Below are 56699 nucleotides of genomic sequence, written 5' to 3'. Positions count from 1 at the left end.
ATCTCGTCACCCGCCACCAACGGGCGCGTACGCGCGCCGGCGGGGAGTTGCAGGCGGGTGGTGCTGCCGTTCTTTTCCAGTACGAACAGCGCACCGGCGCTCACCGCGTGTATGCCACGCGCGGTCTCCCCCAACGAAAACACCTCGATCGGCCCCTGCACCAGTCCGGCAGCGGACAGGCGTGGCAGCAGGTTGATGAATCGATGGGTACCATCGGCCTGCCGCAGCAGCTGCCCAAACATGCCCGCACCAGCGACATGGAGGCTGCCATCGCGCGCCAGCATGATCGAGTACACCGGTGCCTCGCCCGCCGCCTCCAGCAGCTCCCATACACCGCTGCGGAAGATCATCACCCCTTCGCCACTTGCCGCGTACAGGTTGCCAGTGCGGTCGACGACCACGCCGGGATAGGTCGGTGCGGCCGGCAACTGGCTCGCCCCGAACTGCCGCAGCAATGGCAGGCCATGCAGCGTGGCAGTGGCGTGCGCGAACGGCAGCGCGCACACCAGCACAAGGGCCATCAGCCCAATTCGGAACCCCATTTGAACCCTGTCCATCTCGCCCCCCCGGCAAGATTGTGCACCCGCACCGTAACAGTTCAGTCCAGCAGTTTTTCTATCAGTTTCCGGTACAGGTCAGGCAGCGCTTCCAGGTCGGCGACGCGAACGTTCTCATCGACCTGGTGGATGCTGGCATTCACCGGACCCACCTCGATGCATTGCGCGCCCAAGGGTGCGATGAAGCGGGCGTCGGAGGTTCCACCGCCGGTGCTTTCTTCCGGTGCCGCGCCGGCAAACCCGGCCAGCACCTCGCGCGCGACACTGCGCAGACGCCCTTCCGGGGTGTAGAACGGCTCGCCGCTGCGGTGCCACTGCAGGTCGTAGTCCAGGCCGTGACGGTCCAACAGCGCGCCGATCTCGGTTTCCAGCATGTCCGCATTCCAATGCGGGTTGTAGCGCAGGTTGAACATCACCTGCAGTTCACCCGGGATCACATTGTTGGCACCGGTGCCGGCGTTGATGTTCGAGATCTGCAAGCTGGTGGACGGGAAGCTTTCATAGCCGTCGTCCCAATGCCGGGCAGTCAGCTCAGCCAACGCCGGTGCGGCCAGATGGATGGGGTTCTTGGCCTTGTCCGGATAGGCGACATGGCCCTGCACGCCCTTGATGCGCAGCTTGGCCGAGAGGCTGCCACGGCGGCCGACGCGCAGCAGGTCACCGAGTTTGGCGGTGGACGACGGCTCGCCGGTAATGCACCAGTCGATACCCTGCCCGCGCTCGACGAAGAGCTTGGCAACGTGGCGGACGCCATCGATGGCGTCACCTTCCTCGTCGCTGGTCAGCAGCACCGCCAGCGTGCCCAGGTGGTCCGGGTGCGCGGCAACAAACTGCTCGGCAGCGACCACGAAGGCAGCAACGCTGCCCTTCATGTCGGCAGTGCCGCGCCCGTACAGGACGCCGTCGCGCACCTCCGGCTTGAACGGGTCGCTGCTCCAGGCCTCGACCGGCCCGGTCGGCACCACGTCGGTGTGGCCGAGCAGCACCAGTACCGGTGCGCCGTTGCCGTGGGTGGCCCAGAGGTTGTCGACTTCGCCCAGGCGCAGGTGCTCGCAGTTGAAACCGGCGGCGCTGAGACGGCCTGCGATCAGTTGCTGGCAGCCTGCGTCTTCCGGGGTTACCGAGGGGCGGGCGACCAGGTCGCAGGTCAGGGCTAGTACGTCGTTCATTGCGGCCTTCTTTGATCGGTGGCTTCGCGGCTCACGCCGCTCCCACAATTATTGGAGGGCGGATCAGGCGATGTTGAAGCGGGCCTTGAAGCCGTTGTCGCTGAAACCCTGGCTCAGCGTGCCATCGTCGGCGATGACCAGCGGACGCTTGATCAGCTGCGGGTATTCGCGCAGCAGCAGCTTCCACTCGGCATCGGACTCGGGCGACTTGCGGTTGTCCGGCAGCTGCCGCCAGGTGGTCGAGGATTTGTTGATCATCGCCGCGAAGCCGCCGGCCTTGCCGGCCCATTCGAGCAGGGTTTCCGGGCTGGGCTTGTTGTCGCGGTAATCGACGAAGGTATAGGCGACGTTGAAGCGGTCCAGCCACTTGGTGGCTTTCTTGCAGGTGTCGCAGTTTTTCAGTCCGTAAATCGTGGTCATTCTGAATTCCAAAGCCCGCATGGCAAAGCCCCTCTCCCGCTTGCGGGAGAGGGGTTGGGGTGAGGGGAAGCTTCTAGCTCATTGCCCAAGCTTCTAACCCTCAGAATAGGAGCGAAGCTAAAGCTCCCCTCATCCGCCCCTTCGGGGCACCTTCTCCCGCAGGCGGGAGAAGGGACGGCGTTGCACCTCCGGCTGGCTCAGTCCGCCAACCCGCGCAGCAGGTCGTTGACGCTGGTCTTGCTGCGGGTCTTGGCGTCCACCTGCTTGACGATCACCGCGCAGTACAGCGAATGCGTGCCGTCCTTGGACGGCAGCGAGCCGCTGACCACCACGCTGTACGGCGGCACATAGCCGTAGGTCACCGCGCCGGTGGCACGGTTGTAGATGCGGGTGCTCTGGCTCAGGAACACGCCCATGCCGATCACGCTGTGGTGGCCGACGACCACGCCTTCCACCACTTCCGAACGCGCACCGATGAAGCAATGGTCCTCGATGATGGTCGGGCTGGCCTGCAACGGCTCCAGCACGCCACCGATGCCGGCACCACCGGACAGGTGGCAATGCTTGCCGATCTGCGCGCAGGAACCCACCGTGGCCCAGGTATCGACCATCGTGCCTTCACCGACGTGTGCGCCAATATTGGTGAAGCTCGGCATCAGCACCACGTCCTTGCCGAAATGCGTGCCACGGCGGGCAATCGCACCGGGTACCACGCGCACACCGGCGGCGCGGAACGCGGGCTCGTCATAGCCTTCGAAGCGCGACTCGACCTTGTCCCAGAACGGTGCCGGGGCGCCGTCCATCACCGCCATGTCATTGACACGGAAGTACAACAGCACGGCCTTCTTCAACCACTCGTTGACCTTCCAACCGCCGTTGCCATCCGGCTCCGCAACGCGGAATTCACCCGACTCGAGGCCGTCGATCACGCGGTTGACCAGCGCGCGGGTCGAACCTTCGATCTCGTCCATGGTCAGCATGGTGCGGCGCTCGAAGGCGCTCTCAATACTGAACTTCAACTCGGCAACGCCCGGTGCCGGCGGCTTGCGCAGGCTGCGCGGGCCTACCGAGGGCGTGACCGGCTTGGTCGACTTCGGCTTGGCAGCAGCAACCTTCCTGACCGGCACCTTGACCGCCTTCGCAACAGGCTTGGCGACCGGCTTGGTCGTTGCTGCGGCCTTTTTCTTCGGCGCAGCGGCCTTGCTCGGCGCGGCCTTTGCAGGCGCAGCCTTCTTGGCGGTCGTCTTGGTCACGGTCTTCTTGGTTGCGGGCTTGCTTGCCATCAGTGGGGGTCTCCTGGCTTGTTGTCGGGATCCAGGCAGGCAAGCAATGCATCACGCAAGGCCTGCATGGAGGTTTCGGTAAGGCGGTGATCGTGGCGATCGGTAAGCTGGAACTGATCCTCGGCGCGCTCACCGAAGGTCGCGATGCGCGCGTCCTGCACGCGCAGGCGCTGGTCGCGCAGCACATGCGCGACATCGGCGAGCAGGCCAGGACGATCCGGCGCCACCAGGTTCAACACGGTGCGGTCCTGATGGCTGGAGTCGAGGAACTCGATGCGCGGAGCGAAGCGGAAATGCTTGAGCTGGCGCGGCATCACCCGTCGCGACGGGCGAAGGACCAGGATATTGCCGGCCAGCGCCTTGCGCAGCGCGGCCTCCAGCCGTGCGGCATCACCATCGGCGAAACTGCCTGCCGGGGTGACTTCGAAGGTGTCGAAAATGGTGTCGCCAGGGCCGTCCAGCACGCGTGCGCGGTGAATGCCATAACCGGCACGATCAAGCGTCATCACGATGGCGGCGAACATGCCATCGCGGTCCGGTGAATGCACGAAGACTTCCAGCGCATCGCTCTCTGGCGTAATACGCCGCACCTTGACCAAGGTGCCGCCCTTGTGGATTTCCACCAGCGACGCAGCCTGCCATACCAGCTGCTCGGGACGGAAACGCACGAAGCTTTCGTCGGGCATGGCTGCAAACTGGCGATCGATCACCACGTCGTCATGACCGAGCAAGCGCATCTGTTCGCGCACGTTGTCGCGTGCTTCCTGCACCCGCTCCGCCTCCGGCAGGGGATGTTCCAAACCCTCGCGCAGCGCGCGGCGGGTGGCGAAATACAGGTCGGCCAGCAGGCGGTCCTTCCATGCATTCCACATCTTGGGGCTGGTGCCGGCGATATCGGCGCAGGTCAGCAGATAAAGATAATCAAGGCGATCACGGTCACCCACCAGGCCGGCAAAACGGTGGATCACCTCCGCATCGGTGATGTCCTGCTTCTGCGCAGTCACCGACATGCGCAGATGCTGTTCCACCAACCACGCAACCAGTTCGGTATCCGAGCTGCTCAAGCCATGCAGGCTGCAGAACTCACGCGCGTCCACCGCGCCCAGTTCCGAGTGGTCGCCACCACGCCCCTTGGCGATGTCATGGAACAGGCCAGCCAGCAACAGCAGCTCGGGCTTGCGCAGGCGCGGCCAGACTTCGTGGGCGATGGAAAAACGTTCGTCGGCGCGGCCGCTGGCAAACAAGGCCATGTTCCGCAGCACCATCAAGGTGTGCTGGTCCACCGTGTAGACATGGAACAGGTCGAATTGCATGCGTCCGGACACGGCCGCGAATGCAGGTATCCATTGGCCAAGCACGCCCAGGCGCGCCATCCGCGCCAGCGTATCGACCGCACGCGGGCCGCGCAGCAAGGCCATGAACTGCTCACGCACCGCCTCGTCCACCGCGGTGTAGGCAGGGATTTCATCCAGCATCTCGGCCAGGCCGCGCGCGGTCATCGAGTGCAGGCCGCGCACGTCGGCGGTACGGGCCCAGCAGGCGAACAAGGCAAAGATGCTGCGGATGTCGCCGTGCGGCCACAGCGGATCGTCGGCGGACAGATAGCCGCGCCGCAGTGAGAAACCCTGGCCCACCGGCAGCGGCGTGGCTTCGCCGTCAAACTGTTCCTCAAACCGCTGCAGCAGGCGGTCGCTGATGCGGCGGATGACCGTCGCACTGCGATAGAAGCCCTGCATCATCTTTTCCACGCCCAGGCTCTCGGCGTCGTCACCGAAGCCCATGCGCGCGGCCAGGGTCTTCTGGTAATCGAAACGCAGGCGTTCTTCCGGGCGCTGTGCAACCAGATGCAGGCCATAGCGCAGCCGCACCAGTACCTGGCGTTCGCGCTTCAGCGCAGCAGCCTCGTCCAGCCCAAGATGGCCCAGCCCGACCAGCGCATCGATGTTGCTGACGCCGAAGGCGCGCAGCGCCATCCAGCCCAGCGTATTGAGATCGCGCAGGCCGCCCGGGCCGTCCTTGATGTCCGGCTCGAGGTTGTCGGCGGTATCACCAAAACGCTGGTGGCGTGCAAGCAGTTCCTCGCGCTTGGCCAGGAAATACTCACGCGGCGGCCATACCAGGCTCGGTGCAATTGCCCGTGCAAGGCCGTGCTGGGCAGTGGCATCGGCGACAAGCGCACGCGCTTCGATCAAGGCGGTCAGCACGGTCTGGTCGGCGGCAGCGTGCACGCATTGTGTCGCCGAGCGCACCGCGTGGCTGGCCGGCAAGCCGGCATCCCAAAGCAGTGCGAACAAACGTGCCAGTGCGGCTTCGTGGCGGTGCTGTACATCGGTTTCGGCCAGCACCAGCAGGTCGATGTCCGAACGTGGGAACAGTTCGCCACGACCGTAGCCGCCAACCGCGAACAATGCCAGCCCGGCACCAGCGGGAATGCAGCGGTGCCAGGCATCGATGATCAGTTGATCAACCGCGCGCGTGCGCAGGCCGGGCAGGCGCTCGACATTGTCGGTCTGCTCGAAGCGTTTGCCCAGGCGGGCATCGGTATGGGCAAGTGACTGCCGTGCATCGGCAGCCCATTGCGCGTCACCGGCAGGATCTGCCGGCGTGTCCAGAATCGGGCCCGCCGGCAGTGAGGTCATGCCTGCGCGGATTCCGCCGGCGACAACGTCAGTACCTCAACGCCATCCTCGGTCACCACAATGGTGTGTTCCCACTGCGCCGAGAGCTTGCGGTCCTTGGTCACCACGGTCCAGCCATCCGGCAGTACCTTGGTGTAGCGGGTGCCTTCGTTGATCATCGGCTCGATCGTGAAGGTCATGCCCGCCTTGAGCACCAGGCCTTGCCCCGGGCGCCCGTAATGCAGCACCTGCGGCTCGTCGTGGTAGACCTTGCCGATGCCGTGGCCGCAATACTCGCGCACCACGCTGAAGCGCTCAGCTTCAGCGAATTCCTGGATCGCATGACCCACATCGCCCAGGGTCGCGCCCGGCTTGACTGCACGGATGCCGCGCCACATCGCTTCCTTGGTGGTTTCCACCAGGCGCTTGGCCATCACCGAGGGCGTGCCGACGTAATACATGCGGCTGGTATCGCCGTGCCAGCCATCCTTGATGACGGTCACGTCGATATTGATGATGTCGCCATCCTTGAGCACCTTGGCTTCACTGGGAATGCCGTGGCAGATGACGTTGTTGACCGAGGTGCACACGGTCTTGGGGAACCCGCGGTAGCCCACATTGGCCGGGATGGTGCCCTGCACATTGATGATGTGGTCGTTGCAGATGCGGTCCAGCTCTTCGGTGGTGACACCGGGCTTGACGTGCGGGGTGATGATGTCGAGCACCTCAGCCGCCAGACGGCCGGCGATGCGCATCTTCTCGATTTCTTCGGGGGTTTTCAGTTGGATTGCCATCTGTCGATTATCCCCCATTTGGGTTATTTCGCTAAGTATTTCACATTAATGAACCCGGAATCGCCCCTGCCCCAGCGCACTTGGCGCATCAGCGCCCTTTCGCAGATGAACTTCAGCCTGGCGGCCGGACTATCCCTCCCAAGCGAGCAGACAACGATGTTGCAACTGCGGTGCACCCAGGATGTCGCCAGGCAGGTCACCCTGGATGAGGGCCTGCACGCGCAGGCGGCAAATCGCTTCATGGCCATGGGCGCCGAACGCATCGGCTATGAGCTGTACAGCGACCCCGGCCATTCCAGCCGCTGGGGCAACACCCAGAATACCGCCGTCAGCGGCACCGGCACCGGCGACATGCAGACCCTGACGGTCTACGGCCAGGTACCCGCACAGACCAGTCCCCCGCCCGGCAACTACCAAGACACCATCACGGTGACATTGACGTACTGACTGAAGACGAAGCGGCCGCCAGTACCTGCTCCGTCGCGGGAGCCAACCTGCATCACGGTGAGTACCGGGCGTTTGCACCAGACGGCCGCCTGCGGCAGCAATCTCTTCCCAACCTGCCCAGCCGGGCTCGTCCACCGAAGGTTTTGACTGAAACCAGCAATATCGCCTGTTCAGCTCGATCAATCACTTTAAACCCGCGTCATTCCCATAACAGCGTGTTTAGCTTTGCCCGCCAGCCGATGCCATGCCTCACCACCTCACGCATTGGCTCAACAAACGGGAGTATCGACATGCACGCGCACAACCTCCTCGTCGCTTCACTCAGTCTCGCCGTTGTTGCCGTCACCGGCCTTGCAGCGGCGGCCACCGAGACTGCGCAATTCCAGGTCCGCATCGTCATCACCGAGTCCTGTGACATCCAGGCCGCAGCTGCCAGTGACCTCGACTTCGGTACCCTGGCCCGCGCCACCGGCGCCCCGGCCGACACCCAGGGCAGCCTGGAAGTGACCTGCAGCAGCGGCACGCCCTACACCATCGGCATGAACCCCGGCGCCAACGCCACCAGCACCACCGCAGCGGCCGACAACCGGCGCATGAGCGATGGCAACAACAACTTCATCGCCTATGGCCTGTATCGCGATGCCGGCCGCCAGGATTTCTGGGGCGAGGTCGTCGGAACCGACACCTTGGCCGGCGTCGGCACGGCCAGCGTACAGAGCATCCCCGTCTATGGCCGCGTGCCCTCCACCGATGCCCCGGCCGGCAGCTACAGCGACACCGTCGTCGCCACGGTCACCTATTGAGCACGCCAGCGATGTGCGCCTCCTGCGATCGCCGGCCGGGAAACAAGGCCAACCATGGCCACAGGCTGCTGCTGGCCACACTGCTTGCCTGTGCATTCGGCTGCCCCGCCGGCAACCTGCAGGTTGCGCCGATCGTATTGGAATTCACTGAAAAACAGCAGGCGAACGCACTATGGCTGCAGAACAATGCAGACCACCCGATAAACGCACAGATCCGGGTCCAGCAATGGTCTCAAACCACGGCAAGCGACCAACTGGAACCCTCGCAGGCGCTGCGCGCCAGCCCGGCCATCATCCAGATCCCGCCCGGCCAGCGGCAGCTCGTCCGCATCGTACGACCGATGCCCATGGCGACGGCGCCCGTCCAGCACGAGCAGGCCTACCGGGTATGGGTGGATGAGTTGCCGCAGATCGACGGACCGCAGCCTGCAGGCCTGCAGTTCCTGCTGCGCTATTCGATACCGGTGTTTGTGTTGCCCGACGGCGCGCAACCACGCGAACAGATCGTCAAAGCGCCAGTGGACACAAGCGCCTTGCAGGCCAGCTGGCAGGTATTGGCAGACGCGCTGATCCTGGACGTGCGCAACACTGGCAACCAGCGCGTACGCCTGAGTGAGCTCGGCTGGGTCGCGGACAAGGGAACCATCACCCCTTTGCAACGCGGCCTGCTCGGCTACGTGCTGGCCGGCCAGCGCATGCAGTGGAAACTGCCATTGGCCACGCGACTCCCTGTAACAGGCCACCTGCAGGCCAGGCTGAACGATGCCCCCGTCGCGCAGATTCTGCCCTCTGCTACTCACTAATGCGGCCCTGCTTGCCGCAGGTATTTCACCGTCAACGCCGGCGTACCCACTCAGTTTGTCCGAAGCAGGCGGCGATGCCACGTTCCAAGCCCAGGAGCTGCATCTGGAAGTCCATATCAACCAGGACCCCGCTGCCTTGTTGGCCCGTTTCAGCCTGCGTGGGCAAACCCTGTCCGCCAGTGCCCAGACCTTGCGCGAACTTGGCCTCAGGCTCCCCGCTGGAATTGGCGCCAAGTCCCCCGAGATCGCGCTGGAGCAGCTGAGCGGCGTGCGCGTTGACTATGACGCCCGCAACCAACGCCTGGACCTGGAGGTGCCGGTGCAGATGCTGGACCGGCCAACCACCTATCTGCGCGCAGGCCCTGAGCGCAGTGCCGCGGCGGTGAGCGATACCAGCCCCGGCCTGCTGTTGAACTACGACCTGCATGCCCAACAACTGCAGGGCGACCGCGATATCGATGGTTTCCTGGAGCTGCGCCTGTTCGGACTGGGGTCCGGCACCTGGAGCAGCAGTCAGAACACCCGCCTGGCCAGCGACCGCACCGGTCAGCATGCCACCAGCACCCGCTTCGACAGCCGCTGGCAGCTGGATCTTCCGGATCGGATGCTGAGCCTGAGCCTGGGTGACCAGCTCAGCGGAGCGCTCAGCTGGTCGCGCAGCGCGCGCTTCGCCGGGCTGCATATCGCACGCGATTTCAGCCTGCAACCCTACCGGGTCACCACCCCCTTATCGTCGTTCGCAGGCGAGGCGGTGCTGCCTTCCACCGTCGACCTGTACATCAATGGCGTGCGCCAGGCCAGCCAGCGCGTGGCGCCCGGACGTTTTCAACTCGATGCAATGCCCGCACTCAATGGCATTGGGCAGGCGCAGTTGCGGGTGACCGACATCAACGGACACAGCAGCGCGCTGGAATTTCCGCTCTACGGAGCGCCCGAGCTGCTGCAGCCAGGCTTGTCGGATTGGTCACTGGATATCGGCGTTCTGCGCCGCGACTACGGCATACGTTCCTTCGCCTATGACCATCGGCCGCTGGCCAGCGCCAGCCTGCGTCATGGCCTGGGTGAGCGGCTGACCCTGGAAGCCCATGCCGAGGTTGCGCAGGACCTGCAGTTGGGCGGCCTCGGCGCAGTCGCCCTGCTGGGGCACCGCGGCGGCATGCTCAACGCCTCGTTCAGCGGCAGCCAAGCGGCCGGACTTCATGGCAGCCAGCGCAGCCTCGGCTACCAATGGAACGCACCCGGCTTCAGCGTTTCGGCCAGCACCCAGCGCCGCAGCCAGCATTTTGTTGATGCACCGGCATATTTGCGCCAGGCAACACTGCCGCTGCGCACGGATCGGTTCTTTGTCGGCTTCGGCAATGTGCACAGCGGTCAATTGAGCCTCAACTACATCAGCCAGCACTATCCCGGCAATCCAGACACCCGCCTGGCCGGTGGCGGATGGTCACGGAGCCTGCCGGGGCAGGCCTGGATCAGCTTGCAGTTCAATCACGATCTGGGCGAGCGCGGCATGGACAATGTCTATCTGTACATTTCCGCGCCGCTTGACCGCCACACCCAGCTCAGCAGCGCGCTACGCCATGCTGATGACGGCAATGGGATGACGCTGGAAGCCAACCACAGCCCAGCAGTGGACAACGACGGTTGGGGCTGGCGTGCGCAGACCAGCACTGGCACCGGTGCGCAATCCAGCGCCCATCTGGAAATCAACCATCTCGACGAACAAGGCCGCTGGAGCCTCGGCCTTGACCACGTCAGTGACATCGGCACCCTGGCCTATGCGAACAGCACCGGCAGCCTGGCCTGGTTCGGCAGCGGACTGCACAGGCTGCGTCGCGCCGACGATGCCTTTGTCCTGGTTTCAACCAGTGGCGTGCCCGGCGTACCCATCCGCCTACAGAACCAACGCGTCGGCAGCACCGATGCACGCGGCGAACTGCTGGTAGCGCCATTGCACGCCTGGCAACGCAACCTGCTCAGCATCGACCCGCTTGCGCTGCCCGCAGACATGCAGATCGACGCCATCGAGCAACAGGTAGTGCCGGCCGCGCGCAGCGGCGTGCGCGCGACATTTCGCCTGCAGCCCGGCAAGCCATTGAGCGTACATATCCTTGGGCTGGACAAACGCTGGCTCCCCGCCGGTACCCAGGCCGAGATCGAAAGCCAGGGCCGCATCGTCACCCGCACGGTGATCGGCCATGACGGCCAGTTGTACCTGGACAACGCACCGGCCGAAGCACGCCTGCGGGTCCGCCAGGACGGCCGCGAATGCCGGCTTGCCCTGCCCGACCCGGGCAAGCCGCCCGCCACCCCACTCGCCCTGGAGCCTGCGCAATGCCAACCCTGAGATCCGGCCTTCGGCAAGGTATAAGCATCCTGAGCAAGCTGCTGCTTGCGCTGCTGCTCTGGTCGTCCCTGCCAGCGAGTGCACAGCAGTCCTGCCGCGTGCTCAACTCAACGCCACTGGACTTCGGCACGGTCTCCAACACCGGCGACAGCACTGCCTCGGCCACGCTGACCGTCAGCTGCCAAGGCCTGCCCGGAGTGCCGGTGCAGGTAACGGTATGCGCCTTCATCGACGAGGGCATCCCGCCCGGCGTTGCCCCGCGCCGCCTGGACAACGGCGTCAACGCATTGATGAACTACGACCTCTATGCCAATGCCGCACGCAACCAACTTATCGGCTCGCTTACCAGCGGCCACCCCATCCTCTACAGCATCCTGTCCATCCCCCTGACCGGCACGACGCAGATCAACCTCACCGCCTACGGCCGTATCCCGCCAGGACAGAACCTGCCAGCGGCCTATCTCTATGAAGGCTTCCCCGGCCCGGGACTGCTGCGCTATTCCTTTGCTGCCCCATTTGGAGGCGCGCCTTCCCCGGAAAACTGCCGTGACGGGGTAGCCCCCGTATTTGGCAGCGCCGGCCAGAGCAGTTTCAACTTTGGCCCGGTCCAGGCCCGCGCCACCGCCAACTGCGTACTCAACCTGGCCAGCGACCTCGATTTCGGCACGGTTACCCGGCTGGACACCAGCCGCGGGGCCAGCTCGACGATCCAGTTGCGCTGCGCCACCGATACCGACTGGTCGGTCACCCTCAGCAATGGGCTGAATGCGCTCAACGGGCAGCGGCGGATGGCTTCCAACGGCAATTACCTGCCCTATGGGCTGTACCGGGACCCCGCGCTGCTGATCCCCTGGGGCGACACCCTGCCCACTGCCGCGGCCGATACCGGCGATAATGAGGACATCTCGCTGACGGTCTACGGCCAGGTGCTGGCCCAGCCGGACGCGGCAGCCGGGCCCTACAGCGACACCATCACCGTCACCCTGACCTACTGACCGGATCGCCCGCATTTGCGGCCAGTCCAGCCTGTCGCTATACTTGACGGGCTTTGCTTGGGCTTGGCCCCGTCAAAGCACGCTGACACCGGGCGTCACCGGTGAATCCTCACCTGTCGCCCCCATCCGTGCCGGGGTGCCCTGTCAAACAGGGTTCGGCCACGGAGGCAACAGGGAAGCCCAACCCCGGAACTGTTTGCGCGCTCTGCAGAGAAGCCGCGCATCGCTGCACGACTCCAACAAACCGGTCGCGCGCGGTGTCAGTTCCACCATCAGGAGTTTTGCAATGCCCCAGATCACCATGCGTCAGATGTTGGAAGCCGGTGTCCACTTCGGCCACCAGACCCGTTACTGGAACCCGAAGATGGGCCAGTACATCTTTGGCGCCCGCGGCAAGATCCACATCATCAACCTGGAAAAGACCGTCCCGCTGTTCAACGATGCGATGAACTTCATCTCGTCGGTTGCCCAGAAGCGCGGCACCATCCTGTTCCTGGGCACCAAGCGCAGCGCGCGCGAAGCCATCAAGGAAGAAGCCGAGCGTTGCGGCATGCCGTTCATGAACCAGCGCTGGCTGGGCGGCACCCTGACCAACTTCGCCACCGTGAAGAAGTCGGTTGCTCGCCTGAAGGAACTGGAAGCCGGTGAAACCGACGGCACCTTCGACAAGCTGGTCAAGCACGAAGTGCTGGGCCTGCGCCGTGAGCGCGACAAGCTGGAAGCCTCGCTGGGCGGCATCAAGGAAATGAACCGCCTGCCGGACGCCATCTTCGTCATCGACATCGGCCACGAAGACATCGCCATCAAGGAAGCCAAGAAGCTCGGCATCCCGGTGATCGCCGTGGTTGACACCAACTACAACCCGGAACTGGTCGATTACGCCATCCCGGGCAACGACGACGCCATCCGCGCCGTGCAGCTGTACGCTCGCGCCGCTGCCGACGCCGTGCTGGAAGGCAAGGCTGCCGCTCCGAACGCCGCCAGCGTGCGCGAGGAAGAGTTCGCCGAAGCCGCTGCCGAAGAGGCCAAGCCGGCCCGTCGCGCTCCGGCCAAGAAGGCTGGTGCCAAGAAGGGTGACGAGGCTTCGGCCTGATCCCCCTGGCGGGTGCAGCCACTGCACCCGCTCCCTGCGCGGGCGCCGATGGCGCCGATCGCTGACAGGGCTGCGTAACAACGGCCGGCCATCATGGCCGGCCTACCCCTTTCTATTGATGAGGTAATTCCATGGAAATCACTGCTTCCCTGGTCAAGGAACTGCGCGAGCGCACCGGCGCCGGCATGATGGAGTGCAAGAAGGCTCTGTCCGAGACCAACGGCGACATCGACGCAGCGGCGGAAGCCCTGCGCAAGTCCGGCGCTGCCAAGGCCGACAAGAAGGCCGACCGCGTCACCGCCGAAGGCCGCGTGGGCGTTGCCAGCAATGGCGGCAAGGCCGTGCTGGTTGAAGTGAACTCGGAAACCGACTTCGTTGCCAACGACGTCAACTTCAAGGCGTTCGTCGACGCCGTCGCCGCTGCCGCCCTGGCTTCGGGCGCTGCCGACGTTGAAGCCCTGAAGGCCGTCAAGCTGGCCAGCGGCGAAACCGTTGAAGAAACCCGCGCCACCGCGATCCAGAAGCTGGGTGAAAACATCCAGATCCGTCGCCTGGTCAAGATCGACGGCAACAACACCGTCGGCACCTACGTGCACAGCAACGGCAAGATCGGCGTGCTGGTCGAACTGGCCGGCGGCAACGCCGAACTGGCTTCGGGCCTGGCCATGCACGTGGCCGCGATGAACCCGCCGCACAACAAGGCTGCCGACGTCCCGGCCGACTTCGTTGCAAAGGAAAAGGAAATCGAGCTGGCCAAGATGACCGACAAGGACAAGGCCAAGCCGGCTGACATCCTGGAGAAGATCATCAGCGGCAAGATCAACAAGATCATCAGCGAAGTGACCCTGTACGGCCAGAGCTACGTGCTGGACAACGACAAGACCGTCGAGCAGGCCGTGAAGGCCGCTGGCGGCGACGTCGTCGGCTTCCAGCGCCTGGCTGTCGGCGAAGGCATCGAGAAGGTGGTGGAAGACTACGCCGCCGAAGTTGCCAAGGCGATGCAGGTCTAAGTACCCGCTGCCTGTTGTAGCTGAAAAAGCCGCGGATTTCCGCGGCTTTTTCTTTGCCGCAAGGCGGCTTCGACACCGCACCAGCGGCACCAGACCGCAACAACCCGTCTTTGCTTTAGGCATCCTGTATGCTTGGACCACTGCCGCCTGCTTCTTCGACATGTCTCCCGAGCTCACTGCAGCCCTGTCCCTCTGCCGCAACCTGCCCTCGCCACCGGCCATCGCTGTCCGTTTGATCGAGCTTGCGCAGGACCCGGAAACCGACATCGCCAGCGCCGCTGACGTCATCGCACTGGATATGGGCCTGAGCGCACGCATGATGCGCATCGCCAATTCCCCGCTGTACGCCAGCCGTCGCCGCATCGAGAATCTCGGCCAGGCATTGACCATGCTCGGTCTCAACGCCACCTTGCAACTGGCCCTGGGATTCAGCCTGTCGCGCGCCCTGCGCGACGACCAGAACCATGCAAACCAACTGGATGCGGTATGGCGTCGCAGCATCCTCAGCGCACTGGGCGCACGCTACCTGGGCCTGGCGCGCAATGTGCGCCGCGTGGAAGAGCTGATGCTGGCCGGGTTGTTGCAGGACATCGGCATTCTCGCCCTGCTGCAACTGCGCAGTGACAGCTACCCGGACCTGCTTGCCAGCGCCGACAGCAACGACGAACTGCTGGTCCGCGAACGCACCATCCTCGACTGCAGCCATGCCGACGTCGGCGCCGAACTATGCGAGCAATGGGGCCTGCCGCACTACCTGGTGGAAGCGGTCCGCCACAGCGAGGCCCCGGCCGAGCCAAGCGACCTGTTCGAACGCTGCGTCGCCCTCTCCGGAAGCATCGCCGAGATCTGGCTCAGCCAGGACACCGACCAGGCCCGCGACAATGCATTGCGCCTGGTGCATGCGCAGCTGCAGATGGACAGCAGCCAGTTCGAGCAGGTACTGCAGCAGGTCAGCCAGATGCTGCCCGAGATCAGTGCCTTGTTCGACGTCCCGGTACCTTCCCCGGCCCGCATCACCTACCTGCTGGATCACGCCAGCGAGCTGATGGCATTGCGCAACCTGCGCGAGCTGCAGGATGCCAGCGCCTCGAAGCGACGCGCCGACGACTTCGAGCAACAGGCACGCCGGCTGACCGAGCAAGCCCACCTGGACGCCTTGACCGGGCTATTGAATCGCCGCCAGCTGGAAGTGGTGCTGGCCCAGGAATTCGACCGCGCCGCCCGCGCCGACCGGCCGTTGTCGGTGGCATTCATCGACCTGGATGACTTCAAGAAGATCAATGACCAGCACGGCCACCTGGTCGGCGACCAGGTGCTGCAGGCCTTTGCCAGCCAGTTGCAGGGGCAGCTGCGTGGTAGCGACACCGTGGCCCGCTTTGGCGGCGAGGAATTCGTGGTGCTGTTCCCGGGCACCAACGAGCAGACCGCACTGGAAGTGATACGCCGCGTGCTGGGTGCCATCACCCGGACCCCGATCGTCACCGTCGCCGACATGCCGTTGCACGTGACCTTCTCGGCCGGCGTGGCCACCCATGGCGCCTATGAGCGTTTCACCGACATGCGCGACCTGCTCAAGGCGGCCGACGACGTGCTCTACCGCTCCAAGAACCTGGGCCGCAACCGGGTCATCGCCCGCGCGCCGGATCCCCACCCCACCGCCTGCTGAACCAGATTGCGATTGACCGGCATTTTGTCGTTGCGCTGCAACAATAGATGTCACCTGAAACTGCGGCATCCGTTAGAATCCCCCGCGTTTTCCAGCCATCTGAGGTCACCATGTCCAAGCTCGCCTACCGCCGCATCCTGTTGAAACTTTCCGGGGAGGCGCTGATGGGAGACGAGGACTACGGCATTGACCCCAAGGTAATCAACCGCCTGGCCCATGAAGTCATCGAGGCCCAGAATGCCGGCGTCGAGATCGCGCTGGTGGTCGGCGGCGGCAACATCTTCCGCGGCGCCGGCCTGGCCGCAGGCGGCATGGACCGTGTCACCGGCGACCATATGGGCATGCTGGCCACCGTCATCAACGCCCTCGCCATGCAGGACGCGCTTGAAAAAGCCGGCGGCAAGGCCCGGGTGATGAGCGCGATCAAGATCAACGACGTGTGCGAGGACTACATCCGTCGCCGCGCCATCCGCCATCTGGAAAAGGGCCGCCTGGTGATCTTCGCCGCCGGCACCGGCAACCCCTTCTTCACAACCGATTCGGGTGCCGCACTGCGCGCCATCGAGATCGGCGCCGACCTGCTGCTCAAGGCCACCAAGGTCGACGGCGTCTATGACAAGGACCCGAACAAACATGCGGACGCGGTCCGCTATGACAGCCTGAGCTACGACCAGGTCATCAACCAGGGCCTGGAAGTCATGGACACGGCAGCCTTCGCACTGGCCCGTGACAGCGACCTGCCGCTGCGCGTTTTCGACATGAGCCAGCCCGGCGAACTGCTGAAAATCCTGCACGGCGAGCCCATTGGCACCCTGGTCCACGGCCGCGACGCGCACTAACCCACGCTGCCGGCGCGGTGGGCAGGGGTAATCGCCTATAATCGGCCGGTTCTAGAAACATCCAGGATTCGGCCGATGATCAACGATATCAAGCAAGATGCGCAGGCGCGCATGACCAAGAGCATCGATGCTCTGCGCCATACCCTCACCACCATCCGCACCGGTCGCGCCTCGCCGACCCTGCTGGACGGCATCAAGGTCAAGGCCTACGGCACCGACACCCCCCTGAATCAGGTGGCCAGCATCAGCGTGTCCGAAGGGCGTTCGCTGGTGATCACCCTGTTCGACAAGAACATGATCAAGGAAGTGGAAAAGGCCATTTACGCCTCCGACATCGGCATCACCCCCACCACCATGGGCACCGTGATCCGCCTGAACCTGCCGCCGCTCACCGAGGAGCGCCGCAAGGAACTGGCCAAGTCGGTGAGCAAGGAAGGCGAGGAAACCAAGATCGCCATCCGCAACATCCGTCGTGATGCCAACCAGGAAGTCGCCAAGCTGCTCAAGGACAAGGCGATCACCGAGGATGATGACCGTCGCAGCCAGGACGACATCCAGAAGCTGACCGACAAGGCGATCAAGGACGTCGACGAAGTGGTCAAGCTCAAAGAACAGGAACTGATGGCGGTCTGAGGCGTGTCCTCCGTCCCTCACAGCGACACAGCCGCCCCGTCCGTACCGGGTCACATTGCCATCATCATGGATGGCAATGGGCGTTGGGCGCAGCAACGGCGGCGGCCACGCATGATCGGCCACCGTGCTGGCGCGCGCGCGGTCAATCGCAGCATCGACTTCTGCCTCGAACGGGGCGTCGGCGCACTGACCCTGTTCGCGTTCTCCAGCGAGAACTGGGGCCGTCCGCAGGAAGAAGTCGATTCACTGATGAAGCTGTTCCTCGGCGCACTGGACCGTGAGGTGGATGAACTCCACCGTCGCGGCGTGCGCGTGCGCTTCATCGGCGACCGCAGCCGCTTTGCCGCCAGCATCGTCCAGCGCATGGACAAGGCCGAACAGCGCACCCTGCGCAATACCGCGATGACCCTGAGCATCGCCGCCAGCTACGGCGGGCGCCAGGACATCGCATTGGCCGCCCGCACCCTGGCCGAGCAGGTCGCCGCCGGTACCCTGCGCCCCGAGCAGATCGACGAACAGGCCCTCGGCCAGCACGTCGCGCTGGCTGACATGCCCCCACCGGACCTGTTCATCCGGACCGGTGGCGACACCCGCATCAGCAACTTCCTGCTCTGGCAGCTGGCTTATAGCGAGTTGTGGTTCACTGACGTGCTGTGGCCGGATGTCGATGCGGCCGTCCTTCAACGGGCACTGGATGACTACGCAGGGCGCGAGCGCCGCTTTGGTCTGACCAGCGCCCAGATTGCCGCCAATACGGCAAAGAGCGCACATTCATGACCAAAACCCGTGTGATTGCAGCGCTGATCATGGCCCCCGTGGCGATCTGCGCGATCCTGTTCCTGCCAACCCAATGGCTGGCCGCCGCGGCCGCACTGGTCTTCCTGATCGGCCTGTGGGAATGGCTCAAGCTCACCGGCGTCGACGGGCTTCCGCGCACGGTACTGGTGGTACTGAACCTGCTGCTGATGGTGCTGCTGGTGTGGGCATCGGCCGGCAGCATGGTCCTGTTCCAACTGGCCACGCTGGTGGGTGTCGGTTTCTGGCTGCTGGCCCTGCTGTGGCTGCGCTTCTTCGATTTCGGCGCACACGAGGAAAGCAGCGCGCGCATGCTGAAGCTGGCCGCCAGCACCCTGGCGATCATTCCCGCCTGGGCCGCATTGGTCCTGATCCATGCCAGCGCGCCAAACGGCAACCTCTGGCTGCTGACCGCACTGACCCTGGTCTGGGCAGCCGACTCTGGCGCCTACTTCGCGGGCCGCACCTTCGGCAAGCACAAGCTGGCCCCGCGTATCAGCCCCAACAAGACCATCGAGGGCCTGCTGGGCGGACTGGTCGCCGGCCTGGTCACCGCTGGCGTGTTCGGCTGGTTCGCCGGCGTGCAGATCTCGCAGTTCGGCTCGTTGATGCTGGTCACCACGGTCGCGGTACTGGCCTCGGTGCTCGGCGATCTGTTTGAAAGCCTGCTCAAACGCCATGCCGGCGCCAAGGATTCGGGGCACATCATCCCCGGTCACGGCGGCGTGCTGGACCGCATCGACGGCGTTTTGGCCGCCCTGCCGGTATTTGCGCTGGGCAAGGAAATCTTCGGCTTCTGAGCATGTCCACCTCCTCTCTACGTCAGGTCGCCATTCTTGGCGCCACCGGCTCCATCGGCACCTCGGCGCTGGATGTGATCGCCCGTCATCCACAGCAGATGCGTGCCAGCGTGCTGGCAGCCGGCAGCAATGTGGATGCGTTGATCGCACTGTGCCTTCAGCACCGCCCGGATCATGCCGCGATCGCCGACCCGGCCCTGTTCGCTCGTCTGCGTGATGGCCTGAAAGAAGCCGGCCTGGCAACCGAGCCGCACGCCGGTCATCCGGCCATCGACACACTGGCCGCCAGCGACTGCTGCGACACCGTCGTGGCAGCCATTGTGGGTGCCGCCGGCCTGTCCTCGACGCTTGCCGCTGCCCGCACCGGCAAGCGCCTGCTGCTGGCCAACAAGGAATCACTGGTCCTGGCCGGCGAGCTGCTGACCCGCGAGGCGGCCAACGCCGGCGCCGAGATCATCCCGATCGACAGCGAACACAACGCCATCTTCCAGTGCCTGCGCTCACGTGATGCGCGGCCGGAGGCCGGGGTACGCCGCATCATCCTGACCGCTTCCGGCGGCCCGTTCCGTGGCCGCAGCCGCGCCGAACTGGAAGCAGTGACGGTGGCGCAGGCGGTGGCACACCCGAAGTGGTCGATGGGCCCGAAGATCTCGGTCGATTCGGCGACGTTGATGAACAAAGGCCTGGAAGTCATCGAGGCCCACCACCTGTTCAACGTGCCGGGCTCGCGTATCGACGTGCTGGTCCATCCGCAGAGCCTGGTGCACTCGCTGGTCGAGTTCATCGACGGCTCGACCCTGGCCCAGCTTGGTCTGCCCGACATGCGCACCACCCTGGCGGTCGGCCTCGGCTGGCCGCAGCGGATCGAGTCCGGTGTTGCTGGACTGGACCTGCTGACCCAGGGCCGGTTGGATTTCGAGGCACCGGACACCGACGCCTTCCCCTGCCTGCGCCTGGCCTGGCAGGCGATGGAGGCCGGCGGCAGCGCCCCGGCGATCCTGAACGCCGCCAACGAAGTGGCGGTTTCAGCGTTTCTTCAGGGGCGCATAGGCTTCCTGTCGATCCCGGCACTGGTGGAGCACACCCTGTCTACCCTGCCCTACGTGGCGGCCGATACACTGGACGCCCTGTTGGCGGCTGATGCCCAAGCCCGTCACATCACCGAAACCGCCATCGCCCGCCTGCCGAATGTCTGATCCCACCTTACAACCGAGCTGCACCCATGGCTGACTTCCTGGGGTCCGTATGGTGGATGATCGTCAGCCTCGGTGTGCTGGTGACGTTCCATGAATTCGGCCACTACTGGGTCGCCCGCCGTTGCGGGGTAAAGGTGCTGCGCTTTTCGGTGGGCTTCGGCAAGCCACTGTGGAGCCGCCGCAACCGCAACGGTACCGAGTTCGCCATCGCTGCCATCCCGTTGGGTGGCTACGTCAAGATGCTCGACGAGCGCGAGGTCGAGGTCCCGGCCGGTGAACGCGCCGTCGCCTTCAACAACAAGAGCGTCTGGCAGCGCATCGCCATTGTCGCCGCCGGCCCGGCGGCCAACCTGATCCTGTGCATCGCCCTGCTATGGGCGATGTTCGTGATCGGCCGCCAGGATTACTCGGCCACCATCGGCCGCACCACCGGCATGGCCGCACAGGCCGGCTTTGTCGCCGGCGACCGCATCCTGGCCGTGGAAGACCGCAGCGTCGCCACCTGGGCCGAGGCCAGCATGGCCATCACCACCGCCGCCATGGATCGCCAGGATGCGCATGTCCGCGTCCGCGACAACCTCGACAACGAGCGCACCCGGGTGCTGCCGCTGTCGCAGCTGCCGGCCGGTTTTGACGAACGCCAGGTCCCGATGCAGGCCGGTTTCATCTGGCAGTTCTGGCTGCAACCGGCGCGGGTTGACTCGGTTTCGGCCGATTCGGCCGCCGCCGACCTGCTGCAGCCAGGCGACCTGATCCTGGCCGTTGACGGCCAGCGCGTGGACAGCGCCGACCAGGTCACGCCGCTGATCCAGCAGCTTGGCCAGCGTGGCGGCCCCGGCATGGTCGAGGTAGAGCGCAATGGCGAGCGCCTGGCGCTGGAGCTCACCCCGCAGGCCGGACAAGGCCCGGATGGCAAGCCTCGCTGGATGATAGGCGTGGGCTTCGCCACCAACCAGACGCCTGCATACGACGCCCGCCAGCAGTATGGCGTGTTGGCGGCCCTCCCCGCTGCCGTGCGCGAAACCGGCAAATTGGCGTCGGATTCGCTGGGCATGATGCGCCGCATGCTCACCGGCACCGCCTCGCTCAAGAACGTTTCCGGCCCGATCACCATCGCCCGCGTGGCCAATGCCTCGGCTGAACGCGGGGTGGATTGGTTCCTGTATTTCCTGGCCCTGCTGTCCCTGAGCCTGTGCATCATCAACCTGCTGCCCATCCCCGTCTTGGACGGCGGGCACCTGCTGTATTACCTTATCGAGTTGGTCAAGGGCAGCCCGCTTAGCGAGCGTGCCATGGCTGCCGGCCAATACATCGGTCTGGCGCTGTTGGCCGGGCTGATGGGACTGGCGTTCTACAACGACATCCTGAGCCTGGTTCCGCGATGAACTTTTTCCCGTTGTCGTCGTCTTACGCCGGCACCCACGCATTATCGAAATCGACTCCAACCGGACGTGATATGACGCGACTTCCCAATCGCCGCCTGCTGGCCCTCGCACTTGCTGCCGGTCTGGCCCTGCCTGCGCTTGCACAGGCAGCCGAGCCCTTTACCGCCAGCGATATCCGCGTGGACGGCCTGCAGCGCATTTCCTCCGGCACCGTGTTCACCTACCTGCCGGTGGAACGCGGCGACACGGTCGACGACGCCAAGGTCGGCGACACCATCCGCGCCCTGTACAAGACCGGCTTCTTTGAAGACGTGCAGCTGGACCGCCAGGGCGACATCCTGGTCGTCACCGTCAAGGAGCGCCCGGCGATCAACAAGTTGACCGTCACCGGCAACAAGGACATCAAGAGCGAGCAGCTGCTCAAGGGCCTGAGCGACATCGGCCTGAGCGAAGGCGGCACCTTTGACCGCCTGAGCCTGGACCGCGTGACCCAGGAGCTACGCCGCCAGTACAACGACCGCGGCAAGTACAACGTGGAAATCACCCCGACGGTGAGCCCGCTGGACCGCAACCGCGTCGACGTTGCCATCGCCGTCAAGGAAGGCAAGGCGGCCAAGATCCGCCACGTCAACCTGATCGGCACCGAGAAGTTCCCGGCCGAAGACATCCTGGATATCTGGGAGTCCAAGGAGCACAACTGGGCTTCCTGGTACCGCCGCGATGACCAGTACTCCAAGGAAAAGCTGTCCGGCGACCTGGAAAAGCTCAACTCCTGGTACCTGGACCGTGGCTACGTCGATTTCAGCATCGACTCGACCCAGGTCTCGATCAGCCCGGACAAGCGTGACATGTTCATCACCGCCGGCGTAACCGAGGGTGAGCAGTACAAGATTTCCGAGATCAAGGTCACCGGCGACACCATCCTGCCGCAGGAAGACGTGGAGAAGATGGTCATCCAGAAGTCGGGCGATACGTTCTCGCGCGCCCTGCTGGAGTTCAGTGCCGACGGCATCACCAACAGCCTGTCCAACGTTGGCTATGCCTTCGCCAAGGTCAACCCGATCCCGACCAGCAACCGCGCCGACCGTACCGTGGCGGTGAACATGCAGGTCGTGCCGGGCCCGCGCGTGGCCGTGCGCCGCATCGTCTTCAAGGGCAACTCGCGCACCAGCGACGAGGTCTTGCGCCGTGAAATGCGCCAGTTCGAGAACAGCTGGTATTCGCAGGCTGCGATCGACCGTTCCAAGATCCGCCTGCAGCGCCTGGGCTATTTCGAGTCGGTCGACGTCGAGACCCAGCCGGTCACCGGCAGCAACGACCAGGTCGACGTGGTCTACAACGTCAAGGAAACCACTTCGGGCAGCTTCGTGTTCGGCCTGGGCTATTCGCAGTCCTACGGCATGACCACCTCGGTACAGCTGTCGCAGAACAACTTCCTCGGCGGCGGCAACCGCGTGTCGGTCGAGGCCTCACGCAGCAGCTACCTGCAGCGTTATGGCTTCAGCTACACCAACCCCTACTTCACCGATGACGGCGTCTCGCTGGGCTATAACCTGTCGTGGCGTGAGCTCGATTACTCCGACTTCAACACCGCCCAGTACAACAGCACCAACGGCTCGGCGCAGGTGGTGTTCGGCATTCCGATCACCGAGAACGATGCGTTTTCGCTGATGTTCGGCATCGACAGCAACCAGATCACCACCTATCAGGGTTACACCCCGAAGGCGATCATCGATTACATCGATGCGGTCGGCACGCGCACCTTCCATTCCTGGCGCTCGGAGCTGGGCTGGGCCCGCGACACCCGCAACGACTACTTCATGCCGACCCGCGGTACCTACCAGCGCCTGGGCCTGGAGACCACGTTGCCGGGTTCAACGGTCGAGTATTACAAGCTCAGCTACCAGTTCTCCAAGTACTGGCCGATCATTCCGTCACTGGTTATCAATACCCGCCTGGAACTGGGCTACGGCGACTCCTACGGCAAGGACAAGGTCCGCGATATCTGCTGGAACGATATCCCCGGCACTCCGGGCACCCCCGGCACGCCGGCAACCGGCACCACGCCTGCAGTACCCGGCACCCCCGGCACCCCCGCTACCACCCAGGTGGTGGACTGCGGCAGCAACCCGACCGCCAACCACCGTCAGGTCAAGGCGAGCGGCCTGCCGTTCTTCGAGAACTTCTACGCCGGCGGCACCAACTCGGTACGTGGCTTCGAGGACAACACCCTGGGTCCGCGTTCGGAAATCATCGGTGGCTATTACAACGGCCAGCCGCTGGGTGGTTCGGTGAAGACGGTGGGCTCCATCGAAGCCTACTTCCCGAAGCTGTTCGACAGCCCGTCGGCGCGCGTCTCGGCGTTCTTCGACTTCGGCAACGTCTACAACGGCACCAGCAACTTCAAGGCCAACGAGCTGCGCGCTTCGGCCGGCGTGGCCCTGTTGTGGCGCGCCCCGGTCGGCCCGATCTCGATCAGCTATGCCTTCCCGTTGAAGAAGGAAGATGGTGACGAGATCGAGCGTCTGCAGTTCACCTTTGGTGGTCAGTTCTGACGAACTGACCCGCTGCCCCGGGGTGAAGCCCCGGGGACCGAAGGTTATGCCGCAGGCATAACCTTCGGGCGCACTTCGGTCTACCGATTCCCCGCGCCTGTCGGCGCACCCCCTTTACCAAAGGGGGCTTTCCACCAGAACTACCGCCTCAACCTGCCCTGGGAAGCAACACTGCCCCGGGGTTTGCTTTTATGGGACATGTGGCTGCGCTCGGCGTAGCGGGACATTCCATCAAAGCCATACTGCTCCATTGGCCCCCACTTCCGGCCAACCCGCCCCCCCCCCGCTGCCCTTGCCCTGCAAGGGTGATAACGTCCGTTCGCATGACCGCCATCGGCGCACACGGTAAACTTGCTGCGTGAATACTCCTACCTATACCGCTCAGGAACTTGCCGACCGTTTCGGCCTGCAGGTACACGGTGACCCGTCGGTCGCCATCCATGGCGTTGCCACGCTGGCCCATGCCGGCCCCGGGCAGCTGACCTTCCTGGCCAATCCGCGTTACCGGGCACAGCTGGCCGACAGCAAGGCGTCGATCGTGCTGCTGCGCGCCGACGACGCCGAGGCCGCGCCAGGCACCGCCCTGGTCGCCAAGGACCCGTACACCAGCTTCGCCAAGATCGGCGCGTTGTTCGAGACCGTTCCTGTGCGCGCCCCCGGCATCCACCCCAGCGCGGTCATCGACCCCAGCGCGACGGTGGCCGCCAGCGCCCATGTCGGCCCGCACGTCTGCATCGGCGCACGCAGCGTGATTGGCGAGAGCTGCATCATCGGCGCTGGCAGCATCGTTGGTGACGACTGCGTGGTCGAAGCCGGCAGCGAACTGCTGGCCCGCGTCACCCTCGTCGCCCGGGTCAAGCTGGGCAAGCGCGTGCGCATCCATCCGGGCGCCGTGCTCGGTGCCGAAGGCTTCGGCCTGGCCATGGACAACGGCCACTGGATCAAGGTGCCGCAGCTGGGCGGCGTGCGCATCGGCGACGACTGCGAGATCGGCGCCAACACCTGCATTGATCGCGGCGCACTGGAAGACACCACGCTGGACGAAGACGTGCGCGTGGACAACCTGGTGCAGATCGCCCACAACGTACAGATCGGCGCGCACAGCGCCATCGCCGGCTCCACCGGCATCGCCGGCAGTGCCAAGATCGGCCGCTATTGCCTGCTCGGCGGCTCCGTTGGCGTGGTTGGCCACCTGGAGATCTGCGACCACGTCGTCATCACCGGCCGCTCGGTGGTGCGCAACTCGATTACCGAACCGGGCGAATACTCGTCGGGTACCCCATTGACCGATAACCGCACGTGGCGCAAAAACGCCGCGCGCTTCAAGCAGCTCGATGCGCTGGCACGTCGCATCCTGGCTGTGAGCAAGGAGAAGGAATGAACGCACCACTGCAGATGCCCATCGACGTCACCACCATCCAGACGTTGATTCCGCACCGCTACCCGTTCCTGCTGGTCGACAAGGTTGTCGATCTGGATGTGGACGCCAAGCGCATCATTGCGCACAAGAACGTCACCATCAACGAGCCCTATTTCCAGGGGCACTTCCCGGGCCAGCCGATCATGCCGGGTGTGCTGATCATCGAGGCGCTGGCCCAGGCCGGTGGCGTGCTGACCCAGCTCAGCCTTGGCCGCGACGCGCAGTCCAAGCTGTTCTATCTGGTCAAGGTCGACAACGTGCGTTTCATGAAGCAGGTGGTGCCCGGTGACGTGCTGGAACTGCATGTGCAGGTCAAGCGCATGATCCGTAACATGGCGGTCTACTATGGCGAAGCCAAGGTGGATGGTGAAGTGGTCGCACACGCCGAAGTGCTGTGCGCCGGCACCCGCGAATAACCTGCCTGGAGCAAGCCGATGAGCGATAGCGCCCCTCTGATTCACCCGACCGCGGTCATTGATCCTTCGGCAAAGCTGGGCCAGGGCGTGCGCGTGGGTGCGTTCACCCTGATCGGTGCCGACGTCGAGATCGGTGACGGTACCGAGGTGGGTCCGCATTGCAGCATCCATGGGCCGACCCGGATCGGCCGCGACAATCGCTTCATCGGCCACGTCGCGGTCGGTGGCGAACCGCAGGACAAGAAGTTCGGCGGTGAACGCACCGAACTGGTGATCGGCGACCGCAATGTCTTCCGTGAGTTCGTCACCCTCAGCCGCGGCACCGCCGGCGGCGGCGGCGTGACCACCATCGGCAACGACAACTGGATGCTGGCCTATGTACACGTCGCCCACGACTGCCACGTGGCCGACCATTGCGTGTTCTCCAACAACACCACGCTGGCCGGGCATGTCTCGGTCGGCAACTGGGTGATCATCAGCGGCTTCGCGGGGGCGCACCAGTTCTGCCGCATCGGTGACCATGCCTTCCTTGGCATGGGCGCACTGGTCACCGGCGACATCCCGCCGTTCACCATGGTCGGCATCGACGGCCACGGCCGCCCGCGCGGCATCAACAGCGAAGGCCTGAAGCGTCGCGGCTTCGACGCCGAGCGCATCAGTGCGATCAAGCGTGCCTACCGCACCATCTACGTGGCCGGTGTGCCGCTGGCCGAAGCCAAGCTGGCGCTGGCCGAGCAGGCGCAGAGCAGCGATGACGTCAAGCAGATGCTGGACTTCATCGAGCACGGCGAACGTCCGCTGCAGCGATGAGCGCAGAGACTCGCGATTCGGGCTTGGGTCACGCGCGCAAGCCGCGCATCGCGCTGGTTGCCGGCGAGGCGTCGGGCGACCTGCTTGGCGCCGGCCTGATCAATGCCCTGCGCGCGCATTACCCCGATGCCGAATTTGCCGGCATCGGCGGCGATGCGATGCGCAATGCCGGCTGCGAAACCTGGTTTGATGCCAGCGAGCTGGCACTGATGGGGCTGGCTGAAATCCTGCGCCATCTGCCGCGCCTGCTGAAGCTGCGCAAGGAATTCCGCCAGCGCGTGCTCGACTGGCAACCGGATGTATTCATCGGCATCGACGCACCTGATTTCAATCTGGGCGTTGAAAAATGGCTCAAGCAGCGCGGCCTGCGTACCGTGCATTACGTCAGCCCCTCGGTCTGGGCCTGGCGCGAGAAGCGCGCCGAGAAAATCGGTGCCAGCGCCGACCTGGTGCTGTGCCTGTTCCCGATGGAACCGCCGATCTACGCCCGCCACGGCATTGACGCGCGCTTTGTCGGCCATCCGATGGCCGATGAAATTCCCTTGCACAGTGACCGTGCAGCCGCACGGCAAGCGCTGGGCATTCCAGAGCAGGCAAAGTTGCTCGCGGTGCTGCCCGGTAGCCGTCTTGGCGAAGTAAGCCGTCTCGGTCCGCCGTTCTTCGCCGCCGCCTGGCAGCTGTGCGAACAGGACCGCGGCCTGCATATCGTCGTGCCCGCGGCCAATGCCAAGTGCAAGGCGATGATCACCGAGCAGATCCGCAGCGCCGCGCTACCCAGCGCGCGCCTGCACCTGCTCGATGGCAAGGCACGCCAGGCAATGGTCGCCGCCGACGTGGTGATGTTGGCTTCCGGCACCGCCACGCTGGAAACCATGCTGGTCAAACGCCCGATGGTGGTGGGCTACCGCGTGGCCGAACTCACCTACCGCATCGTCAAGGCACTGGGCCTGATCAAGGTCAATCGCTTTGCCCTGCCCAACGTATTGGCCGGCAAGGACTTGGCGCCGGAGCTGATCCAGCACGAATGCACGCCAGACAATCTGGCCGCCGCGGTACGCAACTGGTTTGAGCATCCCGACTGCGTCAGCGGCCTGCAGGACGACTACCAGCAGCTGCACCGGCAATTGCGTCAGGATGCCTCGGCGCGCGCCGCCGACGCTGTCGCCGGGCTGCTGCAGACACCGCGCAAGCAAGGTCAGCCGTGACTGCAAGACGTAGCCCCAAGGCAGCGGATGTCTCGCTGTCCTTGTTTGACGATGCCGCCCTGCTTGCGCGACAGGCCCCGCGTCTGGTCGCCGGCGTCGACGAGGCCGGGCGCGGCCCGCTGGCCGGCCCGGTCGCGGTAGCGGCCGTTGTCTTCGATCCCGAACGCCCGCGCATCAACGGCCTGGATGACTCCAAGGCATTGACCGCACTACGCCGCGATCAGCTTTACGACCGCATCATCGAGCGCGCCCTGGCCTACAAGATCGTGATGGTCAACGTGGCCGAGATCGACAGCCTCAACATCTTCCAGGCCACCATGCAGGGCATGCGCCTGGCGGTAGAAGGCGTGGGGCATGTGGCCCAGTTCGCCCGCATCGATGGCAACAAGATTCCCAAGGGCCTACCCTGCCCGGCCGAAGCGCTGGTAGGTGGCGACGCCATCGACCGCAGCATCATGGCCGCCTCGATCCTGGCCAAGGTCAGCCGCGACCGCTTCATGCTGGAGCTGCACCAGCAGCATCCCGAATACGGCTTCGACCAGCACAAGGGCTATGGCACACCCTTCCATATGGCTGCGCTGCGCGCACATGGTCCCTGCCCGCAGCACCGGCGCAGCTTCGCCCCGGTCCGAGCCTGCCTGCAAGCGCCCTGAGCCACACGCGGCCCCATCAACGCGGCATGATCTTTATTCCGGGATCAAGATGGCTTGAGCCGATGCGTACGTCATAGTTGATGTTGTTCTCGCTGACTACTGCCTTGGCGACGATCAACACCTCCTGACGTCGACCCATGCGTTGGGAATCGAAGTCCTTCTGTCCTGTATTTGCAGCGCTGCGGTATGACGCGGCGGCCCCCGGCGACTCGGCGAACGCCAGCGCGAAAGGATCCAGCACATCTTCCGCCGTACGCCACAACACCTGCGTACCACTGCGCACCGCACACACCTCCGGGGTGATGACGGGACCGTTCGGCCCTGCGGCCACGTCGACGTAGACCAGCTTGACGATCCGGGCCGGCAGATTCTCCGTGCATTGCACCGCTTCGCCCGGGGCTGGCGGAACCGTGGCGCAGGCCACTGCACCGACAATGATTCCCGCTGAGACAGCAAGATAGACCCACATGTTGTAGTTCATGACGACCACTCCTCGATGAGGTCCGCCGCCCCGGACAGGAAAAACCGTTTCTATTCCTTCCGCACGCCACTGCCGACCAGCGCGTAACGCTGCAGCGACAGCAAGGCGTCGATGCGCTGTTGCGGAATGCCCTGCTTCAACGCGCTTTCTACGCAGCTGTGCGCGCCCGTCTTGTCGCCGAGCAGGGTCAAGGTCTGCGCACACCACAACGCGACTTCGGCCGCCTGCGTACCCAGCGCACGCGCCGCCTGCAGATCCTGCAGCGCGCGTGCTCGCTCGCCCAGGTTGGCGCGGTACCAGGACAGCAAGGCCAAGGCATAAGCATCATCGCGGCGCACGTCGACGTATTGCTGTGCCAGATGCGCCGCACGCAGATACGGCGCCTGTGCCTGCGCTGCCGTTGCGGGGGCAGCGGCCAGCGCATCGGCAAGATTGCCCCAGTGCAGATAGTCCTCCGGCTCCAGCACCGTCGCCTGCTGGAACAACTCCGCAGCGAGCGCGTATTCGCCGCGATCGAATTTCATCGTGCCCAGGTTGGTCAAGGCACCGGCATTGGGCTCGATCGACAAGGACATGTTGAATGCATGCCCGGCCTGCACGGTATCGCCCTGCGCAAGATACAAACCGCCCAGGCTGCCCCATAAGCGACTGTCTTCCGGCTGCAGCACGGTGGCAGTGACAAACGCATCGATGGCCTTGGGAACGTCGCCGCGCAACCAATGGTGGTAGCCGAGCAGGCGATAGATCTGCGCATCGCTGGGCCGCGCCGCGATGGCCTGCTGGAACGACTGCAGCGCCTGCTCTTCCTTGCCGAGCGCGGCGTAAGTGCGTGCCTGCCCGACCAGACCGTCGGCACGCAGTGCAGGGTCATCGATGACCTGCTGGTAAAGCTTCAGCGCCTGTTCGTTCTGGCCGCTGACGCGGGCGATTTCCGCCATCGCCAGACTCACCTCGCGCAATCCCGGATCCATCGCCTGCGCGCGCGCACAGGCCTGCCGCGCGCGCTCGAACGCACCTGCGTCACTGACCCCTTCCAACCGCGCAATCTGCGCACGGCAAAGGCCGGCCTGGGCCCGGGCGAAATGCGGATCCAGCGCCAGCGCCTGTGCGAACGCGGCCATCGCCCGCTCGTTGCCCGCCTCGCCGACGGGTCTTTGCAGCAGCGCCAGACCTCGCAGATAGGCGTCATAGGCGTTGACGTCATTGGTGGGATTCAAGCGCTGTGCAATTCCGGCGGTCTTTCCTGGCAGATGGCCGAGCAGGGCGTGCACGACCTTGTTCGCTATCTCGCCCTGCAGCGCGAACACGTCGTTGATCTCCCGGTCATAGGTTTCCGCCCACAAGGTGAAGCCTGTATTGGTATCTGACAGCCGCGCACTGATGCGTACCCGCCCACCCTCGCGACGCACGCTGGCATCGAGCAGTGTGGCCACGCCCAGACGGCGTCCGATCCGACGCACATCGTCATCATCGGTATCGCCTTCGGCAGGCGCTGCGAGTTGCCGTGCGGCCACCTTCAGGCCCGGCACATTGGTAAGGGCATCATGCATCTCCACCGCCAGACCATCGGCAAAATAGCGGTCGGCGGCGTCGTCACTGAGGCTGCTGAATGGCATCACCGCAATCGAAGCGCCGGCCACAACCGGCGTGCGACCCCACCACCAGTAGCCCGCCCCCAACAGCAGCAGCAACAACGCGCAGCCGACCAGGAACGCGCGTGAACGCATCCACGCCGGTAGTGGCAACTTCGGCGCCTCCCGCCACCAGCGCGACAATCGGCGTGCTGGCGGTGATGGCGGCTCGGCATGCAGGTCACTATCCGCAACCACGTGTTCAGCGCGTTCAGCAACTGCATCAGGCAGCTCGACCGTCGTAGAAGTGGAGATCGGTTCAACAACCGAAGCGGAGGAAGCCGTGGCCTCCGGCGGCAACAACTTGCCGATGAAGCGGTAGCCCAAACCATGCTGGGTCTGTATGTAGCGCGGCTCATGCGAATGGTCGTCCAGCGCGGAACGTAACTGGGCGATGGCACGGGTCAGTACACCTGGTGTCACATGGCGATGGCCCCAGACAGCATCCAGCAGCTGGTCGCGCACCAGCAGTTCGTCGGCGTGCCGCAGCAGCAGCAACAGCACGGCGAAGGCTTTTGGCTCCAGCGATTGATACTGGCCGTCACGGCTGAGTGTATGCGCCAGCGCATCCACCACGATGCCGTCGAAACGGTAGCGTTCGACCGCTTGACCTGTGTCACCCGGGTCTTCGACCGCACCCATCGGCAAGCCCTCATGAATTCCTCAGAAACCAGCGCAATGACTGTCTGAAGGCTCCGCCTGCCATCATGACCAATGCTACGCCCAAGCGGATGCTGGCGCTGCGTTCTCCCCCCGGACGCCCCCCACCCGCAGGAGCAACACCATGTACACCATCGACCCCCGCCTTCCGCTGCCGCAGGTTCTGGACCAGTACCCGAGCGGCGCCCCGCAACGCCGCAATCATGTGAACGACTATCTGTTGGTCCCGCGTGAAATGGAGCATTTCAACAGCCTGCTGGCCCGCCTTGGCCGCACCCAACCGCCACTGCAGACCGACCAGTTGGCCACCGCTGCCCGCAACCTGAACAACGCAGCCGGGGACGAAAGCGCCTCGCCCTGCATCACGCAGCGGATGCGCCACGCCCATCTGCTGGAACAGCTGCTGCAGGAGACCGACTGGGAGCCTGCCGCCGAGGTGAGCTGCGAGCTGCATATGGTCATTGCCTACCTGCACGCCAGCCACCAGTTGATCCCCGACACGGTTCCCGGCGTCGGCCAGCTGGACCAGGCCATCGTCATAGACACCGTCTGGCCGAAACTTGCCGGCGAAGTCACCAACTTCCTCGACTACCAGCGCCTGCGGCAGCAGGAGGCCGAACGTCAGGGCCGTGGCTACCATGACATCGCCTTCAATCGCCGCAGCTGGCTGGAACTGCGTGAGATCGAAGCCCGCCTGCATGAGCACCAGCGACGGGTGCGTGAAGGCAGCTATGCACCAGCACCGCTCAGTTACTTCCGCGTCCACTGACTGCGACAACGGCAGGGCCCCAGCCAGCACCGCCCAGGTCGGGCTGGGGCCCCTGCACAGAAGGCCGGGACGACCCCATTGCCGTCAGGCCGACGCCTGCCCTGATAGTGTGCACATGCGGGCCTCCGGCCCGGGCCGGCGCGCGTGCCGGGCATGTCAAGCCTTGCCCCACCCCGCCCCCGTCGCTACCCTGCACCGGCATACTTCTGGCCCCGCATGTCTACTTCTTCCCGCTTCGTCCATCTGCACGTCCACACCGAATTCTCGATGGTGGACTCCACCATCCGCGTCCCCGCCAAGCCCGACCAGGCCGATCCCAAGAAGGCCAAGCAGCCCAACCTGCTGAGTCGTTCGGTCGAAATGAAAGCACCGGCCTTGGCAGTCACCGACCTGAACAACATGTTCGCGCTGGTGAAGTTCTACAAGGCCGCCGAAGGCGTGGGCATCAAGCCCATCGCCGGTGCCGACCTGCTGATCACCGAGGACGGCCAGGACCCCTGGCGCATGACCCTGCTGTGCCGTGATCGCGAGGGCTACCTGAGCCTGTCGCGGCTGCTGACGCGGGCATGGATGGAAGGCCACCGCAATGAAGGCGGCGTGGCCGTGCACCCGCAGTGGCTCAAGGACGGCTGCCAGAACCTGTTCGCGCTGGCCGGCCGCCACAGCCTGGCCGGCCGCCTGGCCAGCGAAGGCCGCCACGACCTGGCCGAGCAGCAGCTCGCCGACTGGCAGCGCGTGTTCGGCGACGGCCTGCACCTGGAACTGACCCGCACCGGCCGCGACGGCGAGGAAAGCTTCAACCAGTTCGCGCTGATGGCCGCCGGCCAGCGCGGCCTGCCGGTGGTGGCGACCAACGATGTGCGCTTCCTATCGCCGGATGACTTCGACGCGCACGAGGCGCGCGTGTGCATTTCCACCGGCCGCGTGCTGGACGACCCCAAGCGCCCGCGCGAGTACAGCCGCGAGCAGTACCTGAAGACACCGGAGCAGATGGCGGAGCTGTTCGCCGACATCCCCGATGCCATCGACAACACCCTGGCGCTGGCCGAGCGCTGCAACGTCGAGATGCGGCTGGGCACCTACTTCCTGCCCAACTACCCGGTGCCGGACGACGAGACGCTGGATACCTGGATCCAGAAGCAGTCGCGCGAAGGCCTGGAAGAACGCCTGCAGGTGCATCCGCTGGCCGCCGGCATGAGCCGCGAGGACTACAACGAGCGCCTGGAGTTCGAGCTCAACACCATCATCAAGATGGGCTTCCCCGGCTACTTCCTGATCGTGGCCGACTTCATCCAGTGGGGCAAGAACCAGGGCATCCCGATCGGTCCCGGCCGTGGTTCCGGTGCCGGCTCGCTGGTGGCCTGGGCGCTGAAGATCACCGACCTGGATCCGCTGCCCTACAACCTGCTGTTCGAGCGCTTCCTCAACCCCGAACGCGTGTCGATGCCCGACTTCGACATCGACTTCTGCATGGACCGCCGCGATGAGGTGATCGACTACGTCGCGCGCAAGTACGGCCGCGAGCGCGTCAGCCAGATCATCACCTACGGCACCATGGCGGCCAAGGCGGTGGTGCGCGATACCGGCCGCGTGCTGGGCTTCCCCTATGGCCTGGTCGACGGCGTTTCCAAGCTGATCCCCAACATCCTCGGCATCCACCTGAAGGATGCACTGGGCAAGGGCAAGGAAGGCGTGGATTCGGAAATGGCCTCGGCCGAGCTGATCCAGCGCTATGAAACCGAGGACGATGTCCGCGACCTGATCGACCTGGCGCTGCAGCTGGAAGACCTCACCCGCAACGCCGGCAAGCACGCCGGTGGCGTGGTGATCGGGCCCGAGCCGCTGAGCGAGTTCTGCCCGCTGTACGCCGAACATGACGAAGGCGGTATCGGCAAGAACCCGGTCACCCAGTTCGACAAGAACGACGTGGAAGAAGTGGGCCTGGTGAAGTTCGACTTCCTCGGCCTGCGCACGCTGACCATCATCGATTGGGCGGTGAAGGCGATCAACAAGCGCCATGAGCGCGCCGGCATCCCGCCGATCGACATCGCCCATATCCCGCTGGACGACGCCCCCACCTACAAGGACATCTTCGCCAACGGCAATACCGGCGCGGTGTTCCAGTTCGAATCCTCGGGCATGCGCCGCCTGCTGAAGGACGCGCGGCCTGACCGCTTCGAAGACCTGATCGCGCTGGTGTCGCTGTACCGCCCCGGCCCGATGGACCTGATTCCTTCCTTCAACGCGCGTAAGCACGGCCAGGAAGAAATCATCTATCCCGATCCCCGCACCGAGGCCATCCTGAAAGACACCTACGGCATCATGGTGTACCAGGAGCAGGTGATGCAGATGGCGCAGATCGTCGGCGGCTACTCGCTGGGCGGCGCCGACCTGCTGCGTCGTGCGATGGGCAAGAAGGTGCCGGCGGAAATGGCCAAGCACCGCGAGATCTTCCGCGAAGGTGCGGCCAAGGGCGGCGTCGATGGCCCCAAGGCCGACGAGATCTTCGACTTGATGGAAAAGTTCGCCGGCTACGGCTTCAACAAGTCGCACGCCGCCGCCTACGCCCTGGTCAGCTACCAGACCGCCTGGCTCAAGCGCCATTACCCGGCCGAGTTCATGGCCGCGACGCTGTCTTCGGACATGGACAACACCGACAAGGTGGTGGGCTTCCTGGCCGAGGTGAAGAACCTCAACCTCACCGTGCTGCCACCGCGTGTCAACGATTCGGCTTACATGTTCGAGGCCGCCAACGCCGACACCATCCGTTACGGCCTGGGCGCGATCAAGGGCGTCGGCCAGGGCGCCTGCGAAGCGGTGGTGGAACAGCGCGAACGCGGTGGCGAATATGCCTCGCTGCTGGACTTCTGCGTACGCGTGGAATCGGGCAAGCTCAACCGCCGCACGCTGGAAGCGATGATCAACTGCGGCGCCTTCGACGGCATCGGCAAGAACCGCGCAACGCTGGCGCTGCAGCTGCCGGAAGTGATCAAGGCCACCGAACAGATGGCGCGCGAGAAGGCCTCCGGGCAGAACTCGCTGTTCGGTGCCCCCGACCCGGTCAGCACGGCCAGCCAGCTCGACCTGCCCGAGAGCAAGGAATGGCCGCTGGCGCAACTGCTCAACGGCGAGCGCGAAACGCTGGGCTTCTTCCTCAGCGGCCACCCGTTCGATCCCTATGCCGACGACGTCAAGGAACTGGTCGGCACCGACCTGGGCGGCCTGGACAAACTGATCGCACCGGCCTTCCCCTCCAAGGATGGCGAAAAGCGCGCCTGGCGCCAGGAATCCCCGGTGATCCTGGCCGGCATGGTCATTGGCGTACGCCGCAAGGGTGACAGCCAGGTCTTCGTGACCCTGGAAGACGGCAAGGGCCGCGTCGAATGCAGCGCCTTCTCCGACGGCCTGGCCGAATTCGGCCACCTGATGACCAAGGACCGCATCCTGGTCGTGAAGGGCGGCCTGCGCGAGGACGAATTCAACGGCGGCTACGCCCTGCGCATCCGCCAATGCTGGGACTACGAGCAACTGTGCGCCGACCACGCCCTGCGCGTGTCGATGCGGGTGGACGGCCGCGGTGGCCCGATCTGGCAGCGCATCGATGCCCTGCTGGCCGCGCACCGCCCGGGCCGTACCCCCCTGCGGCTGGACCTGCTGCTCAACGGCAAGCCCAGCGGCAGCATTGCCGGCATGCTCGACCTCGGCAGCAGCGGCGCGGTACGGGTCACGCCCAAGCTGCTTGATGCCCTGCGCGAGGACCCGGCCGTGCGCCGGGTCAAGGTCAAGTACAGCCCGCCCTGGGCCAATTGATTGTCCGGACGGACGCGTACGGGTTGATACGGCGCGTTCGGCTACACTTCCCCCCTTTCATTGCTGACGGTTTCCGATGAATCCGAACTACCTCGATTTCGAGCAACCCATCGCCGATCTGGAATCCAAGATCAAGGACCTGCGCAATGCCAGCGCCGGGCCGGCGGTCAATGTCGATGCTGAGGTCAAGGCGCTGGAAGACAAGCTGCGCCTGCGTACTGCCCAGATCTTCCGCAACCTGTCCTCCTGGCAGGTGCTGCAGGTGGCCCGCCACCCGTCGCGCCCCTACCCCTTGGACTACATCCGCATCTTCTGCGACGAGTTCCAGGAACTGGCCGGCGACCGCGCCTTTGCCGATGACAAGGCCATTGTTGGCGGCCTGGCCCGCATCGGCGGCCGTCCGGTGATGCTGATCGGCCACCAGAAGGGCCGCGATACCAAGGAAAAGGTCAAGCGCAACTTCGGCATGCCCAAGCCCGAGGGCTACCGCAAGGCACTGCGCCTGATGAAGATGGCCGAGCGCTTCGGCTTGCCGGTGCTGACCCTGATCGACACCGCCGGTGCCTGGCCGGGCATCGACGCCGAAGAACGTGGCCAGTCCGAGGCCATCGCCCGCAACCTGATGGAAATGGCCGAGCTGAAGGTGCCGGTGATCTGCACGGTGATCGGTGAAGGCGGCTCCGGCGGTGCCCTGGCGCTGGGCGTGGGCGACCGCACCCTGATGCTGGAATACAGCGTCTACTCGACGATCAGCCCGGAAGGCTGCGCCTCCATCCTGTGGAAGGACGCCGGCAAGGCCAAGGACGCCGCCGAGCAATTGGGCATGACCGCGCCGCGACTGAAGAGCCTGGGCCTGATCGACAAGGTGATCCGCGAGCCGATCGGCGGCGCACACCGCAACCCGACCCAGATGGGCAAGCGCCTGAAGGCCGTGCTGCTCAACGAGCTGGACAAGCTGGACAAGCTGAGCGTGGAAGAACTGCTGGAGCAGCGCTACAAGCGCCTGCGCAGCTATGGTGCCTACGAAGCGGCCTGAGCCGCTTCCAGACCGAGGACACAGGGATGAGTCCGATCATTCTGCTTTCGCTGCTGCTGCAGATCGCCTGCTGCGTACACGTCGTGCGCACCGGGCGGCCGCTGTATTGGATCTTCATCCTGCTGGTGTTCTCCTACCTGGCAGTGCTGATCTACGTCATCGCCGAAGTGCTGCCGGACCTGCGCAACAACCCGACGGCGCGACGCGGCCTGCGCCAGGTGCGCGACCAGATCGACCCGCAGCGTGGCAAGCGCCAGGCAGACCAACGCCTGCGGGTATCGGACACCGCCGACAACCGCCGACGCCTGGCCGAGGAGCACCTGGAACGCGGCGAGTACGCCGAGGCAGCGGCGTTGTATGAAGGTGCGCTGCGCGGAATTCACCGCGAGGATCCCGATCTCATGCTCGGCCTGGCCAAGGCGCAGTACGGCCTGCAGCAGCCGGCACAGGCGCGCAAGACGCTGGAAGCACTGATCGCTGCCAACCCCGGTTTCCGATCGCATGACGGCCACCTGCTGTATGCCCGCACGGTGGAAGACAGCGCGGACATCCCTGCCGCCCTGCACGAGTACGAGGCGATGATCGGCGGCTACCCGGGCGAGGAAGCGCGGCTGCGCTATGCGCTGCTGCTCAAGCGCGCCGGACGCGACGACGAGGCGGCCAGGCAACTGCAGAACATCCTCGACCGCGCCGAAACCTCACCGCGCTATTACCAGCAGGCACAGCGCGCGTGGATCGATGCCGCACGCAAGGAACTGCGGCAGCTGACGCCGGCAGGCTGAGCCCGCTTGTTTTTTTGTGGGAGCGGCGTCAGCCGCGAAGCTGACCCTGCCAAAGCCCTTGGTACCTCTGCCATCTGATGATGTACTGGCTTCGCGGCTTACGCCGCTCCCACAAACGCATCCCGCGCCTGCGCACGGATATCGGATTGTGGCGACGCGATGCGCAAATGGACTGTGTTATCTGCCTTCTCCCCATCCCCGGCGAGGCCAAGCAGCATGATCACCAGCCTGAAAGTCCTGTTGATCGCCATCAGCGTGCTCGCCAGCATGTACCTGATCGCCTGTGCCCTGCTCGCCTTCAATGCCCGCAGCATGCTCTACCACCCGGCCCCGCGCAGTGCAGATGTACCGCACTGGACCCTGCCACGCGACGATGCCGACATCATCGTCTCCAGCAACAGGCAGCACAGCACGCAGCTCGTACTGTATTTCGGCGGCAATACCGAAGACGTCTCGCAGGCGCTGCCAATGCTGCAGCAGGCGTTTCCCGAAGCCGCCATCCACGCGATGCACTACCGTGGCTATGGCGGCAGCAGCGGCTCACCAACCGAAGCCTCGCTTATCAGCGATGCATTGGCGCTCTATGACGGCACCAGCACCAGCCAACCCCACGACATCATCGTGGTTGGCCGCAGCCTCGGCTCAGGCGTCGCCGTGCAACTCGCCGCTGCCCGGCCAGTTCAGCGGCTGGTTCTGATCACGCCTTACGACAGCATTGGCAGCCTGGCTGCACGCATGTTCCCGGCCTTCCCGGTGCGCCTGCTGCTACGCGATCACTACGATTCATGGCGCCACGCCGCGCGGATCACTGCGCCCACCACGCTGATCATCGCCGGCAGGGATGAGGTGATTCCGAATGCGAGTTCGTCGCGGTTGTTGCGCGAATTCCTGCCCGGTGTGGCGCAGGCAGTGACCATCGCTGATGCCGATCACAACGATGTGTTTGCCTATCCGCAGTTTGCGGAGGCTTTGCGGGGGCAGTAAGGCTCACAAGCTCAACCCCTCCCCCGCCCTCCCCTTGGCTGCGCCAAAGGGAGGGGGCAGAGCTTGAGCCCTCCCTTTGGCGCAGCCAAGGGGAGGGTCGGGAGGGGTGCCGTTGATCTTCGCAGCCCTGCAGAAAACTCAGAACGGCTTCGCCAGCACCAGATACACGATGGCAATGAACAGCACCAACGGCAGCTCATTGAACCAACGCAGCGTGCCCGACGATGGCAGTGCCTTGCCCTTGAGCGTGCCCTTCAACCAGCGCCCGGTGAAGGTGAAATAGACCATCAGCAGCACCACCAACCCCAGCTTGGCATGCAGCCAACCGGCAGCGCCCGGCGCCACCATGGTCGGGAAGTCGGGCAGCACCTTGTAGCCCAGCCACAGCACCAGGCCGAGGATGAAGGCGATGCCGAACATCACATGGCCAAACCGGTACAGACGCTTGCCCATCAATTGCAGCCGTTCCACCACCGGCGGCTGGCCCGCCGCCTCGGCGATGTTGACCAGGATCCGCGGCAGATAGAACACCGACGCCATCCACGCCACCACGAAAACAAGGTGGAAGGTCTTTACCCAAAAGTACGACTGCATGCGCTGGCTCCATCGGCGGCGTAGGATGTGCCCCATTTTCGCCCATCCGCACAAGACACGCACATGCAGGACAAGCAGTACGACGCCGACTACTTCCAACGCTGGTACCGCCGCGACGATATCGGCGGCGCAGCGCGCCTGGCACGCAAGGTGCAGCTGGCCGTTGCCGCCGCCGAGTACTACCTGGAACGCCCGATCCGCAGCGTGCTCGATATCGGCGCCGGTGAAGCCGCCTGGCGTGCGCCACTGCTCAAGCTGCGGCCCAAGCTGCAGTACATGGGCTTTGACAGCAGCGAATACGCAGTGCGCCGCTACGGCCGCACCCGCAACCTGCACCTGGCCAGCTTCGGCGATTTCCAGTGGCTGCGGCCCTGCGCACCGGTGGACCTGCTGGTCTGCTCGGACGTCATGCACTACGTGCCCAGCCGCGAGCTGCGCCAGGGCCTGCCGGGCCTGGCCGAGCTGTGCGGCGGGGTCGCCTTCCTGGAGCTGTTCACCGCCGAGGACGAATTCCATGGCGACCACGACGGCTTCCAGCAGCGCCCGGCCCGCTGGTACAAGCGCCAGCTGCGCGAGGTGGGCTTCCGTCCGGTCGGTTCGCATTGCTGGCTGGCCCCCGCGTTCAGCGAGGACATCGCCGCGCTGGAAAGGGCCGACTAAAGGCCGATACCTGCTTAACGCCGCAAATGTCATAGTGCGCTATGCTGCACAGCATCATATGACTGTACATATTGGGACGTCATGCTTTATCAACTGCATGAATTGACCCGCAACCTGCTTGCGCCCTGGGTTCACCAGGCGCAGGCAAATGCGGCGTTCTTCAATAATTCCGGCCACTGGTGGTCGTCGATGCCGGGCGCTGATCGCTTCGCGGCGATGAACGAGCTGTTCCATCGCCTCGGCAAGGATTATGAGAAGCCCGAATGGGGCATCCACGAGTTGGAGCTGGATGGCGAAATCGTGCCCATCGCCCAGCTCACCGAGGTCGAAAAGCCCTTCTGCAAGCTGCTGCGCTTCAAGCGCCACAGCAATGAGACCTCCAAGGTCGAGGCCCTGCTGGCGCAGCCCATCGTGCTGGTGGTGGCGCCGCTGTCCGGCCACCACGCCACCTTGCTGCGCGATACCGTGCGCACCCTGCTGCGCGACCATCGCGTCTATGTCACCGACTGGGTGGACGCGCGCATGGTGCCGGTGGAACAGGGCGAGTTCGGCCTGGACGACTACATCGAGTACGTGCAGGAATTCATCCGCCACCTCGGTGCCGAGAACGTGCATGTGGTCAGCGTCTGCCAGCCCACCGTGCCGGTGTTGGCCGCCGTTTCGCTGATGGCCAGCCGTGGCGAAACCACGCCGCGCTCGCTGGTGATGATGGGCGGGCCGATAGATGCGCGCTGCAGCCCCACCGCGGTCAACAACCTCGCGACCCGCAACCCGATGTCGTGGTTCGAAAACAACGTCATCCACACCATTCCAGCGCCGTATCCGGGCCAGGGCCGTCGGGTCTATCCGGGCTTCCTGCAGCATGCCGGTTTCATGTCGATGAACCCCAGCCGCCACCTGATGTCGCACTGGGATTTCTACACCGACCTGGTCAAGGGCGACCTGGACGATGCCAATGCGCATCGCCGTTTCTACGACGAATACAACGCCGTGCTGGACATGCCGGCGCAGTTCTACCTGGACACGATCCGCGTGGTCTTCCAGGAATTCCTGCTGCCGCGTGGCGAGTGGTATGTGCGCGGCGAACATGTCGACCCTTCGGCCATCCGCGACACCGCTCTGCTGAGCATCGAAGGCGAGCTGGACGATATCGCCGGCCTCGGCCAGACCGAAGCGGCGCAGGCGCTGTGCACCGGTATCCCGGCCGCGCGCCGTGATCACTTCATCGTCGAAGGTGCCGGCCACTACGGCATTTTCAGCGGCCGCCGCTGGCGCGAAGTGGTATACCCGAAGATGCGTGACTTCTTCAGCGCCCAGTCCGCGCAGCCCGCTGCCAAAAAAACAAAGAAGGCCAGCAGCAACGTCACCCCGTTGCGCCGCCGCGCCCAGCGCTGAGCCGCCCTGCGTAGGCCCCTCTCCCGCCTGCGGGGGGAGAGGGACCGTTTGCGAACCATCGGTTCGCGGTCACTCGAGCGCCCTTGCGCAAGGGCCGGGGCGCGGAGCGGGGGTTGGGGGTGAGAACAAGCCGAAGCCAAACGTTTACAGCAACGGCAGTTCTACCGAAGCTAACAAGCAAACCAGAAGGCCCCGGCACTCCCGGGGCCTTCTGCATTCAGGACACCGCCTTCAAGCCCACCACCCCCACCACGATCACCGCCAGGCTCAACAGGCGGGCGGTGCTGCGCGACTCACCAAAGAACAGCATGTTCACCAGCACTGCAGCCGCGGTTCCAAGGCCAATCCACACCGCGTAGGCAATGCTCAACTGGATGTAGCGGAAGGACTGGTACAGCAGCACGAAGGAAGCACCAAAACCACCGAAGAACATCAGCGCGTTCAACAGACTCTTGCGCCCGCTGTAACGCTTCAGGCCAATCACGCCCAGCGTCTCCATCAAGGCGGCGGCAATCACCAGAAACCAGCCCATGTCAGCCTCCCCGCCCGTTAGCATCAGACGCGGCAGCCACCTTGCCATCGGCCAGTTTCAGCGCGATCACGCCCGCCACCAGCACCGCCATGAACACCCCCTTGGCCAGGCTGAAGCTGCCATCGAACAGGAAGATATCCATCAGCGCGGTACCCACCGTGCCAACGGCGGCAAACACCGCGTACACCGTGCCGGTGGGCAACGATTCGCAGGCCTTGGCCAGCCAATGGAAGTCCACCACGATCACCACGATGATCGGAATCCAATGCCACCATGTGGCAGCCACGTTGAAGCCATACACCCAGACCAACTCGAACAGGCAGGTCAGCGCCACGTAGAACCAGCCTTTGCCGGCCATGGTGTTCTCCACAAAAAAAACCGTCACCAGCATACCGCGAGGTAGTGCCGAGCCATGCTCGGCAGAGGCCTTACCGGTAACGCCCCTGCCGAGCATGGCTCGGCACTACAAAAAACGAGGGCGCCGTTGGCGCCCTCGTCTACGTTCCCTTGCAAAGCGGCGCTTACAAGCGCACCAGCAGATGCTTGGCCATCGCGCCATGCAGCTTGCCGATGCCTCGCGCCAGATGCAGCGTGCCGAACAGCAGCAGCACGCCAACACCCACCGACAAAGGCCACAGCCAGAAGGAGCTGCCGACATTGACGCCGTCGATCCAGATGCCGATTGCCTCATTGGTGAACAGTGCAGCCACAGGGGCGAATACCAGCGCCAACGACGTCGACAACAAGGTCGTGGCCACGGTGAAATACAGGGTCCCCAATGGCAGCATCAGCACGAAGTACAGCATCGTCAGCCAGGTGCGGCCGTCCGAGAACATCGCACCGATGCGCTGCAGCCAACCCTGGCTGCGATCGGTATAGGTGGGCCGGCGCGGCATGCGCACGCCCAGCATGGTTTCGATGATGCGCCCTTCCACCAGCGACAACACCCGCACCGAACCCAGGAACAACAGCAGGATCGGGATACCGATGATCAGGATCAGCAAGGACACCGACACCGACAGACCGGTCACCACCCAGGTAAAGAAGAAGATGCCGGTGGCCAGCGACAGCAGCATGTAGAACAGCGCGCCATAGGTATGCGGATCCAGCGCCACGCCAAAGAAGCGCGCCAGCAAGGATCGCGGTGCTGGCGTGCGCACCGATGCGGCGACACCTGGCTCAACCGGGGACGCGCTCGCGTCAGCCACCGCCGCAGCAGCTGCTGGCATGACACGCGATGCCGGGCGCGGCGTGCGCAGGGCGCGGTTCACTGTCACCTCGGTTTCGCGGTAGATCTCGGCCACCTCTTCCGGCGCGCCATAACTGCCGGCCACACCGGCAATCACCTCGGCCTCGCTCTTGCCCGGCTGTTCGGCCAGCTCCGAGCGCAGGTATTCCTCGGCGTCGTACAGCGCGTCCTGGATCATCGCCAGGTCGGCACCTGCCAATGCCGCGCGCAGTTGGTCCAGGTATTCGGGGATGGTGGTCGGCAGCGGTCGCGTGTTGTGTTCGGTATTCATCATTTGATCCCTTCCAGTACGGACTCGACCGAGTCGCGGGTGGCATTCCAGGCGGCGACCCACTGCCGCAGCGCGGCGCGACCGTCGTCATTGATGCGGTAGTAGCGCCGCGGTGGCCCCGCCACCGAAGGCTCCACATGGCTTTCCAGCAGGCCGGCAGCTTCCAGGTTGCGCAGCACCGGATACAGCGCGCTCTGCTTGCCGCTGAGCACCCCATCGCCTATCCGCTCCAGCTCCTTGGCGATCAGGTAGCCATACAGCGGCTCCGGCGCCTTGGCCAGCACCGCCAGCAGGGCCAGCGACACCGTGCCTGTGCTCAATTCCTTCTGGAACTTGCGCAGATGTGCATCCAACTCCGTCATGGCCTTCACTCCCGCCAACTAGCCTGAAGCAAATACTAGTATTTAGTTCGCTATAGCGAATATGCCGGTAGTCACCCCTACCGCCGTCACGGCGCTGGCGGGTGCCCCGGCCAATCGCGCAGAATCGGCCTACACCCAACTGGAATGCGCCCGATGACGTTACGTCCCTGCCTGCTTGCCCTGGCCCTGTCGCTGTCCCCGCTGCCCCTGCTGGCCGCCGACGCCCCCGCCAAGTACCGCAGCGCCCAGGAGATCATCGACGCCGCGCCGGCCAGCGACTGGCACACCCCGGCGGCGGAAAACACGCTGTACATGGACCTGGAAGGCGGCCGCGTCATCATCGAGCTGGCCCCGCAGTTCGCACCCGAGCACGCCGGCAATATCCGCGCGATGGCCAGGGAGCACTTCTGGGATGGTCTGAGCATCTACCGCTCGCAGGACAACTTCGTTGTTCAATTCGGCGACGCCGATGCCGACGACGTGGCCAAAGCCAAGTCGATGGGCAGCGCCAAGTCTCATCTGCCCGCCGAATTCCAGCGTCCGCTGCAAGGCCTGGCCTTCACCGCCCTGCCCGACCGCGATGGTTGGGCCCCCCGCACCGGCTTCGTTGGCGACTTCGCCGTTGGCAGCGATGGCAAGAATGCCTGGTTGGCGCATTGCTATGGTGCGCTCGGCGCTGGCCGCAACAATGACGAGGACAGCAGCGTCGGTGCGGAGCTTTATGTGGTCACCGGCCAATCGCCGCGCCAGCTGGACCGCAACATCACCCTGGTCGGCCGCGTGCTCAAGGGCATGGAACTGCTGAGCACCATCAAGCGTGGCCCCGACCCGATGGGCTTCTACGAAGACCCCGCACAGCGTACGCCGATCAAGGCGATCACCCTGGCCAGCGAGCTGCCGGAAGCACAGCGGGTAAAGCTGCAGGTACTGCGCACCGATTCCAAGACCTTCGCCGATGCGGTGGAAGCCCGCCGCAACCGCGTGGACGGCTTCTACAAGCGCGCCGCCGGCCATATCGACCTGTGCAACATCCCGTTGCCGGTACGTATCCGCTGAAGCGCATCCACGGTAGTGCCGAGCCATGCTCGGCAGCGGCTCTACCGGGAAAGCCCCTGCCGAGCATGGCTCGGCACTACACCCCCTCCCTTTCGCGTAGCGAAGGGGAGGGCTGGGGAGGGGTTGGCTCTTCGCTGGCTGACCCAGCTGAAGCGTCGCGGCCGGCCCCGCTACTGCAAAAGCGTAAAGCGCAGCCCGCCGGAGTACCGGCAAAGCCTCTGCCGAGCATGGCTCGGCACTACAGTTGATGCGAATGCTTGACATGGCCCGGCAATCATGCATTTAATCAATTAACTAATTAGTTAATTGATTACCCATGCCTGCCGATCAGATCTTCGAAGCCCTTGCCTCACGCCCACGCCGGGAGATCCTGGCGTATCTGTCGGCGCAGGAGCTCACCGCAGGCGAGATCGGCCAGCGTTTCGAGATGAGTGCGCCGGCCATCTCCCGCCATCTCTCGGTTCTCACCGCCGCCGGACTCGTCACCAGCGAGCGCCGCGGCCAGTTCGTTTTCTACCGGCTTACCCCGGACAACATGGTCAACACCTTGAGCCGCTTCGCCTTCGAGGTCTGCCCAACCGCCGGGCCGCTGCAGCGCGAATCACGTCGCAATGCCAAGACCAAGGCAAAACCCGCCAGCTGACCACAACGAGGCATCGCATGGAACGCAGTCGCACTCCCAACGAAAGCAGCTTTCCGCATGTCTCGATCAATGCCCGTGATGGCAGCCGTGCCGCGGAAGTCACCCTACTGACCCAGCTCGATGTGGGCGCTGGCGATGCGATCGCAACCGCGACAGGTGCACGCCAGGCCCAACACGCGCATTTCAACGATGCGCTGGACGAGCCCTCTGCGCGGCTTTCAGGCCCCGACCTGAGCGCTGGCGACAACGCCGCGCTCTACACGTTCTCTGTGGGCCGCAAGGGTCACCCCTTCCATCGTCATGCTGCACCGCGTGTGTTCACCGCGATCAGCGGCAGCGGCGGCACGCGTCTGCGTTTCATCGCCGCGGGTTCGGCCTGCGACACGCCGCAGGCTATGCAGCAGGCACTGCGCCACGTCGAGATTCCCGCCGATTGCCTGTTCACGGTGCGCATGGGTGCCAACACCTGGCACCAGTTCGAGCCCTTGCGTGGCAATGGCAGGCATCCGGCCCTGTTCGCGGTTTCCTGCCATCCCGATGAAACCGCAGGCGGATTGGATCCTGCCTTGCACGCGCAGGTCATGCGCGGCGAAGCCGACCTTGCCAGCCTCACTGAAGTGATGCCGGCGGCACTGCAGCAGCACACACAACAGGCCGATGCGTGGACCAGCGTGCTCAGCTTTGATCCGCTGCCCCGGCAAGCCTGGGCGTGTGCGCTGTTGCGCCGGCATGCCGGGCAGCTGCGCCAGCGGCTGGTGCAACGCTGTCCGCGCAGCGGCACCCGTTCGCACCGGCTGCCCGCGCTGCAGGCACGCAGCAGCCATCACCTGCCGCCGAACTCGCTGCTGGCCCAGCAACTGCCGCATCACCACCATCAGGACCACGTAGAGGTTCAGCTGGATCGGCGCTGGCTCGGTGGCAGCAATCCGGAACAGTTGCTGACAGCGCTGCTCACCGCCTTCATCCAACAGCCCGCCGGCAGCGTCAGCGGCCTGATGCGGTTACGGAATCTGCTGGCGCGGCCGTTGCGACTGCGCACCTCGTCGTTGGGCTGCCCGGTGTCATCATTGCTGAGCGATACGCCAGTACAACGTTTCGCCGGGCGCTTCCCGGTGCTGGCCACTGCCATCAAGGCCAGTTCCGCGCAGGTTCTGCTTGGCGCTGATGATCGTCACCTGCAGTTCCGCTCCAGCGTCACGGTGCAGCGCGACGGCGAGCTGATCACCTTCAGCCTTTCCACGCGGGTGTACTGCCACAATCCCTTCGGGCACCTGTACATGGCCGCGGTGGACCCGGTGCATCGCCATTTCATCGCACCAAAGATGTTGAAGACCGCCGTCAACTGCCTGCTTGAGGAGGCCGCAACAGCCCTCCCTGCCGGGCGCGCAGCCTTCGTGACGGCGTGAACGGCGGCATCGTTCAGCCGATGGGACGATGCAGGCAATAAACGGCGACTACCGGAGCTACCTGTATCGCAGTAGTTTGACTGCTCGTTCCGAAGGAAGCCGCCATGGCCCACGTCACCATTCAATCAACGGGAAGCAACTACGCCCATCGCATCAGCAACGGCGTCCACGAACTTGTTGCCGATGAGCCTGCCCGGCTGGGCGGCCAGGACGCGGGCATGGCGCCGTTCGACCTGTATCTGGCATCACTGGCCGCCTGCACCGCGATTACCTTGCGTATGTATGCAGAGAAGAAAGGCTGGGAGCTGGGTGAGTTCAACGCCGAGCTAACCTCCAGCCGCGATGAAGCCGGTAAGCTGCAGGTGCACCGCATTCTTTCCGCTACCGGCGCATTGACCGACGAACAATGGGAACGACTACTGGACGTAGCCACCCGCACGCCGGTCACCAAGGTGATGGGCGAAGGTGCGACCATCACCAGCGAACACCGCGCCCTGAAGAGTTGAGACGCCATGTTTACGATTGTTGTTATCTGGGATGCAGACAACGCTGAAGTGACCCAATGGGACGAGACCCCGTGGGTCACCACCTTCAAGGATCGCGAAGTGTCTTTGCGGGCTGGGCCACGCGAGCGCGTGGATGCCAATGGCGTCAGCAGCCAGGTTGCGGTCTATCTGCCCGATGAGTTCAACGAGGAAGAGTTCCAGGACCTGTTCGCCGCGCACGAGAAGCGCATTCCGGAGCTGCACCTGCACGGCTGAAGCCGGCCCTTGTAGGAGCGGCGTCAGCCGCGAAGCTGACGCCGCTTCAGACCACCGGCTTCGCGGCTGACACCGCTTCTACAAAAGCCAGTGGGCACTTTGCTTGCGCGTGCCGCGAAGCTGGAGTCGTTTCAGAGCATCAGCTTCGCGGCTTACGCCGCTCCCACAAATCTGCGGATTACTGCTTCTTGCGGCGGCGCCACCACAGGCGTACCAGCCAAGCCAGGAAGCCGCCAATCAGGACCACCGGCAGCAAGCCTGCGGCGATGCGGATCAGGTAGGCCAGGCTGGTGGTGAAGATCTCGCCTGAATCCCCGAACGCCTGGCCGATCTCGCTGCGGTTGCGCTGGCTGTTGGTGGATTCGATGTTGATGGTGACCAACTGCGTGTCGATGCGACGGTGCTGCTGGGCCGCATCGCGGTTGGCCTGCTGCAGGCCTGCTTCGATTTCCGACAGCCGCTGCGAAATCGTCAGCAGGTCCGCCACCGCCAGATCCTTGCGCTGTTGATACTCGAGAAGGCGCTCATGCTCGGCTTTCAAACGGTCCTGCATCAGCTGGGTATCGGCGACCTGCTGGGCCAGGTCCTCGGCCTCGGTATTGCGGGTGGTCACCTCACCCTTGTCGCTGGCGAGTGCGATCAGCGGCTCCACCCCCTTGGGGGCAACCCGCACCTTGATCGAGCCGCTGGGTGTATCGCCGCCCTGCTGGGACACGTTGAGCACCGCGCAATCGCCAAACTTCGCGCTCTGGCACGCATCGGATACAGCCTTCACCCTGGGCGCGATGTCCTTGCCCGGCAGCTGCAGCTGCACCGTGTGCTCATAAGCCAGGAATGCGCCTTCCGGCGACTGCACGGCATCGGCTGCCACCGCCGCGCTTTCGGCCGACATGTCGTGCTTGGCGCAACCGGCGAGCGCGAGCAGCGCGCCCAATGCCAAAGCCAAGGTCCTTCCGTGCTGTTGTTTCATGCGTCCATGTTCCATGTGATTTCGTGGCCGCAGCATAACGACTTGGCTGAATACGAAGGCTAAAAATTTGTGCAGAGCGGCGTAGCCCGGGTAAGCGCAGCGCACCCGGGGATTCGGTGAGCCGGAGATTCGATGACGGTGAATCAAGACCCCGGGTGCGCTGCGCTTACCCGGGCTACAGGGCCCCCGCTGCGCTGAACCACCTGTTTCGACAGGCCGCCACCAACCAACGGCATGTGCGGTACAGGCCCTGTGCGCCTATGCTCGGGGTTTCCCCTCAGCAACAGGAATACCGATGCGCAAGCACCTGCTCGCCGCCGCCCTGCTCGCCAGCCTGGCAGGCTGCCAGAGCGGCGACGCCCCGACCGCGCCGTCCACCTCCACCGAGCAGGCCGGCCAAAGCCAGGCCGATGCCCAGTTCGCCGAGCTGTCGAAGAAAGCTTTGGACACCTGGATGCAGTTGTCCCCGGTCAGCGCCACCCAGATCGGCGACCACCGTTACGACAGCCAGCTCGATGATCTCAGCGCCGCCGGCCAGCAGAAGAGCCTGGAGGCCAGCAAGGCCCTGCTCGCCGAGCTGGACAAGCTGGACGTGAGCAAGCTCGGCCGCGAGAACCAGGTGGATGCCGCCATCCTGCGCAACCAGCTGCAGTCGGACATCTGGTCCAACGAAACCATGCAATCGTGGAAGTGGGACCCGCAGGTCTACAACGGCCTGGCCGGCAGCGCCATCTACGGCCTGATGGCCCGCGAGTTCGCGCCGCTGCCCGAACGCCTGAAGTCGGCCACCGCGCGCATCGAGCAGATCCCGCAGATCTTCGCCGCCGCCCGTGCCAACCTGGACCCGGCACGCGTGCCGAAGATCCACGCCGAAACCGTGGCCAAGCAGAACCGCGGCATCCTCAGCCTGGTTGAAACCTTCATCGTCCCCAATATCGGCCAGCTCGAAGCCGCCGATCAGGAGCGCCTGAAGACCGCCATCGCCACCCTCACCACCGCGGTGGAAGAGCAGCAGACCTGGCTGGACAAGACCCTGGTGCCCAACGCCAAGGGCGAGTTCCGCATCGGTGCGGAAAAGTACGACCAGAAGCTGAAGTTCTCGCTCAACTCCTCGCTGTCGCGCGCCGAGATCGGCGAGCGTGCCCGCGCCGAGCTGACCCGCGTGCGCAAGGACATGTACGGCATCGCCCAGGTGGTGTTGAAAGACAAGCCGGGCGCACCGGAAATGCCGGCCGACCCGACCGACGACCAGCAGCAGAAGGCGATCGAAGCCGCACTGGAACTGGCCTATGCCGACAAGCCGGCCCGCGACAAGGTCGTGGACGATGCCAAGGCCGCGCTCGACCAGTCCACCGAGTTCGTGCGCAAGCATGACCTGATGACCCTGCCCGACGCACCAGTCGACATCATCCTGATGCCGGAATTCCAGCGTGGCGTGGCCGTGGCCTACTGCGACTCGCCGGGCCCGTTGGACAAGAACCTGAAGACCTTCTACGCGGTCTCGCCGATTCCGGACGATTGGAACGACAAGCAGGTCGACTCCTTCCTGCGCGAATACAACAGCCGCATGATCCACCTGCTGTCCATCCACGAAGGCACCCCGGGCCATTACCTGGAAGGCTGGCACTCGGGCAAGTTCCCGTCGACGCTGCGCGCGGTACTGCGTTCGGGCCTGTTTGCAGAAGGCTGGGCGGTCTACACCGAACGCATGATGCAGGAACAGGGTTACCTGGATAACGACCCGCTGTTCCACCTGGTGCAGCTGAAGTTCTACCTGCGCACCATTGCCAACGCCATCCTCGACCAGGGTGTGCACGTGGACAACTGGAGCCGCGAGCAGGCCATGCACCTGATGACCCACGATGCCTTCCAGCAGGAAAGCGAAGCCTCGGGCAAGTGGGTGCGCGCACAGCTCACCTCGGCCCAGCTGCCGACCTACTTCGTCGGTGCGCAGGAGCATTTCGACACCCGCAAGGCCGTGCAGGACAAGCAGGGTGCGAACTTCAACCTGAAGGCCTACCACGATCAGATCCTGTCCTACGGTGCGCCGCCGGTGCGCTTCGCCCGCCAGCTGATGCTGGAACAGCCGATCGAGTAAGCGATCGGCCTACCCGTTCGGTCAGCAGAAGCCCGGTATCCGCCGGGCTTCTGCTTTCGCGTCATCGGCAGCACCGAACTATCATTCACCACCGTTCGGCAACGATGCCGATACCTGCTGCTCCAACTTTCCGGATCTCACTGACATGAAGTCGCTGCTCACCTGTTTGGCCGCCGCCTGCCTCAGCCTTGCTTCACTGCAGGCACACGCGCAGGCACCCGCACAACCCCACGCGGTCTATATGGACGCCAGCGCCAAGCTGCAGCAGCGCATCGCAGAGAGCGCCGCCAAGGGGGAGATGCCCCGCATCAGCGAACCAGAAACGCGTGCACTGCTTGATGTCCTGTCCGACAGTCATCGTTTCCTGCAATCACAGACCTACGACGCCGCCAACATCGGTCAGTTGATGGACATCTGTGGCCAGGCCAACCGCTTGTCGATGGCCTATGCACTGACCGGGCTGAAGGAACATCTCCCGCCCCAGGCAAGCGCAGAGGAAATCGCACGGCAGATGGGCACGGTGATGGAAACAAACATCGTGGCATTCCAGCAGGAGCTCGAACGCCTGCATCCGTTCCTGCTGCGTTGCCTGGCCACGCAGATCCAGCCGTTGACCGCATTCACGGCGGCACTGCCGCCGGAGGAACTCACCCCCATACGCCTGGCAGGGCTGAACCAGCTGCGTGGCGGCCTGGTAAACAGCTATAGCGGCAACCTGATGAGCATCGGCAACCAGGCTTTGCAACCCAGCTACCGCACGCAGGTCGTGCGGGCAATGGCGGAGAGTTCGTCGCTGTTTGCCTCCGCGCTGCAACTGCCGGCCCGCCAGCAGATTGCCGACGCCGCCAGGGTCATTCTTGCCGACGCACCGCTGGACAACCGCGCCGACATCGAGACCATCATCAAGGCCATGAGTGATCCCGACTGTACAGGCCTGTGCGCTTACTGACTGTCTCCCGCAGGAGCGGCGCGGTGAACAGCACAACATCGAATGCCACGGGGCGATCAAACAACGGCGTGAAGCACACGCCGCCGCATGCGCATGGAAAATGGCGCATCGGATAGGGGGCCAGAACCGCGCCCCGGCAGCACCGGCCGCGCTCCGCCAATCACCGCAAGCTGTGGCATGATCGGTTTGTGTTGCGCAGTACGAACCGGGCGACTTCGGCTGGAAACCGGTGCACCGCCAGAACTCGCCCCTACCTTCATCCAGGCCGATGGCGCTCCATTGCCCGGCCCCGCATGGGCGTTGGGCACTGATGGAATGGATAGATGCGCTGGAGCACGACGCCTGGAACGATGTCATCGAGGAGCTCGTCTGGCATCTTCGGAACGGTCGCATGCCCATCCTCATCAGCCATCAGCCCACCCCCGAACGCAGGGTCGAATTCCACTTCAAGGACCTGCCCGCAGTGGTCCTCCCGCTGAGCCAGCAGTCCTGCTGGAACGAGGCGGTCAGCATCATCGAGCGCTTCCCCCAGCTCAACGCCACCCGCCTGCGCAGCGGCGCCTGATGGGCCTCGCCAGCGCCACCGGCAGGCATGCCTTCGGGCCTATTGCCCTGCTCCGGGCGCCGCCTACAATTTCGTTTCCATCGCTCGAAAGTACACAATCAGGGGAAGGCTTCAACATGGAAACAAATGCAATCCTGGCCTGGACGCTGGTATCGGAATGCCCGATCCCGCAGGACGTGAACGACATCCTGGTCCCCGGCGAGACCGCCGTAGCGGCCTACAAGACCTTCCGTGACTCGGCGGTGTTCACCAACAAGCGGCTGATCGTGCGCGATGCGCAGGGCATTACCGGCAAGAAGGTGGAAATCTATTCGCTGCCGTACTCATCCATCTATATGTGGTCGTCGGAGAACGGCCACGGCCTGTTCAATTTCAACTCCGAAATTGAACTCTGGACCAAGGCCGGCCATATCAAGGTCAACCTCAACAAGGGCTTGGACGTCCGTCGCCTGGACAAGCTCATCGCCCAGGCCGTGCTGGGCAGCACGGCATCGCCTGCCGCCGGCACCGCCCACGCAGTATCTGGCAACCCTCCGCCGTTGCCGTAAACCGACGCGGCCAGGCCATTGCTACCAGCGGCAACATCAACTGAGTCGTTGCCGCCGACTGGAACCACAACCCCAATGACAAGCCAACGCGCGCACTACCTCCAGCTGGCACATACCGTTCTCGACTGGAACCGCCGACATCTCAATCGCGATTCCGTGCTGAGCGAGGCATTGATCGGCGAATGCTTCGCCGATCAATTCATCGTCGAGCCCAATGGCCGCCGCTACGAAGCCGATCCCGCCAACTACCTCGAGTTCCTCAACGGCATGAAAGCCGGCATGGACGGCATCGACTACGAGATCGATCATGCCCTCGTGGAAGACGCATCGGTGGTGTTCTCGATGCGCGCGCGGATCCGCCATGTTGATGGGCGCCACGAACTGTTCCGCGCCATGCTGCTGATGCGGTTCAATGACGCCGGCAAGGTCATTCTCTGGCATGAGGTCTATGTGCCAATCGCGTCGCCCGCCTGATGCCTGCCGGGCTGCACAACCCCAGGATTCCGGATGCAACGATGAGCGAACCCAGCTATACCCTCAGCCACGACATTCCTTCCGTCGATACCTACCGGCACCTGCGCCAGGCCAGCGGGCTCAGCCCGAAGACCGCCGAAGCCGCAAGCCGGGGGTTGCCCAATTCCCTGTTCGCCGTGCAGATCCTCTGCGCCAATGAAACGGTTGCGATGGGACGGGTAATCGGCGATGGCGGCAGCTTCTACCAGGTGGTCGACATTGCGGTATTGCCCGCCCACCAGGGGCGTGGCCTGGGCAAGAAGGTCATGAGCGAAATCCAGGCCTACATCCAGCGCGAGGTACCCGCCTCGGCCTATGTCAGCCTGCTGGCCGATGGCGAGGCCTATCGTCTCTACCAGCAGTTCGGCTTCGCCCTGACTGCACCGGCCAGCGTTGGCATGGCGCTTACGCAGCTGCGTTCTGCCTGAGCTTCTGCGCCCTGCGCCATTCCACTACCCTCCAACTTCCGAGCACCTCCATGCAGACCATCGATTGGAACGATTTCAGCAAGGTTGAACTGCGGGTGGGCCGCGTCATCGCCGCCGAACCCTTTGCTGCCGCGCGCAAGCCTGCCTATATCCTGCAGGTGGATTTTGGTCCGGAACTGGGCACCCGCAAGTCCAGCGCACAGATCACCGCGCTGTACAGTGCCGAACAACTGCTTGGCCGGCTGGTGGTGGCGGTGGTCAATTTCCCGCCGAAGCAGATCGGCCCACTCATGTCCGAATGCCTGGTGACCGGCTTTCACGACGCCGAGGGACGGGTGAGCCTGTGCATGCCCGAGCACGAGGTTCCCCTGGGCACGCGCCTGTTGTAGATCCAACAGGCGTCCCTGCGCCCAACTGCGCAGGGACGCCCTCACCCCGCAAACCGCACACATTGCCTCGACGTCACTTCGTGCTAGCGTTCCGCAGCAAATCCATCGGCATATCCAGGCAGGGGCAGGTGATGGGCAAGGGGCGACTGGAAGCATTCAGCGATGGCGTCATGGCCATCATCATCACCATCATGGTGCTGGAGATGCGCCCTCCCGAAGGCGCCACCCTGGATGCGTTGCGACCACTGCTCACTACCCTGCTCAGTTACCTGCTGAGCTTCGTCTACGTCGGCATCTACTGGAACAACCACCATCACCTGCTGCAGGCCTGCCAGAAGGTGACAGGCAGCGTGCTGTGGGCCAATCTGCACCTGCTGTTCTGGTTGTCGCTGCTGCCATTCGCCACGCACTGGATGGACGATTTCAATCAGCAGCCGCTGCCTACCGCGTTGTACGGCTGCATCCTGTTGGCGGCCGCCATCGCCTACTGGATCCTGCAACGGCGCATCGTCGCCGCTGATGGCGAGAGCTCGCGCTTGCGGCACGCGCTCGGCAGTGACTGGAAGGGCAAGCTCTCGCCGGTGCTGTACATCAGCGGAATCGCCCTTAGCTTCGTCAACGCGCATCTTGCGCAGTTGCTGTATGCGACCGTCGCCTTGCTTTGGCTGATTCCGGATCGGCGCATAGAACGCGAACTCGGCCAGGCCGGCTAGGCAGCCGGCCAAGCTGTTCCTGCTTTCACCTGCCAACGATGACCTCCCGGCTTGCACCCATGTTTTACATTTGGCTGCCCGGTCTGGGTTAAAAATCCCTGCCTTCCTTGTCCTATCGGAGCTTCCATGGCCACCGCCAGAACCAAAGGTTTTACCGCCGAAGAACAGGCCGCGATGAAGGAGCGCGCACGCGAACTCAAGGCCGAGGCCAAGGCTGGAAAACTGAAGGCCGACGGCGAAGCCGAGCTGCTGGCCAAGGTCGCTGAGATGCCCGCCGCCGAGCAACAGATGGCGCGACGCGTGCACGCCATTGTCACCACCACCGCTCCCACGCTCACCCCCAAGACCTGGTACGGCATGCCCGCCTATGCGCGCGATGGCAAGGTCGTGTTGTTCTTCCAGGGGGCCAGCAAGTTCGGCTCGCGCTATTCGACATTGGGCTTCAACGACATGGCAAAGCTGGATGACGGGGCGATGTGGGCCACCGCGTACGCGTTGACCGCGATCACGCCGGAGGTCGAGAAGAAGATCACCGCCCTGGTGAAGAAAGCCATGCGCAACCCTGGCAGCAATCTGCAATAGGCAATCGTGGCGCCTGCGGCTATCTTGTCCCATCCCGAAATCGATGGACCGCATGTCTTTCTGGACCTGGCTGTTTCCACGTACACACGTCGTCTTTTCCAGCCCACTGCCACGCGAACAGGCGGTGCAGGCGCTGCGTGCAGCCACCGCGCGCGGCAACCTGACCGCCACCGGCAGCGTCGCTGGCTCGGTAAGCGAGCGCGGTGTACACCTGTATCACCGCAGGGTGATGCGCAACTCCTTCAAGCCGCACTTCCGCGGTGCCTTGCGCAGTACCCCACAGGGCTGCGAACTGCACGGACGTTTTGCGCTGCCGCCGCTGGTGTTCATTTTCATGCTGTTCTGGCTTGGCTTCTGTGTGCTGTGGAGCGTGGTGACAGCGACGCAGCTCGGCGGCGCGGACCTGATGCTGCTGCCTGCCGTATTACCGGGCATGCTGATGTGCGGGTTCGGCATCGGTTTGTTACGACTGGGCCAACATCTGGCCGCCGATGACCCGGCGATCCTGTCACGGGTGATCCGGCAGGCGTTACAGTCCCCCTCATCCTGAATCCGGTTGCGAGAACCCCTGCTTGTCAAACCACAATGACGCCACGCTGGAACTGCAGAAGCTGCAATCTGAAGTGATGCAGCAACTGGAAATCATCGCCGACGACATCACGGCCGGGCGGCTTGGCGCCGATGAGGGCGCGGCCAGGGCCAGGGCCCTCATCGCCACCAGCGAGCAGCAGCGCGTGGCCATGTTCAACGCTGCGATCAGCGCCAGCCAACGCCAACGTCGTCGCGGCTGGTTGTTTGCCTCGATGGTGGTCATCGCCATCGCGATGGTGGTGGTCGGCCTGCTGTTGGCGCGTATCGGCACAGCCTGAGCACCCGCCAAGCACGACGCTGGTAGTGCCGAGCCATGCCCGGCAGGAGCGTTCCACGTCAACCATCGGAGCGGGGTGCGCACCATTGTGGCCCGAGGTCGAGAAGCCAACCTCTCCCCAGCCCTCCCCTGCTGCGCAAGGGAGGGACCCGTAGTGCCGAGCCATGCTCGGCAGAAGCTTTACCGGGAAGTCCTCTGCCGAGCATGGCTCGGCACTACAGCTTCGGCTCTGCCGAGCATGGCTCGGCACTACAGCTTCGGCTCTGCCGAGCATGGCTCGGC

General features: G+C 64.5%; 57 protein-coding genes (1 of these 57 running past the window's edge). 43 read left to right on the top strand and 14 right to left on the bottom strand.

The window, feature by feature from the left end; genetic code table 11:
- From RT131_RS00625 to map, 6 genes are all read right to left on the bottom strand, one after another.
- Positions 1–521 carry the start of a GGDEF domain-containing protein gene (locus RT131_RS00625; protein WP_313169368.1) on the bottom strand. Its footprint begins 2341 nt before the window's first position, so only the first 521 of its 2862 coding nucleotides appear in the window; its start codon is at positions 519–521; the stop codon falls past the left edge of the window.
- Positions 522–598: 77 nt separating this feature from the next.
- The gene (gene dapE, locus RT131_RS00620) at positions 599–1726 is read right to left on the bottom strand and encodes a succinyl-diaminopimelate desuccinylase (RefSeq protein WP_313169366.1); all 1128 of its coding nucleotides are present in this window, start codon (positions 1724–1726) and stop codon (positions 599–601) included.
- A 63-nt stretch (positions 1727–1789) separates the two neighbouring features.
- Complete coding sequence (locus RT131_RS00615; protein WP_313169365.1) at positions 1790–2146, bottom strand: Spx/MgsR family RNA polymerase-binding regulatory protein; 357 nt, start codon at positions 2144–2146, stop codon at positions 1790–1792.
- 197 nt (positions 2147–2343) lie between these two features.
- On the bottom strand, positions 2344–3429 hold the full coding sequence (dapD, locus tag RT131_RS00610; protein ID WP_313169363.1) for a 2,3,4,5-tetrahydropyridine-2,6-dicarboxylate N-succinyltransferase: 1086 nt from the start codon (positions 3427–3429) through the stop codon (positions 2344–2346).
- Positions 3429–6044 carry a [protein-PII] uridylyltransferase gene (locus RT131_RS00605; RefSeq protein WP_313170188.1) on the bottom strand — a complete coding sequence of 872 codons (2616 nt, stop codon included), beginning with the start codon at positions 6042–6044 and terminating at the stop codon, positions 3429–3431. Before RT131_RS00605 ends, dapD begins: the two co-directional genes overlap by 1 nt.
- Before the next feature lie 20 nt (positions 6045–6064).
- Entirely contained in the window at positions 6065–6841 is a 777-nt protein-coding gene (gene map, locus RT131_RS00600) for a type I methionyl aminopeptidase (RefSeq protein ID WP_313169361.1), read from the bottom strand.
- A 48-nt stretch (positions 6842–6889) separates the two neighbouring features.
- Between map and RT131_RS00595 the strand changes: the two genes are divergently transcribed.
- The 20 genes from RT131_RS00595 to RT131_RS00500 all read left to right on the top strand — a co-directional run bounded on the left by RT131_RS00595 (position 6890) and on the right by RT131_RS00500 (position 28712).
- A complete protein-coding gene (locus RT131_RS00595; protein WP_313169359.1) occupies positions 6890–7288 on the top strand; it encodes a spore coat U domain-containing protein in 399 nt (132 codons plus the stop codon).
- 290 nt (positions 7289–7578) lie between these two features.
- Entirely contained in the window at positions 7579–8091 is a 513-nt protein-coding gene (locus RT131_RS00590) for a spore coat U domain-containing protein (RefSeq protein WP_313169357.1), read from the top strand.
- Between the two features lie 11 nt (positions 8092–8102).
- Positions 8103–8894 (top strand): fimbria/pilus periplasmic chaperone, encoded by a 792-nt coding sequence (locus RT131_RS00585; RefSeq protein WP_313169355.1) that lies wholly within the window; start codon positions 8103–8105, stop codon positions 8892–8894.
- Between the two features lie 55 nt (positions 8895–8949).
- Positions 8950–11241 (top strand): fimbria/pilus outer membrane usher protein, encoded by a 2292-nt coding sequence (locus RT131_RS00580; protein WP_313169353.1) that lies wholly within the window; start codon positions 8950–8952, stop codon positions 11239–11241.
- Positions 11229–12236 (top strand): spore coat U domain-containing protein, encoded by a 1008-nt coding sequence (locus tag RT131_RS00575; protein WP_313169351.1) that lies wholly within the window; start codon positions 11229–11231, stop codon positions 12234–12236. The genes RT131_RS00580 and RT131_RS00575 overlap by 13 nt, the downstream gene beginning before the upstream one ends.
- Positions 12237–12522: 286 nt before the next feature.
- Positions 12523–13329 carry a 30S ribosomal protein S2 gene (gene rpsB, locus RT131_RS00570; RefSeq protein ID WP_313169349.1) on the top strand — a complete coding sequence of 269 codons (807 nt, stop codon included), beginning with the start codon at positions 12523–12525 and terminating at the stop codon, positions 13327–13329.
- A 131-nt stretch (positions 13330–13460) separates the two neighbouring features.
- On the top strand, positions 13461–14339 hold the full coding sequence (gene tsf / locus RT131_RS00565; protein WP_313169348.1) for a translation elongation factor Ts: 879 nt from the start codon (positions 13461–13463) through the stop codon (positions 14337–14339).
- Positions 14340–14499: 160 nt separating this feature from the next.
- Positions 14500–16005, top strand: a complete 1506-nt coding sequence (locus RT131_RS00560; protein WP_313169346.1) for a GGDEF domain-containing protein — start codon at positions 14500–14502, stop codon at positions 16003–16005.
- Between the two features lie 110 nt (positions 16006–16115).
- Complete coding sequence (gene pyrH / locus RT131_RS00555) at positions 16116–16844, top strand: UMP kinase (protein WP_313169345.1); 729 nt, start codon at positions 16116–16118, stop codon at positions 16842–16844.
- 75 nt (positions 16845–16919) lie between these two features.
- Positions 16920–17477, top strand: a complete 558-nt coding sequence (gene frr, locus RT131_RS00550) for a ribosome recycling factor (RefSeq protein ID WP_313169344.1) — start codon at positions 16920–16922, stop codon at positions 17475–17477.
- Between the two features lie 3 nt (positions 17478–17480).
- The gene (gene uppS / locus RT131_RS00545; protein WP_313169342.1) at positions 17481–18254 is read left to right on the top strand and encodes a polyprenyl diphosphate synthase; all 774 of its coding nucleotides are present in this window, start codon (positions 17481–17483) and stop codon (positions 18252–18254) included.
- Complete coding sequence (locus RT131_RS00540; protein WP_313169340.1) at positions 18251–19072, top strand: phosphatidate cytidylyltransferase; 822 nt, start codon at positions 18251–18253, stop codon at positions 19070–19072. The genes uppS and RT131_RS00540 overlap by 4 nt, the downstream gene beginning before the upstream one ends.
- Positions 19073–19074: 2 nt before the next feature.
- Positions 19075–20268, top strand: a complete 1194-nt coding sequence (locus RT131_RS00535) for a 1-deoxy-D-xylulose-5-phosphate reductoisomerase (protein ID WP_313169338.1) — start codon at positions 19075–19077, stop codon at positions 20266–20268.
- 26 nt (positions 20269–20294) lie between these two features.
- Positions 20295–21653, top strand: a complete 1359-nt coding sequence (gene rseP / locus RT131_RS00530) for an RIP metalloprotease RseP (protein ID WP_313169336.1) — start codon at positions 20295–20297, stop codon at positions 21651–21653.
- A 71-nt stretch (positions 21654–21724) separates the two neighbouring features.
- Positions 21725–24208, top strand: a complete 2484-nt coding sequence (gene bamA, locus RT131_RS00525; protein WP_313169334.1) for an outer membrane protein assembly factor BamA — start codon at positions 21725–21727, stop codon at positions 24206–24208.
- A gap of 358 nt (positions 24209–24566) precedes the next feature.
- Positions 24567–25589 (top strand): UDP-3-O-(3-hydroxymyristoyl)glucosamine N-acyltransferase, encoded by a 1023-nt coding sequence (lpxD, locus tag RT131_RS00520; protein ID WP_313169333.1) that lies wholly within the window; start codon positions 24567–24569, stop codon positions 25587–25589.
- Positions 25586–26044, top strand: coding sequence for a 3-hydroxyacyl-ACP dehydratase FabZ (fabZ, locus tag RT131_RS00515; protein WP_313169331.1), 459 nt, complete (start codon positions 25586–25588; stop codon positions 26042–26044). The genes lpxD and fabZ overlap by 4 nt, the downstream gene beginning before the upstream one ends.
- An 18-nt stretch (positions 26045–26062) precedes the next feature.
- The gene (gene lpxA / locus RT131_RS00510; RefSeq protein ID WP_313169330.1) at positions 26063–26854 is read left to right on the top strand and encodes an acyl-ACP--UDP-N-acetylglucosamine O-acyltransferase; all 792 of its coding nucleotides are present in this window, start codon (positions 26063–26065) and stop codon (positions 26852–26854) included.
- Positions 26851–28059 (top strand): lipid-A-disaccharide synthase, encoded by a 1209-nt coding sequence (gene lpxB / locus RT131_RS00505; RefSeq protein ID WP_313169328.1) that lies wholly within the window; start codon positions 26851–26853, stop codon positions 28057–28059. The genes lpxA and lpxB overlap by 4 nt, the downstream gene beginning before the upstream one ends.
- 35 nt (positions 28060–28094) lie before the next feature.
- Positions 28095–28712, top strand: a complete 618-nt coding sequence (locus tag RT131_RS00500; RefSeq protein WP_313170186.1) for a ribonuclease HII — start codon at positions 28095–28097, stop codon at positions 28710–28712.
- 16 nt (positions 28713–28728) lie between these two features.
- On the opposite strand, the gene RT131_RS00495 is transcribed toward RT131_RS00500, so the two are convergent.
- Together RT131_RS00495 and RT131_RS00490 are read right to left on the bottom strand one after the other, a co-directional pair.
- On the bottom strand, positions 28729–29193 hold the full coding sequence (locus tag RT131_RS00495) for a hypothetical protein (protein WP_313169326.1): 465 nt from the start codon (positions 29191–29193) through the stop codon (positions 28729–28731).
- A gap of 50 nt (positions 29194–29243) precedes the next feature.
- Positions 29244–31466 (bottom strand): winged helix-turn-helix domain-containing protein, encoded by a 2223-nt coding sequence (locus tag RT131_RS00490; protein WP_313169324.1) that lies wholly within the window; start codon positions 31464–31466, stop codon positions 29244–29246.
- Between the two features lie 142 nt (positions 31467–31608).
- Here RT131_RS00490 and RT131_RS00485 point away from each other — a divergent pair, with 142 nt between their 5' ends.
- The 5 genes from RT131_RS00485 to RT131_RS00465 all read left to right on the top strand — a co-directional run bounded on the left by RT131_RS00485 (position 31609) and on the right by RT131_RS00465 (position 38865).
- A complete protein-coding gene (locus tag RT131_RS00485) occupies positions 31609–32253 on the top strand; it encodes a hypothetical protein (RefSeq protein WP_313169322.1) in 645 nt (214 codons plus the stop codon).
- 216 nt (positions 32254–32469) lie between these two features.
- Positions 32470–36063, top strand: a complete 3594-nt coding sequence (gene dnaE, locus RT131_RS00480) for a DNA polymerase III subunit alpha (protein ID WP_313169320.1) — start codon at positions 32470–32472, stop codon at positions 36061–36063.
- A 76-nt stretch (positions 36064–36139) separates the two neighbouring features.
- Positions 36140–37099, top strand: a complete 960-nt coding sequence (locus RT131_RS00475) for an acetyl-CoA carboxylase carboxyltransferase subunit alpha (RefSeq protein WP_313169318.1) — start codon at positions 36140–36142, stop codon at positions 37097–37099.
- 26 nt (positions 37100–37125) lie between these two features.
- Positions 37126–37881: a tetratricopeptide repeat protein gene (locus RT131_RS00470; protein WP_313169316.1), complete on the top strand. Its 756-nt coding sequence runs from the start codon at positions 37126–37128 to the stop codon at positions 37879–37881.
- A gap of 216 nt (positions 37882–38097) precedes the next feature.
- Entirely contained in the window at positions 38098–38865 is a 768-nt protein-coding gene (locus tag RT131_RS00465) for an alpha/beta fold hydrolase (RefSeq protein WP_313169314.1), read from the top strand.
- A 138-nt stretch (positions 38866–39003) separates the two neighbouring features.
- On the opposite strand, the gene RT131_RS00460 is transcribed toward RT131_RS00465, so the two are convergent.
- The gene (locus RT131_RS00460) at positions 39004–39459 is read right to left on the bottom strand and encodes a CopD family protein (RefSeq protein WP_313169312.1); all 456 of its coding nucleotides are present in this window, start codon (positions 39457–39459) and stop codon (positions 39004–39006) included.
- Positions 39460–39522: 63 nt separating this feature from the next.
- Between RT131_RS00460 and RT131_RS00455 the strand changes: the two genes are divergently transcribed.
- Positions 39523–40119 carry a class I SAM-dependent methyltransferase gene (locus RT131_RS00455; RefSeq protein ID WP_313169310.1) on the top strand — a complete coding sequence of 199 codons (597 nt, stop codon included), beginning with the start codon at positions 39523–39525 and terminating at the stop codon, positions 40117–40119.
- Between the two features lie 81 nt (positions 40120–40200).
- On the top strand, positions 40201–41514 hold the full coding sequence (gene phaZ / locus RT131_RS00450; RefSeq protein ID WP_313169308.1) for a polyhydroxyalkanoate depolymerase: 1314 nt from the start codon (positions 40201–40203) through the stop codon (positions 41512–41514).
- 217 nt (positions 41515–41731) lie between these two features.
- On the opposite strand, the gene RT131_RS00445 is transcribed toward phaZ, so the two are convergent.
- The 4 genes from RT131_RS00445 to RT131_RS00430 all read right to left on the bottom strand — a co-directional run bounded on the left by RT131_RS00445 (position 41732) and on the right by RT131_RS00430 (position 43928).
- Positions 41732–42046 (bottom strand): multidrug efflux SMR transporter, encoded by a 315-nt coding sequence (locus RT131_RS00445; protein WP_313169306.1) that lies wholly within the window; start codon positions 42044–42046, stop codon positions 41732–41734.
- A 1-nt stretch (position 42047) separates the two neighbouring features.
- The gene (locus RT131_RS00440) at positions 42048–42431 is read right to left on the bottom strand and encodes an SMR family transporter (protein WP_313169304.1); all 384 of its coding nucleotides are present in this window, start codon (positions 42429–42431) and stop codon (positions 42048–42050) included.
- Positions 42432–42567: 136 nt separating this feature from the next.
- On the bottom strand, positions 42568–43566 hold the full coding sequence (locus RT131_RS00435) for a sensor domain-containing protein (protein ID WP_313169302.1): 999 nt from the start codon (positions 43564–43566) through the stop codon (positions 42568–42570).
- Positions 43566–43928, bottom strand: a complete 363-nt coding sequence (locus RT131_RS00430; RefSeq protein WP_293706291.1) for a PadR family transcriptional regulator — start codon at positions 43926–43928, stop codon at positions 43566–43568. The genes RT131_RS00435 and RT131_RS00430 overlap by 1 nt, the downstream gene beginning before the upstream one ends.
- Positions 43929–44081: 153 nt before the next feature.
- On the opposite strand from RT131_RS00430, the gene RT131_RS00425 reads away from it, so the two are divergent.
- The 5 genes from RT131_RS00425 to RT131_RS00405 all read left to right on the top strand — a co-directional run bounded on the left by RT131_RS00425 (position 44082) and on the right by RT131_RS00405 (position 47794).
- Positions 44082–44984 (top strand): peptidylprolyl isomerase, encoded by a 903-nt coding sequence (locus tag RT131_RS00425; protein WP_313169301.1) that lies wholly within the window; start codon positions 44082–44084, stop codon positions 44982–44984.
- 316 nt (positions 44985–45300) lie between these two features.
- Positions 45301–45627: a metalloregulator ArsR/SmtB family transcription factor gene (locus RT131_RS00420; RefSeq protein ID WP_313169299.1), complete on the top strand. Its 327-nt coding sequence runs from the start codon at positions 45301–45303 to the stop codon at positions 45625–45627.
- Positions 45628–45644: 17 nt separating this feature from the next.
- Positions 45645–47033, top strand: a complete 1389-nt coding sequence (locus RT131_RS00415) for a DUF2867 domain-containing protein (RefSeq protein WP_313169297.1) — start codon at positions 45645–45647, stop codon at positions 47031–47033.
- Between the two features lie 104 nt (positions 47034–47137).
- The gene (locus RT131_RS00410) at positions 47138–47539 is read left to right on the top strand and encodes an OsmC family protein (RefSeq protein WP_313169295.1); all 402 of its coding nucleotides are present in this window, start codon (positions 47138–47140) and stop codon (positions 47537–47539) included.
- Between the two features lie 6 nt (positions 47540–47545).
- Positions 47546–47794 (top strand): hypothetical protein, encoded by a 249-nt coding sequence (locus RT131_RS00405; RefSeq protein WP_282273345.1) that lies wholly within the window; start codon positions 47546–47548, stop codon positions 47792–47794.
- Between the two features lie 178 nt (positions 47795–47972).
- On the opposite strand, the gene RT131_RS00400 is transcribed toward RT131_RS00405, so the two are convergent.
- Positions 47973–48764 carry a DUF4349 domain-containing protein gene (locus RT131_RS00400; RefSeq protein ID WP_313169292.1) on the bottom strand — a complete coding sequence of 264 codons (792 nt, stop codon included), beginning with the start codon at positions 48762–48764 and terminating at the stop codon, positions 47973–47975.
- Between the two features lie 295 nt (positions 48765–49059).
- Here RT131_RS00400 and RT131_RS00395 point away from each other — a divergent pair, with 295 nt between their 5' ends.
- From RT131_RS00395 to RT131_RS00345, 11 genes are all read left to right on the top strand, one after another.
- Positions 49060–50862, top strand: a complete 1803-nt coding sequence (locus tag RT131_RS00395) for a DUF885 domain-containing protein (RefSeq protein WP_313169290.1) — start codon at positions 49060–49062, stop codon at positions 50860–50862.
- Between the two features lie 145 nt (positions 50863–51007).
- The gene (locus RT131_RS00390) at positions 51008–51811 is read left to right on the top strand and encodes a hypothetical protein (protein ID WP_313169289.1); all 804 of its coding nucleotides are present in this window, start codon (positions 51008–51010) and stop codon (positions 51809–51811) included.
- A 391-nt stretch (positions 51812–52202) separates the two neighbouring features.
- Positions 52203–52376, top strand: coding sequence for a hypothetical protein (locus RT131_RS00385; protein ID WP_313169287.1), 174 nt, complete (start codon positions 52203–52205; stop codon positions 52374–52376).
- A gap of 116 nt (positions 52377–52492) precedes the next feature.
- Positions 52493–52924 carry a PH domain-containing protein gene (locus RT131_RS00380; RefSeq protein ID WP_313169285.1) on the top strand — a complete coding sequence of 144 codons (432 nt, stop codon included), beginning with the start codon at positions 52493–52495 and terminating at the stop codon, positions 52922–52924.
- Between the two features lie 75 nt (positions 52925–52999).
- Entirely contained in the window at positions 53000–53398 is a 399-nt protein-coding gene (locus RT131_RS00375; protein WP_313169283.1) for a nuclear transport factor 2 family protein, read from the top strand.
- 41 nt (positions 53399–53439) lie between these two features.
- Complete coding sequence (locus tag RT131_RS00370) at positions 53440–53865, top strand: GNAT family N-acetyltransferase (protein ID WP_313169281.1); 426 nt, start codon at positions 53440–53442, stop codon at positions 53863–53865.
- 50 nt (positions 53866–53915) lie between these two features.
- Positions 53916–54254 (top strand): tRNA-binding protein, encoded by a 339-nt coding sequence (locus RT131_RS00365; protein WP_313169279.1) that lies wholly within the window; start codon positions 53916–53918, stop codon positions 54252–54254.
- Between the two features lie 62 nt (positions 54255–54316).
- Positions 54317–54967 carry a TMEM175 family protein gene (locus RT131_RS00360; protein ID WP_313169277.1) on the top strand — a complete coding sequence of 217 codons (651 nt, stop codon included), beginning with the start codon at positions 54317–54319 and terminating at the stop codon, positions 54965–54967.
- A gap of 126 nt (positions 54968–55093) precedes the next feature.
- The gene (locus tag RT131_RS00355; protein WP_313169275.1) at positions 55094–55549 is read left to right on the top strand and encodes a DUF1801 domain-containing protein; all 456 of its coding nucleotides are present in this window, start codon (positions 55094–55096) and stop codon (positions 55547–55549) included.
- A 52-nt stretch (positions 55550–55601) separates the two neighbouring features.
- On the top strand, positions 55602–56099 hold the full coding sequence (locus tag RT131_RS00350; RefSeq protein WP_313169274.1) for a hypothetical protein: 498 nt from the start codon (positions 55602–55604) through the stop codon (positions 56097–56099).
- 22 nt (positions 56100–56121) lie between these two features.
- Complete coding sequence (locus RT131_RS00345; RefSeq protein WP_313169272.1) at positions 56122–56418, top strand: hypothetical protein; 297 nt, start codon at positions 56122–56124, stop codon at positions 56416–56418.
- Positions 56419–56699 lie beyond the last annotated feature (281 nt).

The organism is Stenotrophomonas sp., from assembly GCF_032066555.1.
GTDB lineage: Bacteria > Pseudomonadota > Gammaproteobacteria > Xanthomonadales > Xanthomonadaceae > Stenotrophomonas.
Note: the sequence above shows the minus strand (reverse complement) of the source record. Positions and strands in the feature narration are given on the sequence as shown.

Excerpts from the sequence above, each read along its gene's own strand:
- lpxA (WP_313169330.1), top strand. The coding sequence starts at position 26,063 with ATGAGCGATAGCGCCCCTCTGATTCACCCGACCGCGGTCATTGATCCT.
- pyrH (WP_313169345.1), top strand. The coding sequence starts at position 16,116 with ATGTCCAAGCTCGCCTACCGCCGCATCCTGTTGAAACTTTCCGGGGAG.
- dapD (WP_313169363.1), bottom strand. The coding sequence starts at position 3,429 with ATGGCAAGCAAGCCCGCAACCAAGAAGACCGTGACCAAGACGACCGCC.
- frr (WP_313169344.1), top strand. The coding sequence starts at position 16,920 with ATGATCAACGATATCAAGCAAGATGCGCAGGCGCGCATGACCAAGAGC.
- dnaE (WP_313169320.1), top strand. The coding sequence starts at position 32,470 with ATGTCTACTTCTTCCCGCTTCGTCCATCTGCACGTCCACACCGAATTC.
- RT131_RS00370 (WP_313169281.1), top strand. The coding sequence starts at position 53,440 with ATGAGCGAACCCAGCTATACCCTCAGCCACGACATTCCTTCCGTCGAT.
- RT131_RS00430 (WP_293706291.1), bottom strand. The coding sequence starts at position 43,928 with ATGACGGAGTTGGATGCACATCTGCGCAAGTTCCAGAAGGAATTGAGC.
- RT131_RS00490 (WP_313169324.1), bottom strand. The coding sequence starts at position 31,466 with ATGGGTGCGGTCGAAGACCCGGGTGACACAGGTCAAGCGGTCGAACGC.
- RT131_RS00560 (WP_313169346.1), top strand. The coding sequence starts at position 14,500 with ATGTCTCCCGAGCTCACTGCAGCCCTGTCCCTCTGCCGCAACCTGCCC.
- fabZ (WP_313169331.1), top strand. The coding sequence starts at position 25,586 with ATGAACGCACCACTGCAGATGCCCATCGACGTCACCACCATCCAGACG.
- dapE (WP_313169366.1), bottom strand. The coding sequence starts at position 1,726 with ATGAACGACGTACTAGCCCTGACCTGCGACCTGGTCGCCCGCCCCTCG.
- RT131_RS00485 (WP_313169322.1), top strand. The coding sequence starts at position 31,609 with ATGTACACCATCGACCCCCGCCTTCCGCTGCCGCAGGTTCTGGACCAG.
- rpsB (WP_313169349.1), top strand. The coding sequence starts at position 12,523 with ATGCCCCAGATCACCATGCGTCAGATGTTGGAAGCCGGTGTCCACTTC.
- RT131_RS00595 (WP_313169359.1), top strand. The coding sequence starts at position 6,890 with ATGAACCCGGAATCGCCCCTGCCCCAGCGCACTTGGCGCATCAGCGCC.
- RT131_RS00445 (WP_313169306.1), bottom strand. The coding sequence starts at position 42,046 with ATGGGCTGGTTTCTGGTGATTGCCGCCGCCTTGATGGAGACGCTGGGC.
- RT131_RS00420 (WP_313169299.1), top strand. The coding sequence starts at position 45,301 with ATGCCTGCCGATCAGATCTTCGAAGCCCTTGCCTCACGCCCACGCCGG.
- RT131_RS00535 (WP_313169338.1), top strand. The coding sequence starts at position 19,075 with ATGTCCACCTCCTCTCTACGTCAGGTCGCCATTCTTGGCGCCACCGGC.
- RT131_RS00615 (WP_313169365.1), bottom strand. The coding sequence starts at position 2,146 with ATGACCACGATTTACGGACTGAAAAACTGCGACACCTGCAAGAAAGCC.
- RT131_RS00395 (WP_313169290.1), top strand. The coding sequence starts at position 49,060 with ATGCGCAAGCACCTGCTCGCCGCCGCCCTGCTCGCCAGCCTGGCAGGC.
- RT131_RS00470 (WP_313169316.1), top strand. The coding sequence starts at position 37,126 with ATGAGTCCGATCATTCTGCTTTCGCTGCTGCTGCAGATCGCCTGCTGC.
- RT131_RS00425 (WP_313169301.1), top strand. The coding sequence starts at position 44,082 with ATGACGTTACGTCCCTGCCTGCTTGCCCTGGCCCTGTCGCTGTCCCCG.
- RT131_RS00590 (WP_313169357.1), top strand. The coding sequence starts at position 7,579 with ATGCACGCGCACAACCTCCTCGTCGCTTCACTCAGTCTCGCCGTTGTT.
- RT131_RS00435 (WP_313169302.1), bottom strand. The coding sequence starts at position 43,566 with ATGAATACCGAACACAACACGCGACCGCTGCCGACCACCATCCCCGAA.
- RT131_RS00350 (WP_313169274.1), top strand. The coding sequence starts at position 55,602 with ATGTCTTTCTGGACCTGGCTGTTTCCACGTACACACGTCGTCTTTTCC.
- RT131_RS00540 (WP_313169340.1), top strand. The coding sequence starts at position 18,251 with ATGACCAAAACCCGTGTGATTGCAGCGCTGATCATGGCCCCCGTGGCG.
- RT131_RS00455 (WP_313169310.1), top strand. The coding sequence starts at position 39,523 with ATGCAGGACAAGCAGTACGACGCCGACTACTTCCAACGCTGGTACCGC.
- RT131_RS00380 (WP_313169285.1), top strand. The coding sequence starts at position 52,493 with ATGGAAACAAATGCAATCCTGGCCTGGACGCTGGTATCGGAATGCCCG.
- lpxB (WP_313169328.1), top strand. The coding sequence starts at position 26,851 with ATGAGCGCAGAGACTCGCGATTCGGGCTTGGGTCACGCGCGCAAGCCG.
- RT131_RS00355 (WP_313169275.1), top strand. The coding sequence starts at position 55,094 with ATGGCCACCGCCAGAACCAAAGGTTTTACCGCCGAAGAACAGGCCGCG.
- RT131_RS00400 (WP_313169292.1), bottom strand. The coding sequence starts at position 48,764 with ATGAAACAACAGCACGGAAGGACCTTGGCTTTGGCATTGGGCGCGCTG.
- RT131_RS00410 (WP_313169295.1), top strand. The coding sequence starts at position 47,138 with ATGGCCCACGTCACCATTCAATCAACGGGAAGCAACTACGCCCATCGC.
- tsf (WP_313169348.1), top strand. The coding sequence starts at position 13,461 with ATGGAAATCACTGCTTCCCTGGTCAAGGAACTGCGCGAGCGCACCGGC.
- map (WP_313169361.1), bottom strand. The coding sequence starts at position 6,841 with ATGGCAATCCAACTGAAAACCCCCGAAGAAATCGAGAAGATGCGCATC.
- RT131_RS00365 (WP_313169279.1), top strand. The coding sequence starts at position 53,916 with ATGCAGACCATCGATTGGAACGATTTCAGCAAGGTTGAACTGCGGGTG.
- bamA (WP_313169334.1), top strand. The coding sequence starts at position 21,725 with ATGACGCGACTTCCCAATCGCCGCCTGCTGGCCCTCGCACTTGCTGCC.
- RT131_RS00585 (WP_313169355.1), top strand. The coding sequence starts at position 8,103 with ATGTGCGCCTCCTGCGATCGCCGGCCGGGAAACAAGGCCAACCATGGC.
- RT131_RS00460 (WP_313169312.1), bottom strand. The coding sequence starts at position 39,459 with ATGCAGTCGTACTTTTGGGTAAAGACCTTCCACCTTGTTTTCGTGGTG.
- RT131_RS00475 (WP_313169318.1), top strand. The coding sequence starts at position 36,140 with ATGAATCCGAACTACCTCGATTTCGAGCAACCCATCGCCGATCTGGAA.
- RT131_RS00495 (WP_313169326.1), bottom strand. The coding sequence starts at position 29,193 with ATGAACTACAACATGTGGGTCTATCTTGCTGTCTCAGCGGGAATCATT.
- RT131_RS00385 (WP_313169287.1), top strand. The coding sequence starts at position 52,203 with ATGCCCATCCTCATCAGCCATCAGCCCACCCCCGAACGCAGGGTCGAA.
- rseP (WP_313169336.1), top strand. The coding sequence starts at position 20,295 with ATGGCTGACTTCCTGGGGTCCGTATGGTGGATGATCGTCAGCCTCGGT.
- phaZ (WP_313169308.1), top strand. The coding sequence starts at position 40,201 with ATGCTTTATCAACTGCATGAATTGACCCGCAACCTGCTTGCGCCCTGG.
- RT131_RS00390 (WP_313169289.1), top strand. The coding sequence starts at position 51,008 with ATGAAGTCGCTGCTCACCTGTTTGGCCGCCGCCTGCCTCAGCCTTGCT.
- RT131_RS00415 (WP_313169297.1), top strand. The coding sequence starts at position 45,645 with ATGGAACGCAGTCGCACTCCCAACGAAAGCAGCTTTCCGCATGTCTCG.
- RT131_RS00465 (WP_313169314.1), top strand. The coding sequence starts at position 38,098 with ATGATCACCAGCCTGAAAGTCCTGTTGATCGCCATCAGCGTGCTCGCC.
- RT131_RS00375 (WP_313169283.1), top strand. The coding sequence starts at position 53,000 with ATGACAAGCCAACGCGCGCACTACCTCCAGCTGGCACATACCGTTCTC.
- RT131_RS00405 (WP_282273345.1), top strand. The coding sequence starts at position 47,546 with ATGTTTACGATTGTTGTTATCTGGGATGCAGACAACGCTGAAGTGACC.
- RT131_RS00575 (WP_313169351.1), top strand. The coding sequence starts at position 11,229 with ATGCCAACCCTGAGATCCGGCCTTCGGCAAGGTATAAGCATCCTGAGC.